Here is a 57,671-nt window from a genome sequence, read left to right on the forward strand (position 1 = left end):
CCCTCGGCGTAATGTGTGCGCAGCTTGGAGATGGCGCCCTCGGCATGGCGGCGGGCGGATTCCACCGCCTCGATCTCCTGGCTGAGGCCTTCGAGGCTGGCGCGGAGCGTCGTGACTTCGGCCTGCGAGGCATAGACTTCGGTCTCGACCGCCTCACGTCGCAGGGTCGGCACCCCGCGCCGATAGGCGAGGATCTGCGCCAACCGGTCGCGATAGGTATCGAGTCGGTCAATCGCTTCGGGAAGGCGGCTTTCGACGACGCCGCGCTCGGACCGGAGCGTGGCCTGACGCTCGGCCAGCGCCGCGTCCTGCATCGACAGTTCCGCGAGTCGGCCAAGCACGTCGAGCGATTCCGCGCGCAACAGGACATCGCCGGCCGCGACCGTCTGCCCCGGCGCCACGGCAACCTCGGTCACGCGGACCAGCGCGGTCGCGGCGATCACGCTGCGGTTCTTCAGGACGATGCCGTCAGCGCGCAGGAACAGCCGCTCGCCCAGAAGGTAGTTGCCGAGCGCCGCGAAGAAGACCGCAAGCAGGATGAGGTAGATCGTGCGATCGATGTTGCGCCGCTTCGGCGGCGGGCCATTGACCATCGCATCGGCGCGCGGCCGGGTTTTCAGGCGACGCAGCATCCTAGCCCCGGACCCGGTGCACCTTTTCGGGCACATAATTGTCCGCGTAGGAGCTGCGGAAGATCCATTCCTGTAGATATGCGGCCAGCCGTACCATGCGCATGTAGATCGAAAAGAGACTGTACCCCGGCACGTCCGGCAGGAGGGACAGCCCGTCGAGCTTCGGTGTGCGCGACGCGGCCAAGATGAAGACCAGTAGGTCGAGCACCATCAGACCCAGTTGCGCCGCGCCCATCACGATCCAGGCGGACGCGCCGTACATCGCGAAGAGCCACAGGACATAGACCGGCAGCGCCGCCGCCGCCACGACGTTGAAGAGAAGGAATTCCAGTTCGTGGACCAGTTCCGACACGCGGAAACCGGACGCGAAGGGGTTCAGCATGCGCGCGTGCTTGCGATATCGTAACCGCACCGCGTCGCGCTCCCATCGAAGCCGCTGGCCGACGAGGGCGGCGCGGGTCGCGGGCACGTCGGTATAGCACATCGCATCGGCGGCGAAGCGGATGCCCCATCCGGCCTGGCGCAGCGAGAGCGTGAGGTCCAGATCCTCGCCGCCTCCGGCGTCGAGCCCGCCTACCGCGTCGTAGGCATCGCGCCGGAAGGCCCCGAACGCGCCGGACACGCAGGTGATCTGGTCGAGCCGGTCGCCGGCCTGTTTGCCCAGCGAGATCGAGATCGCGTATTCGATCGCCTGAAAGCGGGCGATCAGACTGCGATCGGTATTGCGCGGCAGGATGTTGCCGCAGACGGCCGCGACGGCCGGGTCGGCGAAGGGGCGCAGCACGTTGCGGATGGCGTAGCGGTCGAACGAGCAGTCGCAATCGACATTGATGACGATTTGCCCGGTGCTTAGCCGGGCCGCCATGTTCGTGCCCGCCGACTTGCCGGACCGCAGGTCGGTCGCGTGGACCGCGTCGATCAACCCCGCGGCGCGGAGCTCGGCGATCCGCCGCCGCATCGCGTCCGACGACCCGTCGCTGACGACGACGATCTCGTCGGGGCGGCGGGATTGCTCGACAAGGCCGTGGACGCAGGCCGCGATCGCCTGCTCCTCGCTATGGCCCGCGATGATGACGCTGACCCGGCCCTCGAATTCGGCCGACGGGCGTGTGCGTCCCGGCGTCAGCGCCGTCAGCAGGAACGGGATGCCGTAGCGCGGCAGCTCGAAGATCGCGACGAACCAGAAGAGTGCAAGAAGGCTGTCGAAGCTCTGGGCCTCGAGATAAGCGATGGCGGAGGCAAGCTCGGTCAACTGGCTAGATCCTCGGGTCCGAAGAGTTCGAACTGGCAGCCGAGATCGCGGCGGACGACGCCGTCGGCCTGCACGCGCGCCCGCTCGACCAGGTCATCGACGGCGGATCGGTCGGCTCCGAAGAGCAGGAAGAAGTCGTTGGCCCGCCCCTTCGCGACGAAGGCGCCCTCGCCCAGCGCGCGCTGAAACGTCTCGAGCCAGAGACGTCGCGTGTCACGTGCGGCGCGCGCACTCTCGATATCCGGCAGCCGGTCATAGCGGATATACCCCAGCGCGAAGGGCGTCTTCGCCTCGTTGTAGTCGCGGGCCGCACGGTTGAGCGCAATCGTCAGCTCCAGCGGGAAATCCCCGAAGCGAAGGGCCGTCCGCCCCGGCCCCAGATAGGACGAACCCGCGCGCAGATATGCGCGGCCGGCCTCGGTCGTCTTGGCCGCCACGATATCGCGGACCGGCATGCGGTCGGCGTCGGTCCGGCTGGTGCATTCCGTGCAGATGAACGCGACCACCGCGTCCGAGGTGACCTCCCCGCAGGCGTGGCATCGGATCATCGTCCCGGGTCGATCGTAGTCGCGCCCGAAATGCGACAGCTCGCGGCGGCATTTCGGGCAGATGAGATCGTCGCCCTGCCGGAAGTCCCCCTCGGGGGCCTGAAAGGCGCAGCGGAAATGGTGCAGATAGCTGTCATCTTCGAGATGGGAGGAGGCGCAGGTCGGGCATTCCTCGCGGACGACGACATGTCCCGAGCGGCAGTTGGGGCAGGCATGGAGCCGCTCGTAGAAGGTCGTCGTGACCAGATCGTCGGAGCGAAGCCGCGTCAGGAGCGCGTCGATGTCGCGTGGATCGGCGATCGTATTCCAAGCGGCCAGCCCGTCATGCGCGTTCGACAGGCGCGGCGTCAGCGTGCCCCCGGCCAGATGCAGGCGGCAAAGCATGCGATCGGCCGCGTCGCGGCTGCGCAGGATGTCGGGATGGATCTCGCGGCGGCGGTCGTGAAAGACGTCGACCAGCGCGGTGATGCGCCCGGCATCGGGCCCCGCAATGGTCGAGACGTCGAGATCGGCGCTCTCCTCCAGTTGGCCGGTGGCATCGAGCACGGGCATCAGGTTCACGCCCGGGATGGACCACAGACGCGGCAGATCGACCGCCTCGCGCACGAGTATCGCGTCGTAACCGTCGAGGCCGGGGGGCCAGGCCGGACCCGCCGCATGGGGCCATTCCGCGAGGGCCAGGCCCAAGGTGTCGATCGCGGTGCGTGTCGGGGCGGGCACCGGCGCCGTCGCCGGGCCGGGGGCACCCCGCGGCTGCTCCACCAGCTCGCGGATCAGATCGATGTCGAGCGGCTTGGCCACCACACGGTCGAACATCTCGCAATTGGCGCGATCCGCGAGCAGGCCCCGGACATCGCCGGTGATGGCGACGAAGCTCGGCTGCGGGCGCGTGCCCGCGCTCTCCTTGAAGCGGCGCACGACGTCGAGGCCGGTGATGTCGGGCAGATGGAAGTCGCACAGGACGACGTCGAACTCGGTCGTGGCCAGCGCGTCGAGCGCGACCGCCCCGCTGCCCGCGATGGTGACGTGATGCCCGGCGGCCCCGAGCATCAGCTCGATCAGGTCCTGAATCGCCGAGCTGTCCTCCACCAGAAGGACGTCGACCGGGCGCACCGATCGGCCGTCCTTGAAGTCGTCTGTCGCCGAAAGATCCATCGTCCGGCACGCTAGGACGCCGAGGGTTACGACTTCGCTAACCGCCGGCGGATTGCGATGCGGGCGGTTATTCTCCCTGCATTTGCAGGCTGTTAATCACCTGTCGCTAGACCGTCGACATGGACGACCGAATCTCCGCCCTGCTCGATCGGCACCACGCTCGGACCAGCGCCGAGGTCGACGCGATTCTCGTCGAGGTCAAGCATCTCGCCCGGTCCGGCTGCGGCGCGAGCGCGGATCTGATCCGCCGCGTCCACACCCTGAAAGGCAGCAGCGGCACGATGGGCTATGGCGCGATCTGTGCCGCGACGGAGCGATTGGAAACCGCGCTGACGGCTGGCGGCCCCGCGCCAGATCGGGGCGAACGGGCCATGATCGTCGCCCGCGCGATCGATCTCTTGCGGGCCCGTGACGCGACCGGCGTCCGGGATTCCAGCCTTCTCGGAACGTTCGGCTAGACCATGATCCTGGTCACCGGCGGATGCGGGTATATCGGCTCTCACTTCGTGCTGGCCTGCCGCGATGCGGGGCGCCCGGTCATCGTGCTCGACGACCTGTCGTCGGGTCATAGGGACGCGATCGACCCTTCGGTCCCGTTCTACGAGGGCGATGTCGCCGATCCCGCGCTGCTGGCGCGGATCGCGGGCGCGCATCGCGTGACAGCCGTGGTCCATTTCGCGGCCCGGATCTCCGTCTCCGAATCGATGACGGATCCCGATCTCTACATTCTCGAGAACGAGGTGAAGACGGCACGCCTGGCGGCGCTCTGCCGGGGCCACGGGATCCGCGACGTCATCCTGTCCTCGACCGCCGCGGTCTATGGCGCCGATACACAGCGCGCTGCCGAAACCGATGCGACCGTCCCCCTGAGCCCGTATGGCGCAACCAAGCTCGCCGCCGAACGGGCGGTGCGGAACACGCAGGGCCTTCGGCATGTCATCCTGCGCTACTTCAATGTCGCGGGGGCGGATCCGACGGGCCGGGTCGGCCAACGGAACCCGGATGCGGCGCACCTGATCGCGCGGCTCTGCGCGGTCGCGATGGGACGGCGACCCGAACTCTCCGTGTTCGGCACGGATTTCGACACGCGCGATGGCAGCGCGATCCGCGACTTCATCCATGTCAGCGATATCGCGCGCGCGCATCTCAGCGCGCTCGACCATCTGCAGCGGGGCGGGGCCTCGGTCACCCTCAATTGCGGCAGCGAGCGCGGCGTATCCGTGCTCGAAGCCGTAGCGGCGATGGAGGCGGTCCTGGGCCGCCGCATTCCGACCGTCCATCGTCCCCGCCGGGCCGGCGACATCGCCGAGATCGTCGCCGATGCGCAGCGGATCCGAGAGGTGCTGGGTTTTGCGCCGCGTTACGGTCTGCGCGAGATCTGTGCCGACACGCTGGCCTATGCCCGAGTGCTCGCCCTGCTCAAAACGGATAACGAAACGCCGATGCTACGCGACGTCGTTTGTGACCGTGGTGCGATGACGCGGGATCGAAGACCGGCCTAAACGGCGCGTGGGATGTGAAGCATCTCGTACGCTACTTCTGTTTGTCTGATTGGATGCGCATTCACCCCAAGGGCGTTCGGATGCTGATCGGAGGTGCAGCTCGTATCGTCACCCCACCCTGCGCGGTGCCACCAGAGCCCAGAGCGACCCCTCATCTCCTTCGTTTATCCACAAACGTCGTCCTGCAAATGTTTAGTCGATCTCGGCTCGATCGCGCAGGGCGGTTCGACGCAAGCTGCCAAAGCGCACGGCTCGACCCTTGGCACTATGGGCCTTCAGATCGAAAGCTGCAGCTTGCTGCCTAGCCGGTAACCGCCGCTACTCCGGCATCAGCCCACCGGGCGGGCGAGCGCGGCGAGAGCCGGGGCTGCGGCGGGGTGGCCGGTGTCCTTTTCGGCCAGACCCGCCTTTGGGGGTGTCGTGGAGGCCTCGGAGCCGTCTTTCTGGACGGCATCCGCGAGCGGGAAGCGCAGGACGAAGGTCGTGCCGTCAGGGGAACTCTCGAAATCGATCTCGCCGCCCATGCCCACGGTCAGCGCGCGGGCGATGTTGAGACCCAGGCCTGTCCCGCTCATCCGCCGGGTGTCGGGGGCCTCGGCCTGTTCGAACCGCTCGAAAATCCGCGGCGCAAACTCCTTCGGGATGCCGGCCCCCTGGTCAGTCACAGAAATGCGGACGTCTGTTCCGTCGCCATCAATGCCGAGCGTGACGAGCCCACCGTCGGGCGAGAACTTGAGCGCGTTGGACACGAGATTGCTGAGGATCTGTTCGAAACGCTGCCGGTCGACCACGATATCCGCGCCCTCGCCCTCGTCGCGGAGGGCGAAGGTCAGCCCCCGTTGGGGCGCGTAATTCTGGAGCGAGGCCATCACCGTCTCGACCATGCTGCGTACGCTTTCGCGCCTGAGGAGGAAGCGCATCTGCCCTTCCTGGAGCTGTTCGATATCGAGGATGTCGTTAACCAACCGCGCAAGACGGGCGCCGTTCTGGCGCGCCATCTTCACCATCCGCGCGGCCTTGGGCGGCAGTTCACCGCCGGCCCCCGCCTCGACCATGCCGAGCGCGCCCTGGATGGCCGTCAGCGGTGTCCGCAACTCGTGGCTGACGACCGAGATGAAATTGTCCTTCATCTCGGCGGTGCGGCGCTCTTCGGTGACATCGGCGATCATACCCTCCCAGACGTGATCCGGGCCGCGTTCTTCACGGTAGTCCGCCGACACGCGCAGCCAGATCCGGAGGTCGTCGTCGATCTGGCACGGCAGTTCCATCGAAACGGCATGGCCGCGCACGCGCGCCTCTTCGAGGCGTTCCACCAGGGTCGCGCGATCGGCGTCGGCGATCGCCCCGGCCAGAAGGGTCGTCTGGCCCAGAAGCCCGGCATCGTGCTGGCGCAGGATCTGTCGCGTGGCGCCGGTGACGAAGGTGAACCGGGCATCGGCGCCGGGCGACCGCGTGATCTCGAAGAGGATGACCGATGCCGAGGCAGCCATCTTTCGCGTCTTGGCCTCGGCCTCGCTTCGGCCCCGGATGATCGCTCGCCGATCCGCGTTCTTGAGAACGAAATCGCCGATGAACCAGACCGAGAGCAGGTTGGTGGGCCAAGTCAGTGCGATGCTGAGCCAGTAGATCTCGGGCGGGGAAGAGGTGAAGAGAAGGATCACGCAGACCGGCACCACACCCGCGACCGCAGCCTGGATCAGCACGTAGACCCGATTGACGGGCTGGCGATGAACCCTGTGCCACCAGAACCAGACGGCCATCGCCGCCAGCGCGGTCGCCACGATGTAGATGACGCCGACGGACGCGCCCATGCCGCCCGTCACGTATCGCGTCAGCGCAAGGGAGATCGTCGTGATCGTCGCGGGCAGCGGGCCGCAGAATGCCGCGGCCAACACGATCACGGCGGCCCGCGGATCGACACGGACGCCGGCCATCGGCTCCACCGGGTTGTGCATGACGAGGACGCCGACGATCGAGAACGTCAAGCCGAGCAACAGCTTGCGCCCCAGGGGCGACATCGTCTGCAGGTCACGAACCACCACCAGCGAGACGCCGCAGAGCAGAAGCAGCGACGCACATTCCAGCATTCGCAGAACGTTTTCCAAACCCATCCCATCCATGCATCGGGTATCCCGATCGTGGATAGGGCCCATGCCTTTACGGGGTCTTAAGGCATGGCCGCTGCTTGGGTCCGACGGGCGCCCATCTCGCGCGTATTTCTTTCAAATGCCGCGACACCGCCTGGCCCGGCCCTCAGAACGCCACGTCGATGGCCACACCCGCGGCCACAGCGCGCTCGACCACCGCGCTTGCGACGGCAAGATCCTGAAGGCCGACGCCGGTGCCGTCGAAGAGGGTGATCTCCGCGTCGGATCTGCGCCCCGGATGGGTACCGTTGATGACCGCTCCGATCTCGTTCACGTCCGCTTCGGCGATCAGGCCCTGCCCCACGGCGTGCTGCGCTTCGCCGATGGTGATCGACTGCGCAACCTCGTCGGTGAAGACGGTCGCACGCCCGAGGATCGCGGCCTCGACCTCCTGCTTGCCCTTGGTGTCTGTGCCCATGCAGGCGATATGCGTGCCCGGCGTGACATGGGCGTCCATCAGCGACGGGGCCTGCGATGACGTGATGGAGATGATGACGTCCGACTGGGCGCCGAGCTCCTCCAGCGATGCGTCCTCGAAGGGCAGACCGAGCTCCGCTGCGCAGTCGGCGAGGCGGGAGAGCATCTCGGGGTGGTAGTTCCAACCGACGATCTTCTCGAAGGACCGCTGACGCACGGCCGCGCGCATCTGGAACACCGATTGATGCCCCGCGCCGATCATGCCGAGGACCTCGGCGTCCGGCCGCGCGAGATGCGCGATCGAGACGGCGGAGGCTGCCGCCGTCCGGAGGGCCGTCAACAGGTTACCGCCCACAACCGCGCGACACTGGCCGGTATCCGCGTCGAAGAGGAACACCGTCGATTGGTGGTTCGTCAGGCCCTTGGCCTCGTTGCCCGGCCAGTAGCCGCCCGATTTCAACCCGAGGTTCAGGCCTGCGCGGTCGAAGCCTGACTTGAACCCGTAGAGCGCGTCCGCGTGGCCAATCGCCTCGCGGATGACGGGGAAGTTGTAGGCGTCGCCGCGCGACATCGCGGCGAAGACCGCTTCGACGGCCGTGAAGGACTCGTCGGCGGTCATGAGGTCCGCGATGGCGGATTCGGGAACGATGAGCATGGGGGATCTCCGGACATGGAACGGGCGGCGTGAGGCTCCGCCGCCCGTCGGAACGTGGTTCAGTAGGCCTTGCCGCGAGCCGAGACGGGCCAGAGCGTCTCGACCTTTCCGCCGCGGACGCCCACATACCAGTCATGGACGTTGCAGGTCGGGTCGCAGTGGCCGGGCACGAGCTTGAGCTTGTCGTTCACCTTGAGGACACCGTCGGGATCCATGACGACGCCATGCTCGTCGGAGCATTTGACGTATTCGACATCGTTGCGTCCGAAGATGGTGGGCAGGCCGCTATCGACCGACTGGGCCTTGAGGCCGGCATCCACGATCGCCTTGTCGGCCTTGGCGTGGCTCATCACGGAGGTCAGGATGAAGAGCGCGTTCTCCCACTCGCCCTCATCGATCCGGTTTCCGTTTTCGTCGAGGATGCGGCCGTAATCGGCGTCCATGAAGGCGTAGGAGCCGCATTGCAGCTCGTTGAAGACGCCCGAGCCGCTCTCGAAGTAATACGAGCCGGTCCCGCCGCCGCCCACGATGTCGCAGTCCAGTCCCTCAGCCTTGAGCGCGTCTACCGCCTCGCGGACCATGTCGATGGCGATCTGGGTCTTGGCGCGCCGTTCGTCATAGCTGTCGAGATGCTGCATCGCGCCCTGGTAGGCTTGCAGCCCCGCGAAACGCAGACCCTCGGCCGCGTCGATGGCCTTGGCGATCTCGACGACCTGCGGCGTGGTAGTCACGCCACAGCGCCCGGCGCCGCAATCGATCTCGACGAGGCATTCGATCTGAGTGCCCGCCTCGACCGCGCCCGCCGAGAGGTCGGCGACGTTGCCCGGATCGTCGACGCAGCAGATCGTCCGCGCCCCCAGCTTCGGCAGGTTGGCGAGTCGCTTGATCTTGGCGGGCTGGGTCACCTGGTTCGAGACCAGGATGTCGGTGATGCCGCCCCGCGCGAAGACCTCGGCCTCGGACACCTTCTGGCAGCAGACGCCACAGGCTCCGCCGAGATCCTGCTGCATGTGCTGGACATCGACCGACTTGTGCATCTTGCCGTGGCTGCGATGGCGCATGCCCTTCGACTTGGCGAAATCGCCCATCTTCTTGATGTTCCGCTCCAGCGCGTCGAGGTCCAGCACCAGCGCAGGGGTCTGGACGTCGGCCTCGTCCATGCCGGGGATCGCGGGCACGTCGTAGCCGACCTCGAGCTCGTCGAAATTCAGGTCCTTCATGATGTCCTCCTCAGCCCTGCATCCAGGGCAATTTGTCCAGATCGACGTTTCCGCCGGTGATGACGACGCCGACGCGCTTGCCCGCGAAGACGTCCCGGTTCTTCAGAATGACCGCCAGCGGCACGGCGCAGCTGGGCTCGATCACGATCTTCATCCGCGCCCAGGTCAGACGCATCGCGTCGACGATCTCCTGCTCGGACGCGGTCAGGATGTCGGTGACGTGGTTCGACACGAAGTGCCACGTCCGCTCCTTCAGGGGCACCTTCAGGCCGTCGGCGACCGTGACGGGTGCGTCGTCGGCGATGATATGACCGGCCCTGAAGCTGCGCGCGGCGTCATCCGCCTTTTCGGGCTCGGCCGCGATGATCTCGACGCCGGGTGCGAGGTGGCTGAGCGTCAGGCAGGTGCCCGAGATCATGCCGCCCCCGCCAATCGGCGCGACCATCATGTCGACGGGATCGCCATGGTCCTCCATCTGCTCCATGAATTCGCGACTGCAGGTTCCCTGTCCGGCGATCACGCGCGGATCGTTGTAGGGATGCACGAAATCCGCGCCCGTCTCCGCCTGCACCTTGGCGAACACCTCTTCGCGCGAGGTGGTCGAGGGTTCGCATTCGGTGATGATCCCGCCATAGCCGCGCACGGCGTCCTTCTTGGCCTGCGGTGCGGTGCGCGGCATCACGACGTGGCACGGAATGCCCCGCCGCCCCGCCGCATAGCTCAGAGAAAGCGCGTGGTTGCCCGACGAATGGGTCGCCACGCCCCTGGCCGCCATCTCGTCGCTCAGGCCGAACACCGCGTTCGATGCGCCGCGAACCTTGAAGGCCCCGGCCTTCTGGAAGTTCTCGCATTTGAAGAACATCTTGCAGCCGGCCATGTCGTCGAGAAACGACGAGGTCAGCACCGGGGTCCGGTGGATGTGGGGCGCGATCCGCGCATGGGCTTCGACGACATCGTCGAAGGTCGGAATATCCAGTCCGTTGACGTCCTTCATTCCGCTGCCGCCTTCTGCTGGGCATTGCCATGCCGATAGTAGTCCTGCGCCGCCGCGACCCCCGACCCGAGCGTCACGTCGAGCCCGAGATCGACCATCACCATCTCGGCCACGCCGAGGCCGGACAGCATCATCGCGTCCGTCAGCGCCCCGAGATGGCCGATGCGGAAGACCTTTCCCGCGACCTCGCCCAGCCCAACGCCGAACGCCATGTCATAGTCCCGCGCGGCCACGGTCACGATATCCGTGGCATCGAAGCCCGCAGGCGTCCGAATGGCCGAGACGCTGTCGGAATAGACCTCGGGCGTCTCCGCACAGAGCTCCAGACCCCAGGCGTCGACGGCGCGGCGCACACCTTCGGCCATGCGGTGATGACGCGCGAAGACGTTCTCCAGCCCCTCGTCCAGCAAAAGGCCGCAGGACATCTTCAGCCCGTTCATCAGGCCCACCGGTGGCGTGTAGGGGAACGCGTTCGCGGCATAGCCCTTCGACATGTCGGCCGTGTCGAAATAGGTGCGCGGCAGCGTCGCGGTCGCACCCGCCCGGACGGCCTTCTCGCTGATCCCGAGGATGGCGAGCCCGGCGGGCAGCATGAACCCCTTCTGCGAGCCGGTGACGGCGACATCCACGCCCCACTCGTCGAAGCGGAAATCCATCGACCCGATCGAGCTGACGCCGTCCACCAGCAGGAGCGCCGGGTGACCCGCCGCATCCAGCGCGCGCCGCACCCCCGCGATATCCGACTTCACGCCGGTCGCCGTCTCGTTATGCGTGGCGAGGACGGCCTTGATGCTGTGGCCGGTATCGGCGCGCAGCGCCTCCTCGTAGGCGGCAACGTCGATCCCACGGCCCCAGGGCACCTCGACCACCTGCACGTCCAGCCCGTGCCGCTGGCACATGTCGATCCAGCGATGGCTGAAGACGCCGTTGCGCGCCGCGAGCACCGTGTCGCCGGGCGACAGCGTGTTCGACAGCGCCGCCTCCCAGCCGCCGGTGCCGGTGGATGGGAAGATGAAGATTTCGGCGCTCTCGGATTTCAGCACATGCCGGACGCCGTCCAGGCAGGGATGCAGGATGTCCGCGAAGGCCGGGGACCGGTGGTCCATCGTCGGCATGTGACAGGCCAGCCGGACCGCCTCGGGCATGTTCGTCGGACCGGGAATGAAGACGGGATTCTGGGGGTTCATGATGATCTCCGATGAGCGACGTCCGGCCTCTCTACGCCAAGCCCCGCGCGACTCAAAGTTTTTTAAAAAACATTTTCATTTTCACGATGAGAGATATACCGATTGTTTATCAGTGCGTTGCATTTTTCAGATCGCGCCATGCGCAAGGAATGAGCAGAATCATGACCTCTCCCGACAGCGAAGATCGCAGCCCCCGGCCACGAGGACGGCCCCGGGCCTTCAACGATCGCACCGACCAGAACACGATCAAGGCCGTCGATCGTGCGATGCGTCTGCTGCGCACGCTGTCCAAGATGCAGGACGCCACGCTCTCGAATATCGCGCAGGCGACGGGCGACCCCACGGCCAGCGCCTACCGCGTGCTGGTGACCTTGCAGGCCCACGAGATCGTCGAGCTCGATGCGTCGGACCAGACCTGGCATGTCGGGCCGGGCGCGTTCCAGATCGGCTCGACCTTCCTGCGGCGCACCTCGCTCATCGAGCGCGCGCAGGCCCCGCTTCGCGAGTTGATGGAGGCCACGGGCGAGACGGCCAATCTCGGCATTCGCTCGAATGACAGCGTCCTCTTCGTCAGCCAGATCGAGACCCATGCTCCGATCCGGGCGTTCTTTCCGCCGGGCACCCGCGCGAATCTGCATGCGTCCGGCATCGGAAAGGTCCTGCTGGCCGCAATGCCGGAGGCGCGGCGCGATGCCATCCTGCCCGATCCTTTACCCCGCTATACCGCGCAGACCATCTCGGACGCAGAGGCGCTCGGGGCAGAGCTGGCGCGGATCGCCGGGCAGGGCCATGCCGTCGATGACGAAGAGCGGAACGAGGGGATGCGCTGCATCGCGGCCCCGGTGCGCAACCTGCATGGTGACGTGATCGCGGGGATCTCCGTCTCCGGGCCGACCAGCCGGGTTGCGACGGACCGGATCGCCGAGTTCGCCGCCCACGTCACCGCCGCCGCCGAGACTTTGTCACAACGGCTCGGCGCGCGAGGGCCGTCGCAGCCGGACGACTGACGCGCCGCTCAGTTCCGCGCGATGACCAGCGGCAGGCGCAGGACCGCGTCGTCGCGCGCCGTGCCCTGAGGCTGGCCAAGGAACCGCAGATCGAAGTTCAGGGGCAGCATCCGGGTGCTCGTCCCGTCCCGCGCGGTCGATGCGCGGTTGTCGGCGCCGGTCGTCTGCACGAGCTCGGAGAGCACGTTGCCGCGATAGGAGCGCGCGGTGTCGACGGCGACATCCTCGAGCCTGCGGTTGACCACGAGCGTCTCGCTCTCGAGGCGCCGTCCCTCCTCCAGCGTGAACGTCACGCGGCCCGGCACGCGGATCCCGCCCACATCCTCGAGCGCCAGAAGCTGTGCATCGGCAGCGGGGACGATCCCGTCGAAGCGCGTCTTGGCGAAAAGGTCGAACCCGTTTTGGCGGAACCACGCCTCGGTGCCGATGACGACATCCTCGGCCGCGATGGACGGACCCGTCGTCGTGATCGTTCCGGTGCCGAAGCGACCGAAGGACACCGTGGCCGCGCCCTGCCGCGCGCCCGGACCGGTCGCGATGACGTCGAGATCGACGCGGGTGGCGGCCACGCCTCCGACGCCCGACAGGCGCAGATCGACGCCGTCCTCGGGCGTCTCGTCCACTATCCGCGCGCGGATCGCGTCGGCCTGCAGATCGGCCTCGCCCTTGATATGCGCGCGGCCCAGCGTCAGCGTCGCACCCGGCCCGCGCGCCATCAGGTGCAGCCGTTCGGGCGCCGGGATCTCGATGGTGCCATAGGGGTTCGGCCCCCGGTAGACGAGGGCGAGCGCATCCTCGTCGATCAGGTCCAGCGTTCCCGTCCCGAGGATATCGATGGTCATGTCGCCCGCGGTCGAAAGGGTCAGCGTCCCGCCCGCGCCCGGCAGGCCGACCGACAGCGGTGCGTTGGCGTCAGCGGTCGTCAGTTCCAGATCGCCGGTCTGGGCCACCGCGTAGCGCGCGTCGAGCGGTCCGGCCGCTTCGACATAACGGACGTGATCGCGGGCATAGAGTGTCAGGTCGCCACCCGTCGTGACATCGCCCCGGAACGCGCCGTCAGCCCCGTCGGTGAACGAGCCCCCGAAGGCAAAGAGCGCGGTGCGCGGCGCGTCCATCACGGCGGTGTCGCCGACCAGGTCGCCGCCCGCCGCAAGCGTGATGCCGTCGGCGGCGGTAATCGCCTCGACCGTGACGGTCCCATCCGCGAAGAGATCGACCTGGCCGCCCGGTGTCCGCAGGTTACGCAGGGTGATGGCGTCGGCCTCGTAGAGATGCAGATCGCCCGCCGTGACCTCCGCGTCGAGCGTGTCGAGTGCGACGGCCAGCCCCGACGCACCGGTCGCGGCACTGGCGCCGAGCCGCAGCGTCGTCACCGCACCCGCTGCGTTGGCGACGAGCGCCGGGGCCGTCGCGCCCGTCCCGGCGGGCCGCAGCGTGCCGCCGACCGTGAGGCGTAGTGCGTCGGTCGACGCGTTGCCCGTGGCGATCCGCCCGACCGTCAGGTCGCCGGTCACCCGGGCCGAGACCGGGCCGGTGGCAGCGGAGATCGACGCGCCCTCTGCCATCGTGACGTCCTGGTCGGCGACGAGGGCGATGGCGCCATCCGCCGCGATCCCGCCCGCCGCGACATGGGCGTCGCCGGCTGTGACGGCCAAGTCTAGCGCCGAACCCGTGCCCCCCAGCGCGATCCGTTCGACGGTGACGTCCCGGTCGGCCAGTGTGACGTCGACGTCCCCATCCGTCGTCTGAAGGTCGATCCGCGCGACACTGGCGCGATCCAGGATCATCGCCCCGCCGCTCGACAGCGCGACGCGCCCGCCGCTCTCGATCCGCGTGGCCGAGAGGGTGCCGGTGGTCGAGAGGACCGCCTCGGACGCCGCCACATCGGTGGAGGCGAAGCTGCCGATGGCGAGGTGGCCCGTGTTCGAGAGGTAGAGCCCCAGCGCGCGATCCGCGGGTGCGGTCACGGTCGGGCCGTAGGACAGGCGAGCGACCTCGGTCGTCAGCGGCAGGGCCGCGCCGCCGACCGTGCCGCCGCTCTGCAGCGTCAGCCCGCCGCCTGCGACCGCGACGCCGGTGGCCGCCGTGACGTCGAGGTCGCCATCGACGTCCAGCACGAGGTCATCGGTCGCCGCGAACCGGATCACATCCGCCCCGCGCAGCGCCACATCGGCCCCGCGCCGCAGCGCCAGCCCGCCGCCCGCGGCACTGTCGAAGCGCCCGAGCACGAGGTCGGCGGTCGAGAACACGTCGATCCCGCCCGTCCGCGACAGCAGGTCGACCTGTCCGGTCGACCCGTCGGCGAGGCGCAGGCCCAGCGGCGACGCCGCCGTGCCGATGGAGGCCGCGGCAATCACGATATCCGAGGCGATGATCCGGTCGTCCGCACCCGTGCCGCTGGACGTGACCGCGCCGTCGGCCCGAAGGTCCAGCACACCGCCCGCGAAAGCCGAGGCGATCGGGATGTCCCCCGAAAGCCCGGCCGTGGCGGGCGCGCGCATGAAAATGTCGGTGCCTGCCCGGACCGTCAGCCCGCCCCCCGCGAGGACACCGACGCTCAGGGGGTCGCTGGCGCTGCCGATCCCGGCGTCAAGCCCGGATTCGAGGACGACGTTCCGCCCGATCACCGAGATCGGAACCGCGCCGGTCTGCGTCATGGTCCCGCTGATCCGCAACTCGACCGCGGCCTCGCCCCGGATCGACGCGATGCGGGCTGCCGTCTCGGCGGCGAGGTAGATTTCGTTGGCCACGCTCTCGGCCGTCAGCGTGCCGGTGATCGCGCCGGTCGGGTCCGCGACGAAGGCGAAGTTCACGTCCTCTTCCTGGCGGATGGTCGTGTTCCCGGCGGCATCCTCGCCCAGGTCTTCCTTGTCGGCCACGGCCAGCGCGGCGATATCGGCCTCGGTCAGCGACGCGCCCGCGACGGGTTTCACGATCACGTAAGGATCGCGGATCTCGCCCACGCCGTCCCGTGCGGTCAGCACGATGTCGCCGGGTGCGGTGACGTTGGGCGTCTCGATCCGAACCTTGGTGTCGCCCGTCTCGAGCACGAGGCCGCGGCGGATGCTGCTGGTCAGGTCGGCGATCGTCCAAGCGTTGCCCCCGGTGACGCCCGCGATCTCGGTCGCGCTGGCCGCGTATCGGTACGACGCATCGAACGCCGCGTCCGCATTCCATTGGTCGTAGAGGTCCTGCTGGCCCGCGATATAGGCGTCGACGGCGGCATCGCCCTGGGTGCCAGCGCGCATCTGCGCCTCGACCGAGGCATCGAGCGCGAAGGTCAGGTCGCCGGCGCCGCCGGCGGCGGTGCGACGGGCCCAATAGGCGCGGTAGGCCGCGGTGTTTGCCTGTTCCAGCGCGTCGATCTGGGCCGTCCGGCGGGCATCGAACGCCGCCGTCCCGGCGGTCAGGCCCAATTCCTGCGACCAGAGATCGTTGAGCTGCGCCAGCGTGCGGGTGTCGCGCTGCTCGACATTGTTGCGGTCGAGGAGGCGACCCCCTGCCGCGTCCAGCGTGACCGCCCCGGTGATCGATGCGACCTCGCCGAGGCCCAGATCGCCCGCCGCGTCGCGGATCGACACGTCGCCCTGCGCGGTGGCGTCGAGGCGTCCCTCCTCGGTGTCGATGCGCAAGGCCTCCGGGCCCGTCGCACCCGCACGGGCGATGCTGCCGGAGCGCGCGGTCAGACTTATGTCCGAGCCCGAGATGCGCGCCGTGGTGGTGTCGGCTTGCAGGATGCTGCCCTGCGCCTCGAGCGTGATGGCCCCGACCTGCGCCCCGAAGGGCGCGGCCCCGCGCGCCGTCGTCGAAATGGTGCCGACCCGCAGGTCGCCCGTCGTCTGGAAGAGGTCGATGCCGTTCGCCGCCGACGCGTTGAGCGTCGCGCCTTCGGTCAGGTCGAGCCGCATCGCCCCGCGCACGCCGCCGATCCGACCGGACCCCGCGCTGAGCGACAGGTTCCCGACCTTCAAATCAACGCCCGGCTGTGCCGTCAGGATGGACCCGGCCCGCGACGTGATCGCGGTATCGGAGAACCGGTTGCTGACGTCTTCGGACAGGATGACGTTGCCGCGCGTCGTGATCGACGTATCGGCGACCTGCGACCCGGAGAACCGCACCGCGATTTCGTAATCCGCCTTGAAGCGATGCTCGTGGCGCTCGGTCTCGAAGAACAGCGCCGAGCGGCGGTCGATGATCTTGTGGCGGCCGTTGAGCTCGTCCTCCACGGCGCGGAGGGTCGGGTCGATATCGTAGAGCAGCGCATAGTAGCTCTGGTCGCCGGGATAGATGTTGAGGTCGCGCGTGAAGCCGGCCGACGGCCCCGACTTGTTGACCGGCGTGACAGGGAGGTCGCGGCTGGCGTCGATCTCGGCGTAGAGGCTCGGGTCGATCTGGATGGTCTCGCGCCGGCCATTCGCAAGCGTCACCTGGTAGGATCGCGCGCCCGGCGCCAACCGTGTGTTCTGGCGCGTGTAGTCGTAGCGGTAGGCGTAGTTTCCGACCGATGGGGCGATCTGCGGCGCGTCGAACTGCGCCGACGCGAGATCCCGCGAGGTGCCCGCGACGATCCCCGCATCGGACTCCGGCACGAGCGCCTTGCGATACCACGCGCTCAGCGCCAGTTGGCGCGACGGGGTCCAGCTGCCGGTCACGATGGCGACGTCGTACTGGTCCATGCGGACGAGATAGGTCTCCTCGGTGATCGCGACGTAGTCCTGCCCGCGCGTCGGATCGTAGAACAGCGTGCCGCCCGCGCCGATCTTCGAGGCCGTGATCTCCCGCGCCGGGCGCAGCAACTTGTTCTGCGTCGCGGGGTCGGTGTATTCCTCCAGACCCCCGCTGCCGTCGGCCGCGAGGATGTTGTCGTAGACGCTGATCGCGCCGCCGACGCTGCGGTAATCGGTCGTCAGGAACTGGCGGCGACCATCGACCGTCAGGTTCGACAGCTTCGAGAGGTCGGTGATCCGCACGAGCCCGGCCAGCGCGGTGCCGTTGGCCGATCCGCCGAGATCAACGGAATGCAGCACGACATCCGTCATCGCATCCGATGTCAGCGTGAGCGAGCCGTAGCCGTCCACCGCCTCGAGCACGCCTGAGCCGGTCGAGACGACGCTCGACGTGATGTAGATGGCGCCGCCCCGGACGCGCATGTCCTCGATCTCGATCTGGTCGGTTTCGTAGTTGTAGAAGATCCGCGCGTTGGTGTTCGACGAGATCTGGTCCGTCCGAACGACACCGGGCCGGAACTCGGAGGTAGCGCTGTCGAGGCGGACGCGCCCGGTGCCGCCCTGTGCGCGCAGGTTCGCCACGACCGTGTCGATCCCGGCGCCGATATCGACGACATAGGCGCCCGTCCCCGCCCGGATCAGGGTGTTGATATTGGTGTACTCGGCCAGAAGCGTCAGGTCCCGCCCCGCCGAGATGAAGCCGAGGGGCGGAAGCGTGTAGAAGCTCGCGACCGGGATCGTCGCCGTGCGATCGTAACGCGACACGTTGCGTCCGAAGCCCACGACGAAGGTGTCGTAGAGGAAGTCGGAATAGCTCTCGGCGCCGTTCACGAGGTTGCGGTAGGTGACCGTCGGCGCGCCGCCCTTGTTGTCCACGCCGGGGATCGGGTCGACGTTGATCGAGCCGAAAGGCGCGGTCAGGGTCACGTCCTCGGCGGTGATCGGGGCGCCCTGGTTGATCGACCCCAGCTCGGTGTTGATGATGACGTCGCCCGCGTAATTGGCGAGCTGTCCCAGTACGTCCACATTGCCCACCGCCGCCGGCCCCGGCGACCCCGTCGACGGCTCGTAGGTCAGGACCGCGATGGTGTTGGCCCCATCCACGAGGCGGCCATAGCCGACGTCGAAATCGTAGAGCGGCGAGCCTGCTGCGATGTTGGCCTGGTTGAAGGTGATCTCGCCGCCTTCGACATCCGTGATCTCGAGCCCGCTGACGTTGAGCTGCGCGCCCGAGGTGGACTGGATGCGGATATCCGCCTCGCCCGCCGCGTAGAGCGATCCGGTCGCACCTCCGGTCAGGAAGTCGCCGGTGATCCGGACACTGCCTTCGGAGGCGCGCAGGTAATCGACGGTGATGACGCTGGACGTCTGGCCCGCCAGCTCGGCGCGGCGGGTGAGCAGCACGGCCTGGCTCGCGGTATAGCGCGCGGCGTCGGCGGCGGAGGTCGCGGGGTCGTCGATGAGATCCTGAAGCTCCGCGATCCGTCTTGTATAGAGGGCACCCAGATCGACATCCCGCTCGACCCGGTAGAGGCTCGGGTCCGGCGCGTCGGCGTCGCGTTCGAAGATGCCGCTGTCGAGGCTCGTCTCGACCTGGCTGTTGTCGAGCACGTCCGCCTCGTTCAGCGCGAGGATGCGGCGGGCAAAGGCCCCGGCGCGGACCTCGCCATCGACCGTCGCGGTACCGCGGCCGGTATCGGTGCTTGTCCCGCGCTTGATATCGAGGACGAGCGAGACGCCCGCCAGCGACGCCGCATCCGAGATGAGCTCGCGGTAGAAATCCTTGCCGAGGCCGTAGCCGACGACGTTCCGCTCGCCCGCCGTCGCGTCGATCGTGATGTCCTGATAGGCGATGACGCGGGCCGCGGCCCCGATATTCACCTCGGAGGCGAGGTTGGCCGTAGCGTCCGCGATCGGGTCGATATTGATCGGGATGGCGGTCCGGTTGAAGGACCGCGCCTCGGCGTTGACGTCGATCTCCTGCGCGCCGCTGCGCCCGTAGCCCGCGCGGAGCACGATGTCGCTGTAGGACAGGAGATCCGCACCGGGCCGGATATTCACTTGGTTGATCGCATTGAGCGTCGCGTAGGTCGAAGCAGATGCCGTGCCCGCCAGTCCGTAGGAGGTCGAATGCGCCTCGGCGCGAATGTCCGAGGAGCCGCCGGCATAGATTTCGAGGTCGCCCGACGCGATCAGCCGGGCCGCCCCGATCTCGACGCGCCCGACCTGTGTGACGTCGACATCGCTGCGCCCGATCGGCGAGGCCAGCGCACCGCCCGCGTCGAGGATCAGCTTGTCCTTGATCGACAGCGTCGTCTCGGACCCGATGAAGAAGGACCGCGCGCGGTTCGGGTCGCCGATCTGCACCATCAGCGCGGCGTCCTCGACGGTCACGTCGGTCGCGAAGCCCGCGTCGATATCCGACGAGATGGCCGCCAGCGCGATCCCGCCGCCCGAGGCCGACTTGATGTTGTAGGGGCCCGTGGGCCGGGTCAGCTTGGAGGTCGCGGCGATGGTGAAGGCATTCGCATAGGCTTCGGTGCGCCCGCCGATCAGCACGTCGACATCGCTCGCGATGCGGCTGGTCGCGACCGCGCCCGACACGCCCAGCAGCGCCGCACTGGTGTTGTCGAGCTGGCTCTGGAGCGAGACGTCCTCGGAGGCACGGACGCTCAGGCCGCCGTTGAGCCGCGTGGATTCGGGGTCGAGCGGGTTGCCCGCCGTCAGGACCACGCGGCCTGCGGCACCCGCGCGGGTCGCGCCGACGGTGGTGCGCGTCTCGGTATCGACATGGGTACGTGCCTCGGCCCCCGCCCCCGCGGCCAGACCGCCCGACCCGGAGGTCACGTCGACCGTCACGGCCTGGCGATTGTCGCTTGCGACGTAAAGCGTGCCGAACGTGCTGATGGCGCCGCTGTCGATCTCGGTCAGGACGCGGCCTCGGCGCCCGTCGCCCTTCTGGCCCGCTTCGGCGATGACGACACCGATGGCCAGCGCGCCGGCCGTGATGCCCGACGCGGTGGCCTGGCTGCCATAGCCCGCGGCGCGCGTCTCGATCAGCACGCGGTCCACCCCGAGGATCGCGGTCCGGCGATCCGGATCGTCCCCGTCCTCGACCCGCGTGCGCGCGGTGTAGTTCGACAGCGCCCGCGCCACCGCGCCGCCGCCCGCGACGATCCCGCCCGCGCCCGCCGTCGCATCCGCCACGACGTTGGTGCCGCGCGCATTCGACAGTTCCGTCAGGATCTCGACATCGACGGCGGCGATCCGGACGCCGCTCAGTGTCGTCGTCAGAACCGCGTCGCCGCGGGCCTCGGCAGTCGTCACCCCGACGGCCAGCGCCCCGAGCGACAGGCCCCGCGCCGTGGCAATGCTGCGCGCCGCACTGGTGTTGCGCAGATCGAGCGTCCGGGCGTCGATGGTGGCCCGCGTCAGGGCGATCCGCGTGGCCCCCCGCGCCTCGGCGGTCGAGATCGCGCCGCTCATACCCGCGAGCGTCCCGCCCTGCGCGCTTTGCGTCGTGGCCGACACCCGGCTGTCATCGTCCGCGGCAAGGGTGACTGCGCCGCTGTTGATCACCGCTTCGGGACCTGAGCCGCGCCCGATCTCGATGCCGGAGGTGCCCCGGTTATTCGCGGTGGCGATGGCCGCGCCGATCGACGCGGTCGCCGAGAGGCCGATGCTCGTGACCTCGGCCGCGACGGTGTCGGCCCGGCGACTGGTGATCGCGACCGAGGATTGAAGGGCCGCGGCGGGATCGCTCGTCGTGATCGCCGCGCCATAATCGGTGGGGGCCGTGTTCCCGATCCGGACCCCGTCGGCGATATCGACGCCGGTCCGGGTCGCGACATCGACCACAACGAGGCCCGCGCCCACATTGCCGAACGCCGATGCGGCGGCGGCGAAGACCGTCGCATCGACCGTGTTCACGCCGGGCCGCGAACCACTGGTGCTGGCAATCGCGATCGCCCCATCCGAAAGGATTTCCGAGCCTGTGCCGACCGCGACCGTCGCCGTCGACGACAGCTGCGTGACGCCGACCGCCGCCGAAAGGCTGGCCGCCGACGCCGACACGACGCCCACGCGCTGGGACAGGCCGTTGGCGATGTTCGCGGCGATATCGATCCGGTCCGTGGCCGTGAGTATCGCGTTCGCGCCGATGGTCACGCCGACATTGTCGGTCCGCCCGCTCGTCCCAATGGCGAGCGTGGCCTGATCGGCCTCGACACCGGAGGCCGCACCGTCAGCGCCTGCGCGCGTGGACATCCCGCCCAGCGATCCGGCGCCGCCACCCGATGTCGGATCATCCGCCAACGCACCGGTTGCCGCGCCGACCAGTGCCGCGCCCTCGCCGCTCGCCTCGGTCGCGAGGCCGCCGACATTCAGGATCGAGATCGCCGCCGTCAGGGTGCCGCCGCCGACGCTGGCCATGCCGACCTGCCCTGTCACCTGGCGGTCGGCGGTGGCGTCGATGTCAAGGCTGCCGCGGGCGGTCAGCCGGGCCTCGTCCCCGATCAGGACCGACGCATTCCCGGCGAAATCCACGTATTCCAGCGATCCGCCCGCGCCCGCACCGCCCGCAGCGAGGACACCCACATCATTCGTCAGACGCGTCTGTTCGGTCGCGGCGATGGACACGTCGGAGCCGGTCACGGTCTGCGCGTCGCCCAGATCGACCAGCGCGCGGCTCTCCACCAGGTCGATGGCGCTGCTGAACGCGACGAAGCCACCGCCCGCGGCACCCGAGATCGCGGTGTTGGTGACGACGTTCTCGACCGTCGCGGCGATCTCGACATCCCCTTCGGCGGCGATCACGCCGGGGATGTAGGTCGGTCGGATGTCGCCGAGGATGCCGTCCGGCCCGACGACGTCGCGCAGGTTGTAGCGCAGCTCCGTGGTGCCCCGGCTGCGGACCTCGGCGGAGGCGGCGAGCACGTTGACCAGCACGCTCCCCGCGCCAGCCCCACCGCCGCCGGCGACATTGCCCGCCAGCCCCGTGATGTCCGAGGCGGTCGTCGCCGTCACCGCCGCTGTGCCGCGCGACGTGATCCGCGCGCCCGCCAGGTCGATCAGCGCGGCGCTGCGGATGGCGCTGTAGGCCACGCTTGCCGCGCCCGCGGCCTTGCCCCCGGCGGCCCCGAAGGACATCACCGAAAGCCGCGACGACACGTCGGCATTCACGTCCACGGCCGACGATGCGCCGATGCGTGCGGTGTTCACGCGCACGGTCGCTGTGCTGTCGATCAGCGTGCCCGTACCCGATGCCCCGACCGATGCCCCCCCGGACACGGCGGCCGCGACGGCGAAGGTGTCGGCGGCGTTGGACACGCGTGCGGCCACCCGCGTCGCCTGCGCCGCGTCGGTGGCCAGTGTGCCGCCTGCCGCAACGCCCAGTGCGCCGAGAATGTCGAGCGTGCCGCCGAGCTCCGAGGCCCCGGCGGCATCGAGCGTGGCGAGCAGGTTCAGCTGGACGTCCCGCCCGTCGCCCAACGTGACCAGCGCGTCGTCCGACAGGGTGTTGTAGACGAAGATCCCCGTCAGCGCCGCGTTGCCTGCCGCTGCCGCACTGACCGCCAGCGCCTCGACCTCAGTGTCGGCGAAGGCGTCGAAGGTGGCACCCCGGCGCACGCCCAGCCGCGCCCCGAGGTCGTGCGCCGCCAGGCCGAATGCCTGTACCACCGCGGCATCCGTGATTTCGGTCGTGACGCTGTTGTGGGTCCTGTTGATGGTGATGGACGCGCCGATTCCGGCGGTGCCGCCACCGCTGAGAGTGCCGTTCGCATTCGGGATTGAATCGCCGCCGCCCAGAAGCGTGATCCCCGTCTCGGCCTCGGAGAGAAGCGCGAGGCTGCCCCGCGCCATCAGGAGAGGCGCGCCGATGCCGGTGCTGTCGCGCACCCGCGTGGCGACCGTGTTGGCGACGTCGTTATAGGTCGCCGTGCCGTTGATGCCCGCCGTGCCCCCGATCGCCGCCGAAAGCGCGAGGCCCGAGGCCGTGACTCGGGCCGCCGAGCGTGCGGCGAGGTTGCCGCTCGTAACGATGCGGCTGCCGTCGAGATCGGTCAGCACGTCCATGCCCGTCCGGTTCACCGCGATGGCGAGGCCCGCCGCGCCCGTGCCCGACTTGCTGACGCCCAGCGCGCGCGCGGTCAGCGCGGCCGCGCCCAGCGACCCGATCTCCACGCCGCCGCCCGTGACCTGCGACCGGCGCAGGATCGTCTGTGCGCCCCCGTTCTGGATATTCGTCGTGATCGCCATGCCGAGGGCCTTGGTCGATCCGACCGAGAGCGCGCCGCCATAGGCCCAGAGCGCATTGCCGGCCTCGGACGCGATGGCGATGGCGGGGCCGTCCGCGTCCGTTTCAGTCAGGCGCGTCTCTGCGCGGCCATTCACGGTGTTGACCACCGCAGCGCCCGCCAGCGACAGCTTGCCCAGGCCCGCCGCCGCCGCGACGCCGTAGACCTCCAGCTCGGTCAGCGACCGGAGCGAGAGCGCACCGCCCGTCAGCCGCGCCCGCGTCGCGTCCAGCAGCGCATCGCGGTTCGATACGTTCACCGCCACGCCGAGACCGGCGCTGGTCATGCCGCCCGCGCCGTAGGACACCGCGCCGGCGACGCCGAATTGCTGGCCCGTGTTCGCCGCGAGCACCGAGGTCGTCGTCTGCGTCGTCACGACCGCATCGGTCAGGCCCACGCGCGTCTCGCCGCCCTCGAAATTCGTCGTGACCGATCCGGCCAGCGTCACGAGCGCGTTCTTTCCACCCGCGCCACCCACCGCGACGTTGACGCTGCGGGCCGCGTCCCGGGCCTCGGCATCGACGCGACGGCCGTCGATCGTCACGCCGCGCAGCTCTACGCGCGTGTCGCGTTCATCGGTCTTGACGGCGACGGCCCCCGCAAGCGCGCTGGCCCCGAGATCCAGCCCCAACCCATAGGCCACGCTGCCCGCAAGGCCGATATCGAGCGCCGTATTGTCCGCCAGAAGCGCCAGATCCTCGGTCAGTTCGATGCGCGAGGCCGTGGTGATACTCGTCAGCGCGTCGTTCGTGCCGAAAAGGTTGAGCACCACCGCGCCCGACACCGCCCAGCCCGCCGATCCCGTGGCGCCGCCCGCATCGGGCGCGGTCTGGTTGTCGGCCTGCGCCTCGATCGCCGCGGCGTCGTCGGCATCTAGGAAGGCGGTCGGCACCGCCAGTTCCTGGTCGTTGTCCTCGGCCCCCTCGGCCGCCGATCCGGCCGCCGACCCTGCGACCTTCGATCCGGCCAGCGCGCTGCCGAAGACGAGGCCCGTATTGCCCGCCCGAAGGCTGAGCGAGCGGGCCGAGATCACGCTGTCGACGGTGGCTGCCTGCAACGCGGCGCTGTCGCTGCGACCGATCTCGGCCCGCGTGTCGCGCCGCACGAGGTTGGCCACGCCGGACGCCCCGAACGCGATGCTGCCGCTGCCGCTCTTGGTGCCCGCGAGCGACAGCAGCATGCTGCGGTCGATGGCCTCGATGCGGATATCCTCGCGCGCCGTCACGCGGGCCGTCTCACCCAGGCGCGCGACGGTCGTCGTCTCGAAGAGGTTCGCCGCCACCGAGCCGTTGATCGAGGCCTTCGCCGCCGATCCGCCCGCGCGCGCCACGCCGATCTGGATCACGTCCGTCTCGGCGAGGATGTTGAGGTCGCGCGCCGTGATGACCGTGCCCGAGCCGACCTCGGCCAGCACGGAGCTGAGCATTCGCGGCACCGAGACGGTCGCCCCGATCAGGTTCGACGCGGTGCCCGAGGGCGCCAGCTTCGAGCCCCCTTCGGACGCGGCGGACATGTGCGTGAACACCGCCTCCTGCCGCGCGCGGACGGTGACGTCACTGGCGGTCGTGACGCGAGCGCCGTCGGCGATCCGGGCCACGGTGGAATTGTCCGTTTCGAAGACGTTGATATTCGCGCCCATGGCGTAGCTCTGGTCGTTGCGCGCCGACGCCGCCTGCACCGATTTCGAGCCGGTGGAGGTCGTCGCGAACACGAGACCGTCCGTCGCGTCGTCGAGATCGGGCAGGTCGCCGGTCCCACCGGTCACGAAGCCCGGATCGATGGTCGAAAGCTCGTCCATGAAGACGGCCCAGCGCTGCCGGAAATTGGTCAGCTGCTCGGTCGTCTGGTATTGCGTCACCGCGTCGACCGTCACGTCGGCGGCCGTGACCGTCGCATCGGTGCCGATCTCGGCCCGGACTTGGCCGGCCATCTGGGACATCGAGAAGGCGCTGACGAGCACCGTGTCCGTCCCCTGCTCCGGCCCGCGCCCGAGGCCCGGCAGGCGGGAGATGAAGCTGCTGACGTCCTGCGTCTGCGCCCGGACGGTCCGGTTGAGCGCTGCGCCGCCCTCGTCGAAACGTCCGAACCGCTCGGTCGCGGCGAGCGTCAGCGCACCGCTCAGGTCGACGGTCGGCGCGGCCAGCGTCACGTCCGCGCCGCTGCCCGACGGGTCGCGATAGCTGCCGCCCAGCGTGGCGAAGGTCTGGGCGGTGTCGATCTGGATGTCGAAGGCGAGGCTGGTGGCGAGCTTGTTCTTCGTCGCATCCTCGTCGCTGCCCTCGCCCTGCAGGCGCGACCGCACGGCGATGGCCGCGACCTGCCCGGCGGCCGCCGCCGGCGACGTGGTCGCCAGCGATCCCGCCGTGTCGGGCCCGCCCAGCGTGCTGACGGTTTCGCTGGCGGTCTCAAAGCGGATCGTCTCGGCCATCAGGGACATATCGCGGGCGGCGATCTGGCCACCGATGGCGGCCTCGGTGAAGCTCGACCCCAGCGAGACGGTGACCGCGACCGCGCCCTGGCCGCCATTGCCCGCGCCGACGCGATTGGTGATCTCGCGCGATTTCCCCGTCAAGGCCGCGGCGCGCAGATTGCCGTCGCGCGCCGTGATCGAGCCGCCGCGCACCAGAAGCTGGTTGTGGCTGTTCTGCGTGTTCACGACCGTCGAGGCCGCGAACCCGCCCAGGCCGGCGGTCACCAATTCGATATCGACCGCCTCGCTCACGCTGCTGGTCAGCGCGATGTCGCCCGAGATTGCGGTGAGCGCGCTGTCGTCGATCCGGACAGTGGCCGTGACATCGGTGACCGACGTTGCCGCACTCAGGACGAGGGCCAGCGGGTCGATTGCGACGTTCACCTCGGCATTGGCGTGCACGTAGAGCGACTGGGTCCGCGGATCGAACCCGTTGGGCAGCCGCGTCAACGCCGACAGCGGATCGCCGGCAAGCGCGGTGTAGCCACGCGTCTGCATACCATCGGCGCGCAGGACGCCATTGTCGGCGATATCGCCCTCGACCGCATCGGGCGCCATCGCCGCGAGCCCGGCCCCGGACCAGTTGCCGCGCGCGGTGAGGGTCGAGTTGGTTATCGCGATGGTCGCGTTCGCGTCGAGATCGCGGATCTGGAGCGGCGCCAGTTGACCGAACGCATCCGCGCCCGTGCGGGCGAGGGCGTCGAACCCGTCCGAAAGCAGGGCGAATGCCGCGGTGATGGCGCCGTCATCCTCCTCGGACTGGTCGATCTGCCCCTGCACCGCGGCGGCGGTGGCGTCGTCGATGCTGTTGCTGCTTGCCGCCAGCGCGGAGACCACGATCGCCCCACCGGTCAGCGTAGCGCCGGTCACCGCGATGGTGGCGGTCGCGCCGGTCTCCGCGACGGGCAGGCCGATCTCGGCCCTGGTCTGGTCGGCCAGAATCGCGATCAGGCCGCCGGCATCCGTGCCCGCCACATCCGCGTCGAGGGCCGCGCCGGCCGCCACGTCGATGGAGGGCGCGATCAGCGAGAGATCACCGCCTGCCATGGCGGAGGTCGTGTCGATCCGGGCGTTGGCCTCCACGGCGATCGCGCCGCGCGCCAACGCGGCCAGGTCGCCGCCGCCGGTCGTCGTCGTTCCCGCGAATGCGATGTCGCGCCCGTCGAGCAGCGCGCCCCCCGCGGGGCCGAGATCCATCGTCGCGCCGAAGCGGACCGATGCCCCGCTGACATAGAGAAACCCGCCCGAGCCGCCCGCCGAGGCCGCGTCGACCGTGCTGCCCGCCTCGAATGTCAGCACGCTGTCGGGCGCGCCCACGAAATCGCCGTCCTCGGCGCCGCCGAAGAGGATCGTGCCGCCGTCGAGTGCCATACCCGACACGTCGAGCACCGCGCCCGACCGGATCGCCAGCGACGAGGTGACCGCGCCGTTGATCTGTCCGCCGCGCCCGCCGCGCGCCGCCCGGATGGTGCCGCCGACCGACGCGCTGCCCGCGCCGAAGCGGATGACCCCGCCCTCGACCCGCGCGCCGGTGGCCTGCGGGATGCCGCTGGTATTCACTGCGACGGGGACCGAGCTGCCCTCCTGGTCCGGGGCGTCGACCGTGACCGACCCGTTCAGGACCAGCGCCGCGCCGACATTCAGCTCCAGCGCCGTGACGTTGACGATGGAGCCCGGCGCGAAGGTGATGTCGGCATCGGCCAGCGGCTCCTCCCCGGCCATCAGCGTGTCCATCGCATCGCTGCTGCCCGAGAGCACATCCGCCCCGAACGCCGCCGTCGCCGTCGACATGATCAGCGTGTTGGCATTGATCCGGCCCGTGCCGCCGACGACGAAGCCATTGTGGTCGAGCATGAAGACCCGGCTGGAGTTCACGCCCGCCGCGTCGCCCGCCTTCGAGGTATTGAGCGTGCCGTCGATCCGGCTGGCCGCCCCCGAGGCGTCGTTGACAACGTTGACCAGCGCGACGGTCCCGTCCGGCTGCACGAGGTTGACCGTCTCGCCCGCCCCGATATCGAAGCGCCGGAAGGCGTTCAGGGCGACGTTGTTCGAGATGGAGCCCGTCGTGATCGTGCTGATGGTGGGATCGGTGGCATCGACCGATATGGTGGTGTCGGTCAGGCTCGTGCCGGCACCGCCCGCGCCTTCGGTCAGTTCGACCTGCGCCCAGGCAGGCAGGATGGAGGACACGACAATCGCCGAGCTGGACAGGAGACCTGTCAGCCCGCGCGCCAGCGACGCGATCCGGATACGATATGTCGGGCGGGCCGTCATCTACTCCGGGACGCGCAAGGCATCGAGGCCGGTCTTGAAGTCGGTCATGTCGACCCGCGTGACGATGGGGTTCGAATTCACGTCCGCGCGGTACCCGAAGAGGATCGCACCCGACGCGTCCAGCGCCTCCAGCGCCGCTGCATCCAGCGCCTGGGCCGCTTCACAGACATCGCCGAGGCAGCGCTGCCAGACCATTTCGATCTGATCCGCCTCGGCATCGTCCTCGGGGCGGAAGACCGCGCCGCCGGGCAGGTAGACGCCGATCGGCACCTGCGCGAGGAGGACGGCGCCCCCATCCTCGGTCGGGAAGGCGATCAACCGGGCGACCAGCGCGTCGCCCTGCCGCAGCTTTTGTTCCTGCACGAGGCGGCAGACATTGCGTGCCACGGTCACTGCCTCGCAGGTCACGAGCCAGTCGCCGAACAGCGTGTTGTTGGCCACCTCGGCCGGGCCGTCGGGGGCCGCGCCCTCAGCCGTCGCATCCTGCGCGGCGAGGGGCGTGGCGAGGAGGGTCGTGGCAAGTGCGAGCGCCGCGATCCGGCTTGTCCGCTGTGTCATGGGAACTCCGTCCATTGCATGTTCAGAAGGCATAATCCGCGCCCAGATAGAGGCGCGGGTTCATATCGGTGAGGCCGGTCGCCTGGACCAGCGGGACGCCCACATACCCCAGGAGGCCGACCTTGCCCGACCCGAGCCGTGCGCCGACCCCGGCGGAGGCGAGGAAGTCGTTGCGATCCGCCGTGCCCCCCGGCGCCGCGAAGGGCCGGATCAGGGCCATGTCGACGAAGGCGAAGGGCGAGAGGCTGGCCGTGTCGAGGATCGACGGCGCCTCGTCCGTTTCCGCGAAGCACGGGGCGGGACAGGCCAGTTGCAGGCGCGCGACCGCGCCGCTGTCGCCGCTGCGGATGTCCTTCGGGTAGCCGCGCAGCGAGGCCGAACCGCCCGCCGCGATGCGCCGCTTGACCGAGAGGTTCTGTCCCTCGGCGATCTGCCAGTCGACATCCGCGTCGAACACGTAGCGGGACGACACCCGGCGGGCATAGCTCAGGTCGCCGTAGAGAAGCGCGAAGGGTCCGTCGGTCAGGCTGGCGCTGCCGGTATCGACCTCGCCCAGCTTCACGCCGACCGACAGCGACCAAGCCGAGGCCGCGCCTTGTCGCCGGTACCCGATGCCGAGATCCAGCTCGACCAGTTCGCCCGCCTGCAGGGGCGTGCCCGCCAGAGCGGATTCCGACGTCTCGACGTTCACCGCCGCCTGCCACGTCCAGTAGCGGTCGCGCCCGATGCGGAACGGCTGGGCATAGCCGATCGACAGGCTCGCCTCGTCGGTCTGAACGTCGAGGATGCTGAACTCGCCCCGGACGACCTCCGTATGCGAGACCGATGCGGCGAGATTGACGCTCCCGCCGCGCAGGCCGACGGGCCGCTTGTAGAACACCGACAGCGCCTCGCTTCCGGCCGTCGCGGCCAGCCGCGCGGTCAGGGTATCGCGCATCCCGGTCAGGCTGCGGACGGTGCCGGTCAGCGACAGCTGGTTCCGCCCCAGATCCTCGACCGCGAAGTTGTCGTAGGACGCGATCCAGCTCCAGCGCGCCGGCTCCTCGATGGTGACGACCGCCGATGCCGTGCCCGTGGTCAGTCCCGGTGCAAAGGTCAGCCGCGGCCGGATGTCGTAGGCGATGTCGAACAGGCGCAGGTCGCGCGCGAGCGTGTCGAAATCGGGTTTGGCGCCCACTTCGGTGGATAGCCGGTCGAGGACGAATTCCGGGCGGGTCTGCTCCGCGCCCTCGACCCTGACCGTGTCGATGGACGCTTCGACCAGCGTCAGGCGCAGACGGCCGTCGACGACGTCCTGCGGCTCGATGATGGCACGGGCGGTGACGATGCCGCGCTTGAGATAGAGCGCCTGCACCGCGTCGAGCATCCTCTCGACATCGGCGAACACGATATCGCGGTCGAGATAGGGCGCGACGGCGGCCTGCAACTCGTCCTCGGCGAGGTAGTCCGACGGCGGGAAGATCACGCCCGAGAGCTGGAAGGTCTGCGCGACGGCCATCGCGGGATTGAGGAACAGCAACAGCCCGACGCCCCACGCAAACGTGATCGCCAAGCGGGCCGAACGAGCCCGAACACGCAGCCGATTGAGCCGTCGCACGTCGCTTCTTCTCCGTACCACCGTCAGACGCTTGCGGCGTGACCTCCCCAAGTCACTCGCAACAAACGGGTTTCCTTCAGGGCCGCTATGTATCGTGGAAAGGGGGGCAAAGTTGTGATGCAATTGCACCAAGGCGCCCCTATCGGCGCCCGTTCCCATCGGAGTATGCCCTAACGGCAACATGCCGGTCCGGAGCCGTTCGCCCCCATGCCCCACGCGCCACAAGATCTGAGCGGTGCCCTCGCCTCCTACGACGAGAGCCTGTCGCGTCTGGAGCGGACGATCCGGGACTTCGAGGATGTCGACATGACGCCCGGCGGCAGCCCTGATCTCGCGGACCGCGCGCAGGAGATGCTCTGGGCCTTCCTGTCGCCGGGCGAGCTGCACCGCCGCGCGGGTGGCGCGTCCGACATGCTCGACAGTTCGCGGATCGGGGCCGCGATCATCACCGCCTCGGGCCTGATCTGCGAGGCCAATGCCGCGGCCGAGAGGCATGACGGGCTGACGGTCGGCCGGACCCTCGCCGATTGCGGGATCGAGCCGGTCGGCACCCGCGTGTTCAAGGCGCTGTCGCTGAGCCCCGAGGCCGATGCTTCGCGCAGCCACCAGATCGCGCAGATCCACACGCGCAGCGCGACCGGCGGCGATAGCGGCGTGCGAACCGTTTTCCTGTCGCCGCAGCCGGTGGCGGCGGGCACCGATCCGCGCTGGCTCATGATCCTGTCGCCGCCACCGGTCCCCGACGAAGCCTTCGCCCTGATCACCGAAGCCTTCGGCCTGAGCGAGACCGAAACCGCCATCGCCATCGCCTTCGTGAGGGGCCAGAGCCTGCGCCAGATCGCCGATCAGCGGGACCGCTCCTACGCCACGATCCGCAACCAGTTCCAGGCCGTGCTGGAAAAGACCGATTGCGCGACTCAGGTGGACCTCGTGCAGCTCGCCACCAGCCTGTCGCTGATGCAGGGCGCGGTCCGGTCCTTCGAGGGTCGTGCCGCCGCCCCGGCGCGTATCGATGCGGCGGACATCCCCCTGCGGCTGCCCCGCCCCGGCGGGCGGCAGCTGGAGGTGCGGATCGACGGCGATCCGGGCGGGCGACCCGTCCTCAACCTCTTCAGCCTGTTCGGGCCGGGGGTGACGCCCGCGATCGCCCGCAGGCTCCGCACGCGTGGCATCTGCCTCGTCAGCCCGTGGCGGCCGGGTTTCGGCGGCACCGACCGGCCGCGCGCCGCCGAGGATTGGAACGCCTGTTTCGCAAGCGACGTCCGTGCCCTCCTCGACGGCCTCGAAATCGAGCGCTGCGCCGTACTGGCCCGTGCATCGGCCTCCCAGAGCTTCTACGAACTTGCCCTCCGACTGCCGGATCGGATCGCGCGCGGCACGGTGGTCAACGGGCTCGTGCCGCGCCGGTACATCGCGGGCAAGCGCGCCGCATCGCGCTGGACGACCACGCTGATGAGCGCGTCCTTCGTGTCCTACCCCGTCGCGCGCATGATCCTCGCGGCGGGCGAGAAGCTGCTGCGCCGCTCGGACACGGTCAGCTTCCTTCAGAAGATGTACGACCATTCGCCCAGCGATCGGGCCGCGCTGGGCGACCCCGACGTGGCCGCCTCGATCCTGAACGGCGTGGCCGACGTGGTGCGGCAGGGCCTCGATGCGGGCGTGAACGACATCGTATCGGGCTTCGCCGCGTGGACGACCGATCTCGGCGCGCTCGAAATGCCGATCACGCTCTATCACGGAAGGGACGACCCCAACGTGCCCTTCGACAGCGTCGCGGAATTCGCGCGCGACAACGGCCAGTGCATGACACTCGTGCCCGAGGACGGGGGCGGACAGCTCTGCTTTTCGCATATCGACAGGGTGCTGGACCTCGCCGTGGGGGATGCCCCCCACGCCTGAGGACGCGCATGGCCTAGCCGCGTCCGGAGGCCAGGATCAGGCCCAACCCCGCAACTCGGGCGCGGTCGAGTTCGGCGCGCAGATCGACCTCGGCCCGCGCGGAAGTCTCCGACCCGAAGCGCAAGCCCGCCACGCGGATCGCGAGATCGACGAGACCCAGCGGCTCCTGCGCCGCGAAGGCCCGGAGTGCCGCGACGTGACGCCGCGCGGTCTCGGCGTCGTCGTCCTGCGCGGCCGCCTCGAGCGCGAAACAGTGAAACTCGATCGCGACCGGCCCCATGGCCCCGGCCCGTACCCGCGCGCCGGCCGCATCCAGAAGGTCGTGCCGGGTCGCCGCATCCGGCGCGGCCAGCGCCCCGAGCGCCAGGATCGTCGGCCCGTTATAGGGGCTCTGACGGGCGGCGGAGAACAACGGCTCGAGTGTCCGGAACGCGCGGTCCGAAGACCCCTCGCGGAGCGCCAGCCAGCCATTCATCATCGCCACGTCCGCCACGAAGCGCGACTCGGGGTCCCCTTCGGTCAGGGCTGCGACCCGCGCGATATCCTCGCGCGCCGCGTCGAGGTCCAGTGCCATCAGCCGGATCTCGGCCCGCACGTCGCGCGCCATCATCTCGGTCCGCGCCGCACCGGATTCGACCGCGCTCTCGACGGCGAGATCGGCCAGCAGATGCGCGTTCGGGCCTGGCTCCGCGAAATGCAGGGTGTAGCCGCGCATGAACGCGTATTCCTGATGCGTCAGCCCCATGCCGCCCGCACGGGCGAGGTCGACCGCGCGCTCGAAATGCCCGAAGGCGGTGCGCAGGCGGCCCGAAAGGACATGCGCGTCGCCCAGGCCCCCATGCGCGCGTGCGATGCCGCGCGGATTGCCCGACATCTCGGCGGCGGCCAGCCCGCGCGCATGTTCGGCCAAGCAAACAGCGGCGTCCCCCGCCACGAAGGCGCGGTTGCCGCGTTGCTCGTGGATTTCGGCCCGGCCGATCCCCGACAGGCCGATCCTGTCCGCGATCGCCTCGGCGTCGTCCAGCGCGCGGTCCGCCTCCTCCCCCTGCCCCAACCGGTGCAGGATCAGCGCGCGCCGGACCAGCATGGCGACCCGCGTCGTGTCGGAGGTGGCGACTGCATGGGCGTCGCGGTAGTCGGCGAGGGCGCCGTGGAGGTCTCCGCGCATCCGGCGAATACCCGCGCGGCAGGAATGCAGCTCCGCCAGCGCCTCCGGATCGCCGCCGCGCGCCAGTCCGGTCTCGATATAGCTGCCCGCGACACCCATGCGCATCTGGCCGATCATCTCGTTGGCGGCGGCGGTCGCGGCACGGCAGGCATCGGCATCGTCCCCGGCCAGCGACGCATGATGCGCCCAGCGAACGGCATCGCGCCCGCGATGATGGGCGGCGGCGCGCCCGTGCCAGTCGCGCCGCGTCTCGTCGGGGATGGAGTGATAGATCGCCTGCCGGACGAGATCGTGCCCGAAGGCCAGCCCGGCATCCGCCGCATGCAGAAGGTCGCCCACGGGCCGCGGCGCGGGCATGTCAGGGAACACGCCCCGCGCCTCGTCCGGGTCGAAGGCCGGCCCGAGGATCGACGCGCAGCGCAGCGCGGCCCGGTCGGCGGGGGGCAGGCCCTCGATCTGCTCCATCACGAGACCGGTGACGCTGTGCGGCAACGCGCCGGACCGCCAACCCGCCTCCAAGAGCCGCAGGAGGAACAGCGGGTGTCCGCCCGCGCGGTCCAGCACCGCCGGGTCCCGCGACTGCGACGGGGCCGCGAGTTCGGCGAGGCGTGCGGCCTCGTGCGGGGCCAGTGGCCCGAGCGCCAGGCGGACCACCCCGATCCGCGCCCGTGCCGCCAGCCGTCGTCCGAGATCGGCGCCATGCGGCCGCTCGGTCAGCACGAGCGCGACATTCGCTGCACCCAGCCGATCGGTCAGATCGAGCAGGAAATCACCGATGCCCGGCGGCGCCCAATGCGCATCTTCGATCGCCACCAGAAGGGGGGACATCGCCGCCGCGTGGATCAGCGCGCGTGACACGAGACCGACCATCCGCCCATGCCGCGCGGCCCCGCCGAGCGCGGTCAGCCGCAGGTCCGCGTCCGGGCGAAGGGTCTCGCCGCGCAGCCACGATAGAAGCGCCCGCGTGGTGTCGTCGGTAATCTCGTCATCCGACAGGGGCGGCAGGCGGGAGGCGAGGTCCTGCGCGATATGCCGCCCCGACCGGGCGAGCGGCTCGAACCCGACCTCGATCACCCGCGCGCCGCGATCGGCCTCGCGCCGCGCGATCTCCTGGAGGAGGCGGCTCTTGCCGATCCCGGCCTCGCCGCAGACGTGGATCGCGAGGCCTCTGGCCCCCTGCCGCGCGGCGCCGAGCGCGGAGTCCACCTGCGCAACTTCAAGCGACCGGCCCACGAGCGGCAGACCGGGTCGCGCCTGCGTTCCCCCGGAACGGAGGGGCACCGGCGTACCGTCAGTGGCCAGAAGACCCAGCCGCGGTGCGAGATTGGGATCGATATGCACCTCGCCCGGCTCGGCGCGCGCGGCGACGCGGCGGGCGCGCGCGAGGTCGCGGGCCGTCCCGCCCGTCGCCTCGATCAGCCCCAGGGACAGCGTACCACGCGCGCCGCTCGCCATCTCGCGGGCGGCGGCGGCCACGGCGCGCAGCGGTGCATCGCTCCAGATCGCCGCGCCCTCGCCCGCGCCGCAGTCCAGCAGTCGCCCGCCCGCCTCGGTTACGGCAGCGGCGAAACGGGTCCAGTCGGCACCCTCGCCCGCCTCGATCGCCGAGAGGAGGAGCGAGGGCTCGACCGGGGCCGGGGCCTCGGACGGTGGTGCCGATGCGCCTTCCGCCGTCGTCTCCCGGGCGCCGTGAAGCCGAGCCATGAGCGCCGAGGTCTCCGCCTCCGGCTCGGCCCCGAGATCGCGGCGGAGCGCGTCGCGCAGCGTGTTGAACCGGGCGCGGGCCGCACCCCGCCCACCCCGCGCAGCCTCGGCGATCATGAGACGGCGATGCGCGGCCTCGTCAAGCGGATCGAGCGCCAGAAGGCGGTGCGCCGCCTGCACCCCTCCCGGCCCGTCGCCCGCCCGCGCGATCTCGCGGCGGAGCGCGCCCTCCGCCAGGCCCGAAAGGCGCGCGCGCTCGGCCTCGACCGCCGCGGCCAGTTCCGCGCCGTCCGGCAGCGTGCCGTCGAGGAACGGTCCCGCGTAGAGCCGCCCCGCCTCGGCGTCGTCGCCCCGTGCCAACGCCTCCGAGAAGACCCCGAGATCCGAGCTGCAATCCGGCCCCAGCCGCAGCGCATCGCCGTCCGCGACGACGATCCCTTCGCCCGCGGCGCGGCGCAGGTGCGCCACCGCCTGCCGCAGGCTCGCCCGCGCCCCGGCGTCATCGGCATGCTCCCAAAGGAGCGCCGCAAGCCGCGCGCGTGGCAGCCGGTGCCGCCGGGCCGCCGCCAGGAGCCCGAGCAGGATCTGGGCCTTGCGCGCGCTCACCGGAGCCGGCGCGCCGCCCGAAGACAGCGCGAACCCCCCGAGGCATTCGATCCAGACGGACATCGCTTTCACGCCCCTTTCACGCGAGCCCGCCGCCCGCGTTCACACTCGCCCCCGTAGGACGTCGGACAGGAACATTCCCGAATGAAGGACCACCGACATGCCTCTCCAGATCGCCCGGTTGCTGCTTCTGGCCCCGACCGGATCAGCGTCCATCGGCCCCCGGATCCGGACCGGTCGTCCCGTCCGTTCGCAGGCATGGTGACCGAGATGACCAAGACCCGCAACGACCTGCCCCAGACCCGCGGCGAGACCCTGCTCACCGACTCCGGCCTCGAGACGACGCTGATCTTCAACGATGGCTTCGACCTGCCGCAATTCGCGGCATACACGCTCCTCGAGACGACCGAGGGGCGCCGCGCACTCAAGTCCTACTTCCGCCGCCACCTGGCGATCGCGGCCGACCACGGGGTGGGGTTCCTCCTCGAAGCGCCGACATGGCGGGCCAGTCGCGACTGGGGCGAACGCCTCGGCCACGACCCGGACCGGATGGCGCGGTTCAACCGGGACGCCATCGCGCTGCTGGCGGATCTACGCGCCGAGACGCCGGCCGTTCGGCCCGTCGTGATCTCGGGCAATATCGGCCCGCGCGGCGACGGGTACGTGCCCGACACCGCGATGACCGAGGACGAGGCGCAGGCCTATCATGCCGAGCAGATCGGCTGGCTGGCCGCGACCGATGCCGACATGGTGACCGCCGTGACGCTGGGGACCGTGGCCGAAGGTGTCGGCGTTATCCGCGCGGCGCGGGCCGCCAATATCCCCGTCGTCGTCTCCTATACGACCGAGACCGACGGTCGGCTGCCCGACGGCACGCCGCTGGGTCAAGCCCTCGAGGAGACAGACGCGCGCACCGACGGCGCGGCCGCCTATTTCATGGTGAACTGCGCGCATCCCGACCATTTCCGCCCGGCGCTCGAGGCGGGGCATGGCTGGCTTGCGCGGATCGGCGGCGTGCGCGCCAACGCCTCGCGGATGAGCCATGCGGAACTCGACGAGGCCGAGGCGCTCGACGACGGCAACCCCGCCGAACTCGGGCGCGACTATGCCCGGCTGCGGCGACTCCTGACCAATCTCACCGTGCTCGGCGGCTGCTGCGGCACAGACCACCGCCATGTCGAGGCGATGGCCGATTGCTGTCTGCACGGCACGTCCGCCTGACCCCGCCACCGAGGAGAACACGCGATGCCATCCCGACCCATGCGCGCCGCGACCGCGCTCGCCCTCGTCCTGATGGCGGGGGCGGGACTCGCGTCCGACCTGCCACGCCCGCTTTCGGATACCGACTTCCTCCATGACGGGGCGCCCGGCGCCGTCATGGTCGATCTGGGGCGGCATCTCTTCTTCGACCCGATCCTCTCGGGCAACCGCAACATCGCGTGCGGCACCTGCCACGACCCGGCGCGCGGCACCGGCGACGGCATGGCACTTGGCTTCGGCGAGGGCGGCGTTGGAACGGGCCCCGACCGCACCTCCGGCACCGGTGTGACCGGGCGCGTGCCGCGCAACGCCCAACCGCTCTACAATATCGGGGCGCGCGAATACCGGACGATGTTCCATGACGGGCGGCTGGAGCCCGATCCGGAGGGCACCTTCCCCTCCGGCTTCTGGAGCCCCGCGCGCGAGACCCTGCCGGACGGCCTCGACAGCCTGCTCGCCGCGCAGGCCATGTTCCCCGTCCTCTCGCCGGTCGAGATGGCGGGCGTCACGGGCACCAATCCCGTGGCGACCGCCGTGGCCGAGGACCGGGCGGCGGACGCCTGGTCGCATCTCGCCGATCGTCTGCGCGGGATCCCGGCCTATGCTGCCGCGTTCGTGGCCGCCTTCGACGATATCGACGCACCGGGCGACATCCGCTTCGTCCACGCGGCCAACGCGCTCGCCGCGTTCCAGACGGTCGCCTTCCGCTCGGATCGCAGCCCCTTCGACGGCGCGCTGCGGGCGGGCGATCTCGCGTGGCTCGGGCCCGAGGCGGCGCGGGGCGGCCGGCTGTTCTACGGAAAGGCCGGCTGCGCCGACTGCCACGCGGGCCCGCTCCTGACCGACCACGAGTTTCACGCGATTGCCGTCCCGCAGATCGGGCCGGGCAAGGGGCATGGCGCGGACACAACCTATTTCGCCGCGTCGGGCTTTTCCGAGCGTCTCGAAGACGAGGGCCGGTTCCGAGTTACCTTCGACCCCGAGGACCTGTTCCGGTTCCGCACGCCCTCGCTGCGCAACGTGGCACTCACCGGGCCATGGGGTCATTCGGGCGCCTTCGACGAACTGGGCGCGATGGTGCGTCACCATCTCGACGCCGTGGTCTCGCTTGACGGCTACGAGGCGCCACCGCTGCCGCCGGTCGCGCGCGTCATCACCCGGCGCGGCGACGGCTCGACATTGCTCTTCCGCCCGCTCGCGCCGGCCCGGCAGGCGGCGTTCGCGGCGCGCGACGGCCACGTCCAGGCGTCGCCGCATCTGCGCGGCCGCATCGCCGAGGCCGCCGAGATCGCGCCCGTCGACCTGACCGAGACCGAGCTCGGCGACCTCCTCGCGTTTCTCGACACGCTGACCGATCCGACCGCGCGCGACCGGTCCGCGCTGATCCCGCGCCGCCTGCCTTCCGGGCTGGCCCCGCAACCCGCTCCGCCGCGTCTCCGGGCGCGGTGACCCGATGGCGGGCCGATCCGGCCCGCAGTCCCATCCCAAAAAAGGAAAACGACCATGACACGACTGAACTTCACCGTCGCCGCGTTGGCGCTTCTGGCCCCCTGCGCTGCCCCGGCCGATCCCGTTGCCACGCTGCACCTCGCGTCCGGCCTCGCGCCCTATGACGAGTCCGATCACCTGAACTTCGACTCCGGCCACGATGTCGGGCCGATCGAGCGGCTGCATCCCACCGCCGCCGAGACCGATCCGAAGGAGGATATGGCGCTGACCTTCATCTTCCATATCGACGAGGATCTGACCGAGCAGGACGTCTTCTTCGAGCGGGTGCCCGGGTCGGGCGAGGTGTTCCGGCCGACCGGCGCGACGCGCGAGATGGACGCGCCGCTCTACGCACCCGCGACGGCGGTGCCGCACACCCCGCTCCAGACCGAGAACACGGGGCCCTGGCCGCGCGGCAAAGCGCTGGGGATCACGCTGGGCGAGTGGTTCGCCGCCTCGGGCCAGGGGCGATACTCCTGCGTCGACGGCACGGGCCATGTCGAGATCCGGTTCGAGAACCTCGTGCCGGACGGGCTCTATACGCTCTGGCACGACTTCGCGATCTGGCCGCCGACCGATCCGTTCATCGGTTTCTACGACACGCCCTTTGGCGCGCGCGACGGGTCCGAGAACGCGTTCACCGCGGATGCCTCGGGCGCGGCCCACGTGGTCCGGACGATCACGCCCTGCCTCCAGCTTTCAGGCGAACAGCTCATCTCGGAGCTGGCCATCGCGTGGCATTCGGACGGCCGCACCCACGGGCCGACGCCGGGCGAGTTCTCGACCGACACCCATGTCCAGCTCTACGTCCCGTTGCCCCAGCGCGCCGGGCTCTGACCCACACCGGACGGCGCGTCTTGCGCCGCCCGGCCATACCTCTCGATCACAGGAGACCGACCAGATGGGCTCGCCCTTCATCCAACACATCATTGAGGTCCGCCCCGCCGCTAGCACGGACGCGCCGGTCCTGGCACGGCTCGCCGATCTGGCGGGCGAGGGCCTGCCACGCCATCTCTGGGCGCGCGACGCTGCGCCCGGCCAGGACCCGTTGGAGGTCGGCACGGCGCGTGCGCGGCGCGACGACGGCGCGTTCTCGTGGCCGAACGCCCGGATCGCCACATGGCACGGGGCGGCCGTCGGCGGCATCGTCGACTACGATCTCGACGACGTCGAAACGGGCCCCGACGTCCCCGCGCTTCTGGCCCCGCTGCTCGAGCTCGAGGCGCTGTCGGGCGGCACGCGGTACATCAATATCCTCGCCGTCCTTCCGCAGGCCCGCCGCCGGGGCATCGCGGCCGCGCTCATCGCCGATCTGGCCGCCCGGACGCGCAGGGACCTGTCTCTGATCGTGGCCTCGCAGAACCGCACCGCGCGGGGCTTCTACGTGGGCTCCGGCTTCGACGAGGTCACGTCGCTTGCCATGGGACCGGGCGGACCGAGGGGGCTTTCGGGCAACTGGATCCTGATGCGGCGGCCCGGCCCGGAGGCGGCCGCCGAGACCCTGCCCGCACGCGGGACGGAGGCGGTATGCGCCTGATCCATCGCACCGCGATCGCCCGCCCGCTGCCATTGGTCTGGCAGGTGCTGTCCCGCGTCGAGGACTGGCCCGACTGGACCCCGACCACACGGCATGTGCGCGGTCTGGACGGCGCCGCACTGGCCATCGGACGGCGGTTCCGCGTCCGCCAACCGCTTCAGCGCGAGCGGGTCTGGCGCGTCACCCATCTCGAGACCGGGCGGGCCTTCACGTGGTCCACGGACGGCCCCTTCGGCTTCGAAGCCCTGCACCGGCTGGAGCCGTCGGCGACGGGATGCATCTCGCATGTCGAGCTGGAGGCCCCCGACCATCCCCTGCTTGGACCGATCCTGCGGCGGATGCTTCCCGCCGCCCTTGCCGCCGAGGCGCGTGGGCTGTGCCGGATCTGTGCAACCTGTCCGGCATCCGCCCCGCCGTCCCACGCCTGACGGACGGAGATTGCCATCGCCGACCTGCCGTCATATTCATGTTAGTGAATATCGGGAGAGATCAGATGATGTTGCGCCGCGCCTTTCTTGCGACCACGGCGGCGGCCCTCGCCCTGCCCCGCTTCGCCATCGCCGAGACGGTCTTGGCGGGCGGTGCCACGCTGACGACGGTCAGCGACGGGTCGCTGGTGCTCCCGGGATCCTTCGTGTTCGAGCCGATGCCCGAGGACGAGCTGGCCGCCGTGCTCGCCGAATTCGACGTGGGAACGGAGCAGCTGACGCCCGAATGCAACCTCGCCCTGCTTCGGGACGGCGACCGGACCGTGCTCTTCGACGCCGGCGCGGGACCCGATTTCCAGCCGAGTGCCGGGCAGCTTCTCGACGCGATCGACGCGGCCGGCGTGGCGCCCGAGGATGTCACGGACGTCGTCTTCACCCACGCGCATCCCGACCACATCTGGGGCGTTCTCGACGATTTTGACGAGCCGCTCTTCTACGAGGCGACGCACCATATCGGGGCCGCCGAGCGTGCCTATTGGACCGACCCCGCGACGGTCGACACGATCGGCGAGGCGCGGGCGACCTTCGCGGTCGGCGCGGCCCGCAGGCTCGACGCCATCGCGGGTCGGCTCGTGACTTTCGACGACGGCGACGCGGTGCTGCCGGGGATCGAGGCCATCGCCTCGCCCGGCCACACGCCCGGCCACATGGCGTTCCAGGTCGGCGACGTGCTGATCCTCGGCGACGCCATCGCCAACCACCACGTCGCCTTCGCCCGCCCGGACTGGCCGGCGGGCAACGATCAGGATCCCGAGGCCGCCGCCGCGACGCGGCTGGCGCTGTTCGACCGCATCACGGCGGACGACCTGGCCATCGCGGGCTTCCACCTTCCGGGCGGCGGCATGGGCCGGGTCGAGACGGCCGCGGACGGCTACCGCTTCGTGGGCGGCTGACCCTTCGGGCCCCGGCCAAGGCGGCGGGGACCGGCGTGGAAGGTCACGGCTTCAGATAGGTGAAGCCCTGCTGTTGCAGGTAGGAGAGCTGTGCGACGCCCGAGGGCACGATGTCCTCCTCCCAGACATCGTAGAGGTCGTCCTCGTAGCTGATCTCGCGCCCGCGCAGGGTGTTCGCGCAGACCTGGAACGTCACACCCTGGCCCTTGAGCGAGGCGACCATGCCTTGCAGACGCTCGTTCTCCTTGGCGGCGGCCAGAAGGCCCAGCCCGTTGCCGTGCATCACCACGACCAGTTCGACATTCTCCTCGCCGACCGCGTTGATGTGGTTCTGCGCGTTGCGCATCGCGCCCATATAGGCGCGGTCGCCCTCACCGCCGTTTCCGTTGACGTGGTAGGCGATCTTCTGGGGTGCGTAGCTCTGCTGCGCGGCCTCCTGCGCGTGGGTCACCACGGGGATCGCAAAGGTCGCGAAGGCGGCGAGCGCGCCGACAAGCATGGTTCTCATTCTCTCTCCTCCAGCATGGCCCGGACATCCGGGCGGTCGTTATTCGGTGGCTTCGGTCACGATCCCTTCCAGAAGCGCGTTGACGGGCGCCATGCTCTCCTCGGCATAGACGCGGCGGCCGACCAGCGTCTCGCCCCCGATCTCGGCGACGAAGATGCCGTAGGGACAATGCGAGACATTCATCGGGTCGGCCTCCATCACCTCGCGGCTGATGGTCGCCGAGCAGAAGACGAAGATCTGCGCGTCCTCGCCCACCGGCGATGGGCCGAGGTCAAGGTCGGCGCCGGTGCGGGTCATCATCTCTCCGACATGGCTGACGAAATCGATCACGAGGCCCTGTCCGACAATGGCGTTTTCGACGGCGAAGGCCGCGTCCCCGACATCGCCGTCGAAGACGACCGTCGCGGCCTCCTGCGCATGGGCGGCGACCGTCATCAGGGTGGCGGCCCCGGCGATTGCGAACTGGCGTATCATCCTCGTCCCTCCTCGTATGATGCGCGCCCCGGGGATCGGGGCGCGCGGCGCTGTCGATCAGGCGCCGAACATGTCGGCCACGATCCCGGAATACCAACCGAGGCTCTCCTCGTAGGTGGCCTTGCGCGTTGCGGAATCCTCGCCCGTCTGGCTGATGAAGCTGTCGATCGACGCGATCTTCTCGGGCGTGGCCTCGTAGGTGGCGCCGACCTTGACGCCGTCCTCGGCCGAGATGAGTGACCAGCAGGTGTTCGAATACCGCGCCGGGAACACCGCGCTGCCGGTCAGCGCGCCGCGCACCGCGTTGGCACAGACCTTGGCCTGGCTGTTGGCCGAGAACCCCGATTTGGGCATATCGCCCTGCTGCGCGGCGTCGCCCAGAACGTAGACATCCGCATCGGCCTTCGACGACATGTCGGCGGCGTTGACCGGCGCCCAGTTGCCATCGGTGACCCCCGCCATGTCGGCGATGCGGCCTGCCTTCATGGCCGGAATGACGTTGCAGACATCCACATCCTCGGTCGCGCCGTCGATATCGACCGTCATCGCGGCCGGATCGACCGACACGTTCTCGCCGCCGAAATCGGGTCCGAGGCGGTCGATCATGCCGGGGTAATGCGTGTTCCAGCCCTCCTCGAAGAGCGCCTGCTTGGAGAACTTCTCCTTCGGGTCGACGATCAGGATCTTGGCCGTCGGGTTCCGCTCCTTGAGCATATGCGCGACCATCGACACCCGCTCGTAGGGGCCCGGCGGGCAGCGATAGGGGTTCGGCGGGGCGACCATCGCGAAGGTGCCGCCTTCGCGCATGTTCTCGAGCTGCGACTTCAAAAGCTCGGTCTGGCTTCCGGCCTTGTAGGCATGCGGCATCAGGTTCTGGACCGAGACGTCCCAGCCGGGCACCGCGTCCTCGACGAAATCGATGCCGGGCGCGATGATCAGCTTGTCGTAGGGCAGCGACGCGCCGCCGGCGAGTGCCACGGTCTTGGCGTCGCGGTCCACGTCGACGGCCCAGTCGTGGATGACGTTGATCCCGTGCGTGCCCGCCAGCGTGCCGTAGGTGTGGCCGAGGTCGTCCATCTCCTGGAAGCCGCCGAGATAGAGGTTCGAAAAGTAGCAGGTGAAATAGGTCCGCGACGGCTCGACCAGGGTGACGTCGATGGCGCCGTCGCTGTCCTTGGCGATGTAGCGGGCCGCCGTGGCGCCGCCCGATCCGCCGCCGATCACGACGACGCGGGGCTTGCCGTGGCCATCTGCGCGGAGCGCGGGCGCGGCCAGCAGGCCGCCCGTGGCCGCAATGCCACCGAGAACGAATCTACGCTTCATGGATAATCCTCCCAAGGTTACGCGCGTCCGCCCGAGTCTGCGTTACTCCTGCGTCGCGAAATAGGCGGCGAGGGCCGCCATCTCCTCGTCGCCCAACCGGGCGACGATCATCTGCATCGGGCCGTGTTCCCGTTCACCCGTCTTATATGCCGTCAGCACGTCCACGAATACGTCCTCGTCCCACCCGGTGATCAGCGGCACGCCGCCCGTGGCCTCGGTCTCACCAACAAGGTGACAGGTCGTGCATTCGCCCGCGAGATATTCGCCGTAGGCCGGGTCCCCCTCGGCGCGCGCACCGACCGCGGGCGCGGTCAGGACGAGCGACAGGAGCGCCGCGCGGATCATTCGGGGAAGGTCCCGAGATAGGCGATCAGGGCCGCGATATCGGCCTCGTCGCGCACGCCGCGATAGGTCATCTTGGTGCCCGGCATGTAGTCGCGGGGCGCCACGAGGAAGGCCGTCAGCTCGGCCTCGCCCCAGACCAGCCCGTCCTCGGCCATCTCGGTCAGAGCCTTGGAATAGCGGAACCCCTCGATGGCACCCGCCGGGTGCCCGACGATGCCGTTGAGCACCGGGCCGGTGCGGTTCTTGGCATCCGCGCCCACCTGGTGGCAGGTCTGGCACTGGCGGAACGCGCGCTCGCCGGCGGCGACCAGTTCGGGATCTGGTTCGGTCGCCGTCGCGGCCAGCGGGGTGGCATCCGCCGCGCCTTGGTCGGCCTCGGACGCTGCCGCGACCTCGACCGCCGCATCGGCTTCGGTGACGCCGCTATCGGTGCCCGTCGCCGCCGCCTCGCGGGCCTTCCGCGCCGCCTCGTCCTCGGGGGTCACGTCGACCACCGCCGCGCGGCCCGTGATCTCGACCGCGTCGCGGCAGTTCTCCATGCAGGGCTCGCGCGTGAACTCTGCGTATTCCGTCTCGGCGCGATCATCCATGTAGAACGCGTCCTGATTGGGCATCTCGAACCCGGCCAGCGTCTCGCGGTCGAGCACGAAATCGTCGTCCACGAGGTCGTTGAGATAGAGGAGATACGCCGTCACCGCATAGACGTCGTCATCGGTCAGGGTCTGCGCCTGTCCGAAGGGCATCGCGCGGTGGACGTAGTCATAGACCGTCGAGAGATAGGGCCAGTAGCTGCCGATCGTCTTGACCGGGCGGTCGCGCGTCAGGCTGCCCTGTCCGCCGGCCAGCACGGGCCAGCGGTCGATCGCCTCGCCGAAATCGCCATGGCAGGACGCGCACAGACCGATATAGAGCTCCTCGCCCGTCCAGACGTCGCCCGATCCCTCGGGCAAACCCGCGCCGTCGGGGCGGATGTCGATGTCCCAGGCGGCGATCTCGTCCGGCGTCGCCGCGCGACCGAGGGTAGAATAATCCTGCGCCAGAACCGGCGCGGCGATCAGCGCCAGGGCGGCGGTCAGCTTAACCGATTTCGACATTCTCGGCCTCCCCGCGTGCGTCGACGGCCCAGGTCTGGATGCCGTTGTTGTGGTAGATCGAGTTCTTGCCCCGGACCGCGCGAAGCTCGTCCTTGGTGGGCTGGACGTAGCCGGTGCTGTCCTGCGCGCGGCTTTGCAGCAGAAGCGGCGAGCCGTCCCAGTCGAACTCGTAGTAGAAGCGGTGCATGGACTTGTCCAAGCTCGGCCCGTCCATCCGCGCCGCGTGCCAGTTGATGCCGCCATCCAGCGTCACGTCGACCCGCGGGATCGTGCCATGCCCCGACCACGCGACGCCGGTCAGGACGGTCGGTCCCGGACCGTGGGTGATCGGCGCCTGCGGGCTGGGATTGGTGATGACGGACTTGGCATCCATCGCCCACGTGAAGCGGCGCGCGTCGCCGTCGGCCAGGAGATCGGTGTATTTCGACGTCTCCTCGCGGTGGTGCCAGGGCTGGTCGCCGACCTCGATCCTGCGCAGCCACTTGACCCACATGTTCCCTTCCCAGCCCGGCACGACGAGGCGGACGGGATAGCCCTGTTCGGGCCGCAGCCGTTCGCCGTTCATGTGCGTGGCGATCATGCAGTCGTCGAGCGCCTTCTCCATCGGGATCGAGCGGGTCATCCCCGACGCGTCCGCCCCCTCGGGCAGGATCCACGTCCCGGCATCCTGCACGCCGGCGGCGTTCAGCACGTCGCGCAGCATCACGCCGGTATACATCACGTTGTGGATCATGCCGTGGGTGAACTGGCAGCCGTTGAGCTGCGCCCCGCGCCATTCCATCCCGGAATTGGCGGCGCATTCGAGGAAGTAGACCTTGTTGTGCCGCGGGAACCGCGCGAGGTCCGCCATCGTAAAGACCAGCTCGCGATCCACGAGGCCGTTGATCATCAGGCGGTGCTCCGCCGGATCGACCTCGGCCACGCCCGCGTGATGGCGCTCGAAGCAGAGGCCGTTGGGCGTGATGATCCCCTCCATCTCGTGGAGCGGGGTGAAGTTGACCGAACTCACGGGATCGGCGGTCAGCCATTCGACGTTGCGACGCTTCACATGGGCCTCGAACGGGGACGGCATCCCGTAGGGCCGCGCGTCCACGCCATCGCCGTTATACTGCATCCACGGCTGCAGTTCGGTGATCGCGGGGTCGCCCTCGGCGCGGGCGGCGAGGCCCGTCGCGGCAGCGGCGCCACCGGCGGCCATGGCCCCCAGCAGGGCGCGGCGGGTCGGTCCGGGTCGATCGGTCATGGGCGGCTCTCCTTTCGGTCCGTTCGGGTCATCCGGTGACGACCTGCACGCTGTCGTTGGGCGCGACGGATACGGTGCCTTCGCGCTTGATATAGCTTTCGACCACGTCCCATATGGGCGGGCCCTCGACCTCGGGGTTCACGCTGGCCCAGCCCGCGACCGCATAGCTGCGCGCGGGGTCGACCGCCTCGCCGGTCTTCAGCACCGTCATCTCGGTGATGCGGCTCCCCTGCGGCTGGCGGATGTCGATCCGGTAGCCCATGCCACCCACCCGAACCATGTCGCCGCCCTGCTGGTAGTAGGGGTCGGGATGGAAGAGGTTGTCGGCCACGTCCTCGAGGATGGTGTGGAGCATCTCGCCGGTCATCTCGGTGCGATACGCCTCCGGATAGGACATCGCCGTGACATTCATCAAATCCTCGCGGGTAATGTCCTGCTCGGGCAGAACACTGGCCCCCCAGCGGAAACCCGGACTAAGCGCGATATCCGCCTCCCGCTCCTCCAGAAGCGCCTTGCAGATCAGGTCGTCCCAGGTGCCGTTGAAATTGCCGCGCCGGTAGAGAAGCGAGTCCGTCTTGCCCAGGACCTCGGTCAACTCGGACTGGAAGGGCGCGCGCTGCGCCTCGACCAGCGCCGTCATCTCCGGGTCGGGTGCGATCACGTCCGAGAAGATCGGAATCAGCTTGTGGGCCACGCCCTTCACCTCGCCGTCCCGCACGTCGAGATCGAGGCGGCTGACGAATTTGCCGTGGCTTCCGCTCGCGATCAGGTGCGTGCGACCGACCAGCAGAGGCTCGGGCAGCGCATCGTGGGTGTGACCGGTCAGGATGATGTCGATGCCCGGCACGTTGGCGGCCATCCTGCGGTCCACGTCGAAGCCGTTGTGGCTGAGCACGACCACCGCTTCGGCGCCCGCGTCGCGCGCCTCCTGCACGACCTCGGCCATCCGCTCCTCGCGCACGCCGAAGCTGAGGCCGGGGAAGAGATAGCCGGGATTGGCGATGGGCATGTAGGGGAAGGCCTGACCGATGACGGCGATCTGGACGCCACCCCGCTCGAACATCTGATAGGGTTCGTAGGCCGGCTCGTCCCATTCGGCGTCGAAGATGTTGGCGCCGAGGAAGGGATGGTTGATCTCGTTCTCGACGATCTCGGTGACGCGGTCGATGCCCAGCGTGAACTCCCAATGCGAGGTCATCGCATCGGTGCCCAGCGCATTGAATACCTCGACCATGTCGCGGCCTTCGGTTCGCAGCGCGGTCAGGCTGCCCTGCCACGTATCGCCGCCGTCGAGCAGCAACGCATCGGGCCGATCGGCGCGGATGGCGTTGACCACCGTGGCGATGCGGTCGGCCCCGCCCATGCGGCCATAGCCGCGCGCCAGGGCCGTGAAATCGGGATAGGAGAGCGCGTACTGCGACGGGCTGTCGGCGGCGATGCCGTAGCGCGCGAGGAAGTCGGCGCCGGTCAGGTGCGGCGGCTGGCCCTCGGCCTCGCCGACGCCGAGGTTGATCTCGGGCTCGCGGAACCAGACCGGCACGAGCTGGGCATGGATGTCGGTGACATGGATCAGCGTGACGTTCCCGGACGTCTCGAAGGACAGAAGGTCGTCCTGGGTCATCGCCTGCTGCGCGGCGAGGCGGGACCAGTTGCCGAAGGCGCCCGCGCCGTAGATCGCGGAGGTCGCCATGGCCACCTGAAGGAAATCGCGGCGTGAGATCATCGCCTCTCTCCATTCACATTCGCAAACTTGCATGTTTGCGGAAAGAAAAGGGCCCGCCTGCCGATACCGGCGGGCGGGCCCGAGGGTTCAGTTTCGGACGCTGGGGCCTTCGACCGAGAGGCCGTTGCCGCGCGACGCGACATAGAGTTCCAGCGCGATCAGCTCGGGCGAGCCCACGTCGAACGTCGCCGCCCGCGTGTCCCGGATGCAGCCCCGGAAGCGGGAATGCGTGCCGTTCAGCTTGGTGTTCTTCAGGCGGTAGACCGGGAAGCCGTTGGTCTGACCCTGGCTCAGGTGATCGGCGCGGATCATGTTGCCGTAGTTGTCTTCGTGGCAATTCGCACAGGACAGTTCGAGCTGGCCGAAGCGGGTGTAGTAGATCTCCTTGCCCTGCTCCCAGGTCGACTGCGCGGGCCCGTCGATGGCGACGTTCACAGGCATGCCGCGGCTCTGCGAGGTCAGAAGCGCGGTCATATCCACCGCTGCCCCCTTGTCGTAGGGCAGCGCCTCGGCACCCATACGCTCGGTGCGGCATTCGTTGACCTGCATGGTCAACGTCTGCACCTCGCCCGCGGCCTCGTCCCACTTGGGATAGGTCGCGCTGACACCCGCCATCGTCTCGACGTCGCCGTGGCACGAGGCACAGCTTTCGCCCTCGGTCCCCGCGACCTCGTCCCAGGCGTCGATCGCGTTCTCGACGCCCAGCATGCCGGGGTTGTCGAAATCGTCCATCTGCACGGCCTGCGTCTCGTCCGAGCGGAAGCGCCAGCCCGAGTAGATCGTGGACATCGCGCCTTCCAGATGCGCGGGCGCCGCGGCCTCGGTGACCATCTCGATCTCGCCGTTGACCACCAGCTTGTCCTCGTCCGGCTCGGCCCATGCGGCACCCCCGGCCAGCGCGGCCATGGCCGCGGTCAGCATCAGTTTCTTCATGTCGTTCCTCCCTTCCCTCGCGGGATGATCGGCGCGGCCCCTCCCGAGGGCCGCGCGTCGTGCCCTGCGGTCAGGAGACCGTGATGGCCTTCTCTTCGGTGTAGACGCTGCCGTCATCGTCGTACCACGTGAAGACGAATGTCCCCGACGCGGGCACGGTGGCCTCGAACTCGAAATACGGATTGGTCGAGATCGCGGGCTCCAGCGTGACGTCGATGACGTTCTCGCCTTCGAAATCCACCGTGAAACGGTTGATGATCGAGCGCGGGATCGTGTTCCCGTCGTCATCCTTGCGCTGCCCGGATTCCATCGTGTGGGAAATCAGGGTCTTGATCTGGATCGCCTCGCCGGCCGACGCCTCCTTGGGGACGCGGACGCGGGGTTTGACGCCATCTGCCATGTGTCTTCTCCTTGTCCTTGGTTCAGCCGCCGCAGCCGCCGATGGTGACCTTCACCTCGGCGGAGGCCTGCACGAAGCTGCCGTCCTGCATCTTGGCGATCGCGATGACGTCTTGCGTCCCTGCGAGGCGGATGCGGGTCGAGGCCGCCTGGCTTGCCGCCAGCGGGCCGAAGTTGAACGTGCCGACATCGGGGTTCGGATTGCCCGCCGCCAGCAGCATGATCGATGCCGCACCGGGGGCCGAAACCTCGATCGGGACCGTGTTGCCGTTCTCGGCGATCTCGGGGGCGGTCAGGGTGATGCCGCCGCTGCCGACCTCGGCGCCGCCGGTGAAGGCGGCGATCGCCTCCTCGGTGCTGGCCGCGCGGGCGGGCATCGGCAGGGCCGTCAGCGCGACCGCACCTACGCCCAGCATCAACGCGTCGCGTCGTGTGAGTTGCATCTCAGCTCTCCTTCAATGTCATCAGATAGGCCACGACGTCCTCGACCTCCTGCGCGGTCAGCAGCGGGGCCAGTTCGCCCTCCGCGGCCTTGCCGGTATAGGCGTCGCCGGGCCGGATGTAGCCGGTGGTCTTGTAGAAGGACGGCATCATCGTGCCGTCGAACATCATCTTGGCGTTGGCCACGATGCCGCGCAGGTCGGCTTCGGTCCAGCGGTCCGCCACGCCGTCGAGCATCGGCCCGATCTCACCGTGGAACCCCAGCGCCTCCAGTTCGGTGACGGCATGGCACGCGATGCAGTTGCCCGCGCCCTTGTTCATCAGCAATTCGCCATTGGCGACATCGCCCGGCGCGCCCGTCAGCGACGCGGCGATCGCGCCGTACTCGTCGAACTCGACATCTCCCGGTGCCACGACATCCGCAGCGAACGCGGTCGTGGCGCATATCGCGGACGCGATGATGCCCAGTGCAGTGCGTTTCATGAAACCTCCCATTGGTCGTCCTCCGCCCCGAGGCTAAGTCACGGAGCCGTGATCTGGCAAGGACGAATGCATAAATGTGAATATCTTGCCCGTCAGCCCTCGGCCAGCTTGCGCGCGTGATAGGCCTGGAACGGCTCGTCGCCGTCATAGCCGTGCTCCAGCACCCAAGTCAGCATGTTGCGCGTCGTGCCCGGACCGAACGCGCCGGGAATCGTCGCGACGGCCGCGTCCTCGGCGGTGACGCCCTCGGGCACCTCCTCGGGGAAGAAGACGAGCGTGGGCGTGAAGTTCAGGCCCCATTTGCGCACAGCATCCTTCTCGGCCAGCGCCTCGCCGTCGAAATCGGTGACCTCGACATCGCCGAACATGTTGAGCTGAATGACGAAGTAATCGTCGGCCAGCATCGCGGCGATGTCCTCCTCGACGAAGACCTCCTCGTGCATCTTGGTGCAGTAGATGCAGCCGCGCTGCTCGACGATCACCATGAGGCGCTTGCCCGCGTCGTTCGCCTCGGCGAGGTCCTCGCGCAGATCCTTGAACGTGTCGACCATCCAGGGCGCCTTGTGCAGCCCGTCATCCCCCAGCTCGGCCGCGGGCGCGGCGAAGGCCAGGCAGGTGGCCAGAATTGCGATCAGGTGTCTCATGTCGTCCTCCTCTCAGCCGATGGCCGGCCAGAACTGCAGCATCCAGAATGCGATCACGTTCATCATGTTGGTCGCGATCAGAATGGCGAAGACCACGAGGAACGCACCCATGGCCTTCTCGATCTTGGGCAGGTGACGCCGGAACCCGCGCATCCAGCGCATGAACGGCCCGACGAAGGCGGCCGCCACGACGAAGGGCGCGGTCATGCCCACCGCGTAGGCCAGAAGCAGGATCATGCCCTGCGACACGCTCTCCTGCGCGCCCGCCATGAACAGGATCGCCGCCAAAACCGGCCCGACGCAGGGCGTCCAGCCGAAGGCGAAGGCCAGCCCGATCACGTAGCCCGCGACAACGCCGCCCTTCGATTCGCCCCCCGAGGCGCCTTGCCCGAACGAGCGATAGAGAAGCCCGATCTTCAGCACCCCGAGAAAGTGCAGCCCCATCAGCAGGATGATCCCCGCCGCGACCCAGCGCAGCACGTCGAACCAGTCGCGCACGATCTGCCCGAAGGCGGTGGCCGTGGCCCCCAGCCCGACGAAGATGGTCGCAACCCCCGCGGCGAAAGCGATGGCCGAGAGAACGGCCCGCCGCCGCGTGCCCGGCGGAAGCTCATCCGCCTCCAGCACCTGCACCGAGCCGCCCGCGAGATAGGACAGGTAGAACGGCACCATCGGCAGGATGCAGGGCGACAGGAAGGACAGGAGCCCCGCCAGGACCGCGCCCGCGATGGTCACGTCGAACATGATGCGCCTCCCCGCGCGGCACGAAGGGATCTTCTTGCCGCACGGACATATTCAAATTATGTGTTATGAAATGCAACAGATGTTCCGCGCCGCACTGATCGGCCTCTGGGCCGTGCTGCCGTCGCTTGCCGCGGCGCAGGTCGAGTTGATCATGGGCGAGGAGGCGGGCTGCATCTGGTGCGCCCGCTGGGACGCCGAAGTGTCGCCGGAATACCCGCTGACCGCCGAGGGGCGCGCTGCCCCGCTGCGCCGGGTCGACATCCACGACCCCTTGCCGGACGACCTGCAACTCGACAGCCGGATGCGGTTCACGCCGACATTCATCCTCGTGCATGACGGGGTCGAGATCGACCGCCGCGAGGGTTATCCGGGCGAGGATTTCTTCTGGCCGGTGCTGGGACAGATGCTCGACGCTGCCGCCCGCGACATCCCCGAACTGGACGGGTGGCGCGATGGACGGTAACAGCGCCCCTATGCGCCCCTCCGGCACGGGGGGCGCCCGATGCGAGCCAGACGAGTATCCGACCATGGCCCTTCCGGTCTTCGGCCCCGACACCTGCGAGGACGATCTCGATCGCATGCTCGAGAACGCGACCGCCGCGTCGAACTTCCTTAAGGCGATCAGCCACGAGGGACGCCTGATGATCCTGTGCCACCTCGCTTCGGGCGAGAAATCCGTCACTGAGCTCGAAACCCTGCTCTCCGCGCGACAGGCCGCCGTCTCGCAGCAGCTCGGGCGCTTGCGGCTCGAAGGGCTGGTGCAGCCCCGGCGCGAGGGCAAGACGATCTACTATTCCTTGACCGACGGTCGCGCGATCCGGATCATGGATGTCGTCTACGACCTATTCTGCCGGTCGGAAGACGGGCACGCGCGGAAACCCTGACCGGCGGCCCAACGGGGAGGATCGGGGCATGTTGATCGACTGGATCGACGAGAGCCATGCGATGGCGCTCGTCGGATGTGCGGGGGGACTGCTCCTGGGCCTTGCGGCGCGCCTCGGGCGGTTCTGCACGCTGGGCGCGATCGAGGACGTCATCTATGGCGGCTCGTGGATGCGGGCGCGGATGTGGGGCGTCGCCTTGGGCGGTGCGATCGTCCTGACCTTCGCCGCCGACGCGCTCGGGTTGGCCGATCCCCTGCGCTCGATCTACCTCGCCGGTCCGTGGTCGCCCGCCGCCGTCATCCTCGGCGGCCTCCTCTTCGGCTACGGCATGGCCATCGCGGGGAATTGCGGCTTCGGCGCGCTGGCGCGGCTGGGCGGCGGGGATCTGAGGTCCTTTGTGATCGTCCTCGTCATGGGACTGTCGGCCTTCGCGGTCATGTCGGGCCCCTTTGCCCATCTGCGCGTGGCGCTCTTCCCCGGCGCGACCGGTGGCGGCCCGCAAGGCATCGCACACGCGCTCGCGGCGGCGACCGGCCTCGCGCCCGCCTGGCCCGGCATCGCCATCGGCCTGGCCATCCTCGGCGCGGCCCTCTGGGACCGGACGTTCCTGCGACAGGGCACCGCGCTCGCCGCGGGGGCCGCCGTCGCCTTCGCCATCGCCACCGCCTGGATCGGCACGAGCTGGATCGCGGCCAACGGCTTCGCCGCGACGCCGGTCGTGTCGCACACCTTCGCCGCCCCCTTGGGCGGCACGATGCTCTGGCTGATGACCGCGAGCGGCACATCGTTGAACTTCGGCGTCGGCTCGGTCGCGGGCGTGCTGTTTGGCGCCTTCGCAGGCAGCCTTTTGCGCGGTCACTTCCGCTGGGAGGCCTGCGAGGACCCGCGCGAGCTTCGGCGCCAGATCGGCGGCGCGGTCCTGATGGGCGTCGGCGCCGTCCTCGCCATCGGATGCAGCGTGGGCCAGGGCCTCTCGGCCGCCTCGGTGCTCGCATTCTCTGCGCCGCTCGCGATCCTCTCGATCCTTGCCGGGGCGGCGATCGGCCTGCGCCAGCTCATCACCGGGTTCCAGACCGGCTGACCGCAGCACGATCCCCCGCTGACACGGCTTGACGTCGGCGTCGCGGGCGGGCGTGATGGCCCCGGCCCTTCGACGGCCGCGCCGCAGGACAAGGACGACCCGATGATCTTCAGACCCGCACTGGCCGCAGCCGCACTGGTCCTCTTCGCCGCCGGAGACGCGACGGCCCATTCCAAGACCGACGCCCACACCCCCGCCGACGGGGCCACCGTGGCCGAGGCCCCTCTGATCGCGATGGATTTCGACGCACCGATGCGTGTCATCGCCATCGAGTTGACCCGCGAGGGCGACGCGGTCGAACTCGAACGCGCCACGGGGATGGAGCCGGTCACGCGCTTCGAGGCCGCGCCAGCCGAGGGTCTGGGCCCCGGTGCCTACCGTGTCGACTGGCGCGGGATGAGTGCCGACGGGCACCCGATGCAGGGCGAGTTCGGCTTCACCATCGCCGAGTGATGGACGGCCTCGCCCCGGTCGACGGGCTCGCCCTCGTCGCGGTCGCCGCCAAGGCCGCGGGCTACGGCGCGGCGCTTCTGGCGATGGGCGGCGCGCTCTTCGTCCTCGTGTTCCGCCGCGATGCGGACGACGCCACGCTCCGCTGCGCGCGCCAAATGGCCGCGCTCGCCGCGGCGATCGGGCTGGCCGTGCTGGCCCTTCGCTTCGGGATCCGGGCGGCGCGCATCTCGGGCCTCGGCTTCACGGGGGCCACGGACCCGATGATGCTCAGCTTCGTCTGGTCGAGCCCGCTGGGCACCGCCGCGATCTGGCGCGCGCTGGGCGAAGCGGCGATCCTCGTGATCCTTCTGCCGGGGGCGCTCGGCCGCACCCTTCCCACGTTCGGCGCGGTCGCGGTCGCGATCTCCTACGCGCAGGTCGGGCATACCCTGGGCAATCCGCGCGCGCTGCTGGCACCGCTTCTGGTGCTGCACCTGCTCGCCGTCGCATTCTGGATCGGGGCGCTGGCGCCCCTTCACCGCGCGGCCCGGTCGTCCTCTGGCGCGGCCCTGCTCGAGCGCTTCGGCCGGATCGCGGGGGGCGTCGTAGCACTTCTGGCGGTGGGGGGCGTCGGGCTCGGCTGGCTTCTCTCCGGGGGCATCTCGGCTCTCTTCGGGACGGCTTACGGGCTGGGACTGCTCCTCAAGGTCGGGGCCGTCGCGGCCCTTCTGGGGCTCGCGGCGCTGAACCGCTGGCGGCTGGTGCCGGCCTTGCGCGCGGGCCAGGCGGGCGCGGCCCCGGCGCTGCGCCGGTCGATCGCCACCGAGGGCGCGATCGTCCTTCTGATCCTGATCGCGACGGCGGCGATCACAACGATCACGACCCCGCCCGCGAATCTCTGACCGGGCCGCCCTATTCCGCCGCGACGAAGGTCAGGATGGGCCAGGTGTCGTCCCGGATCGCGGTGCGTGCGAACCAGCCCGTCGCATCCCCGAACCGTGCCCCGCACCAGAGCCCGTCGGTCGTCGTCAGGCAGGTGTCCACCGTCACGGTCGATCCCGTGGGCACGACGCCGATCACCCCGGCATCGGCGCGGGGCTGGGACCTGACGTTGAGGTTCACGAGCGTTTCGATCCGCGCGGGCCCTTCGTCGCCGGGGGCCGGGCGGGCCATGGATTCGGGCGTGGCGCAGGTGCTGGTGAACCCGCGGAAGATACAGCGATAGGTGGTGATCGCCTCGCGGATACGGCGGCTGTTGGCGTCTCCCTCTGCCCGCTCCAGGATCAGCGGCCCGGCATTGCCCCCGAGTTCGCCCGTGATGCGGAACTGCGTCCCTCCGAGCAGGGCCACGGTCGCATCGGTCGCGTTGGTCAGACGGATCTGGCCGTCGGCAATGGTCCAGCCCGTGGCGGTCGAGACCGGCGGGCGGCAATCCTTCGTGGAGACGCCGCGGCGCCCGTCCGCCGCCGCCTCGGGCGCAAGTTCGACCGTGCAGCTTCCCCCGGTCGACGTGCCGGGATCGAAGCTGAACCAGATCCCCGAGAAGGCGTCGGCGAATCCGCCCTCCTCCTGCGCGACGGCGGGCGCGGCCAGCGCGGTCGCCAATGCGAAGCCGAGGATCGTGGCGCGACGGGGGAGCAATGCCATCGTCATAGCGACCCTCACGGCCCGATATTCAGGGTGAGGTCGGTCCGCGCGGCAACCGCCCCGTCTCGCGAGATGACGAGCGATGCCGCGAGCGCGGTGCCGCCGCCCACATTGACCGAGGTCTGGGAGAATTGGCCCCGGCCGTCCGCGCCGATGACCACCTCGGTGGTCTGCGAGGTGCGCACGTTGTTCGAGCCGCTTCGCCGCTGCAACGTGACCTCGCCGCGCACGGTCTCGCCCGGCGGGCCGGAGACGTAGCTCGTGACGACGACGACTTCGCCGTCGCGCTCGAGATCGATATGGGGGATCGCCGTCACATCGCCCATCGCGGCCGTGCAGAGCGCCGCCACGCCCAGGGCCAGCGCTCGACCCGCCCCGCGCAGGCCCCGGATCATGGCCCGCCGAGAACGGTCGTGGTGATGTTCACGGCACCAGCATTCGAGAAGACGGCGACGCTGCCGCCTTCGGTTGCTGCGAGGGGTCCAGGGCCGAGTCCGTTGCCGACGAGGGTGAAGGACACGTTCGTATCGGCCCCGCTCACCACAAGGCCCAGATCGTTGTCGTTGCCGCGCTGAACCAGCGTGCCGGACGCATTCGTGCCGCCGACCGTCAGGGCTCCGGTGTTGCCGACGCCGTCCTGAAGGATGGTGCCGGAGCTGTTGGTGCCGTCGAGATTGATGACCCCGGTATTGTCGGACCCAAGCTGTTCCAGCGACGCGAAAAGCGACTGGCCGTCGGCATTGATCGTGGCGGTGTTGTTGAACGCAGTGTCGGTGGCGCCGCCCTGCGAGAAGAGAACGGTGACATCCGTGCCCGCGACGTTGATGTCGGCCGCGTTCCCCGATCCGGTCTGGCGCGCGGGGGCGAGCCCGTCGACCGATCCGGCGATACGGGTGTTGGTGCCGCCCGACTGATCGATGCTCAGGGTGTTGCGCGCGCCCGTCCCGCCCGTGCTGTCCTGCACGAGAAAGAGCGTGTTGCCGTCCGCGGCGGCGAGGCCCGGAAGGGCAAGGCAGAAAACGGCCAGAACGCGGCCTTTACCGATAACCATGGAATCCCCCATTTCCCCGCAACTACCACGAGGATTGGCGCACGCTCAAATTATTTCCTGCTCCGGTCTGGCGGAACACAACCGTCTGGCCTTGTCCCGACTGGGCGATGATGGCGCGATTGGCGGTGCCGGTGATTGCCCCCGTCACCGACTGGCCCCGCCCCGACTGGACGATATCGAAGAGGTTCGACTGTCCCGCGACATCGAGCACGACGCTGTGCGAAAGCCCGGTCTGAACGATCAACCCTTCGGCCGGCCCAGCGGCGCCGATGTCGGGGCGCGCCGCGGATCGCGAGCGTCGGGTGACCACCGTGACGCGACTCGCCTCGGCCTCGACGATGCGAAGGGTGTTCGCTTCGGGCGCGGCATGTCGGATCAGTACGTTCTCGTTCGCCTCCCCGGCCGGGGCCGAGAGAGCCACGACGCAACAGGCGGCGAGCAGATGTCGGACGCGGACCATGGGCGATCTCCGATCCCGTGGTGGGAGAATCGCAGCGTAGGCATCAGGTGTTAATCCTTCGTTGCCGCGCGCGGATCGGTT

Annotated in this window: 44 protein-coding genes (1 of these 44 running past the window's edge); 15 read left to right on the forward strand and 29 right to left on the reverse strand. The window is 69.5% G+C overall.

Going from position 1 to position 57,671, the window contains the following annotated elements; genetic code table 11:
• The 3 genes in view from ACK8OR_RS07870 to ACK8OR_RS07880 are tightly spaced (at most 1 nt apart) and all read right to left on the reverse strand, a layout consistent with a single transcriptional unit that may run on beyond the window.
• Positions 1–632, reverse strand: the 5' portion of a protein-coding gene (locus ACK8OR_RS07870; protein ID WP_410188862.1) for an HlyD family secretion protein. It extends 517 nt beyond the left edge of the window; 632 of the gene's 1,149 nt are visible here — the first part of the coding sequence; its start codon is at positions 630–632; its stop codon lies off the left edge, out of view.
• A gap of 1 nt (position 633) precedes the next feature.
• A complete protein-coding gene (locus tag ACK8OR_RS07875; protein WP_410188863.1) occupies positions 634–1,884 on the reverse strand; it encodes a glycosyltransferase family 2 protein in 1,251 nt (416 codons plus the stop codon).
• Positions 1,881–3,545, reverse strand: coding sequence for a TackOD1 domain-containing metal-binding protein (locus tag ACK8OR_RS07880; RefSeq protein WP_410188864.1), 1,665 nt, complete (start codon positions 3,543–3,545; stop codon positions 1,881–1,883). The genes ACK8OR_RS07875 and ACK8OR_RS07880 overlap by 4 nt, the downstream gene beginning before the upstream one ends.
• Positions 3,546–3,706: 161 nt before the next feature.
• Here ACK8OR_RS07880 and ACK8OR_RS07885 point away from each other — a divergent pair, with 161 nt between their 5' ends.
• Positions 3,707–4,045 carry an Hpt domain-containing protein gene (locus ACK8OR_RS07885; protein WP_410188865.1) on the forward strand — a complete coding sequence of 113 codons (339 nt, stop codon included), beginning with the start codon at positions 3,707–3,709 and terminating at the stop codon, positions 4,043–4,045.
• A 3-nt stretch (positions 4,046–4,048) separates the two neighbouring features.
• Positions 4,049–5,089 carry a UDP-glucose 4-epimerase GalE gene (gene galE, locus ACK8OR_RS07890; RefSeq protein WP_410188866.1) on the forward strand — a complete coding sequence of 347 codons (1,041 nt, stop codon included), beginning with the start codon at positions 4,049–4,051 and terminating at the stop codon, positions 5,087–5,089.
• 329 nt (positions 5,090–5,418) lie between these two features.
• Here the strand turns inward: galE and ACK8OR_RS07895 are convergent, their stop codons facing one another.
• From ACK8OR_RS07895 to bhcA, 5 genes are all read right to left on the reverse strand, one after another.
• Positions 5,419–7,209: an ATP-binding protein gene (locus ACK8OR_RS07895; protein WP_410188867.1), complete on the reverse strand. Its 1,791-nt coding sequence runs from the start codon at positions 7,207–7,209 to the stop codon at positions 5,419–5,421.
• 133 nt (positions 7,210–7,342) lie between these two features.
• Complete coding sequence (gene bhcD / locus ACK8OR_RS07900; RefSeq protein WP_410188868.1) at positions 7,343–8,308, reverse strand: iminosuccinate reductase BhcD; 966 nt, start codon at positions 8,306–8,308, stop codon at positions 7,343–7,345.
• Positions 8,309–8,367: 59 nt separating this feature from the next.
• Entirely contained in the window at positions 8,368–9,528 is a 1,161-nt protein-coding gene (gene bhcC / locus ACK8OR_RS07905) for a 3-hydroxy-D-aspartate aldolase BhcC (protein WP_410188869.1), read from the reverse strand.
• A 10-nt stretch (positions 9,529–9,538) separates the two neighbouring features.
• The gene (gene bhcB / locus ACK8OR_RS07910; protein ID WP_410188870.1) at positions 9,539–10,522 is read right to left on the reverse strand and encodes a beta-hydroxyaspartate dehydratase BhcB; all 984 of its coding nucleotides are present in this window, start codon (positions 10,520–10,522) and stop codon (positions 9,539–9,541) included.
• Complete coding sequence (bhcA, locus tag ACK8OR_RS07915) at positions 10,519–11,709, reverse strand: L-aspartate--glyoxylate aminotransferase BhcA (RefSeq protein WP_410188871.1); 1,191 nt, start codon at positions 11,707–11,709, stop codon at positions 10,519–10,521. Before bhcA ends, bhcB begins: the two co-directional genes overlap by 4 nt.
• A gap of 161 nt (positions 11,710–11,870) precedes the next feature.
• On the opposite strand from bhcA, the gene bhcR reads away from it, so the two are divergent.
• Positions 11,871–12,716 carry an HTH-type transcriptional regulator BhcR gene (gene bhcR, locus ACK8OR_RS07920; RefSeq protein WP_410188872.1) on the forward strand — a complete coding sequence of 282 codons (846 nt, stop codon included), beginning with the start codon at positions 11,871–11,873 and terminating at the stop codon, positions 12,714–12,716.
• 8 nt (positions 12,717–12,724) lie between these two features.
• On the opposite strand, the gene ACK8OR_RS07925 is transcribed toward bhcR, so the two are convergent.
• The 3 genes from ACK8OR_RS07925 to ACK8OR_RS07935 are packed head-to-tail and all read right to left on the reverse strand — an operon-like array spanning position 12,725 to position 30,593.
• On the reverse strand, positions 12,725–28,483 hold the full coding sequence (locus tag ACK8OR_RS07925) for a beta strand repeat-containing protein (RefSeq protein ID WP_410188873.1): 15,759 nt from the start codon (positions 28,481–28,483) through the stop codon (positions 12,725–12,727).
• Positions 28,484–29,041: an invasion associated locus B family protein gene (locus ACK8OR_RS07930; RefSeq protein ID WP_410188874.1), complete on the reverse strand. Its 558-nt coding sequence runs from the start codon at positions 29,039–29,041 to the stop codon at positions 28,484–28,486.
• A 22-nt stretch (positions 29,042–29,063) separates the two neighbouring features.
• A complete protein-coding gene (locus tag ACK8OR_RS07935) occupies positions 29,064–30,593 on the reverse strand; it encodes a ShlB/FhaC/HecB family hemolysin secretion/activation protein (RefSeq protein WP_410188875.1) in 1,530 nt (509 codons plus the stop codon).
• A gap of 252 nt (positions 30,594–30,845) precedes the next feature.
• Between ACK8OR_RS07935 and ACK8OR_RS07940 the strand changes: the two genes are divergently transcribed.
• On the forward strand, positions 30,846–32,537 hold the full coding sequence (locus tag ACK8OR_RS07940) for a hypothetical protein (RefSeq protein WP_410188876.1): 1,692 nt from the start codon (positions 30,846–30,848) through the stop codon (positions 32,535–32,537).
• A gap of 13 nt (positions 32,538–32,550) precedes the next feature.
• Here ACK8OR_RS07940 and ACK8OR_RS07945 read toward each other — a convergent pair whose 3' ends face one another.
• On the reverse strand, positions 32,551–36,078 hold the full coding sequence (locus ACK8OR_RS07945; protein ID WP_410188877.1) for an AAA family ATPase: 3,528 nt from the start codon (positions 36,076–36,078) through the stop codon (positions 32,551–32,553).
• Between the two features lie 207 nt (positions 36,079–36,285).
• Between ACK8OR_RS07945 and ACK8OR_RS07950 the strand changes: the two genes are divergently transcribed.
• From ACK8OR_RS07950 to ACK8OR_RS07975, 6 genes are all read left to right on the forward strand, one after another.
• Positions 36,286–37,236, forward strand: a complete 951-nt coding sequence (locus ACK8OR_RS07950) for a homocysteine S-methyltransferase family protein (RefSeq protein WP_410188878.1) — start codon at positions 36,286–36,288, stop codon at positions 37,234–37,236.
• A gap of 24 nt (positions 37,237–37,260) precedes the next feature.
• Entirely contained in the window at positions 37,261–38,724 is a 1,464-nt protein-coding gene (locus tag ACK8OR_RS07955) for a cytochrome-c peroxidase (protein WP_410188879.1), read from the forward strand.
• A 54-nt stretch (positions 38,725–38,778) separates the two neighbouring features.
• Positions 38,779–39,600 carry a hypothetical protein gene (locus ACK8OR_RS07960; RefSeq protein WP_410188880.1) on the forward strand — a complete coding sequence of 274 codons (822 nt, stop codon included), beginning with the start codon at positions 38,779–38,781 and terminating at the stop codon, positions 39,598–39,600.
• Positions 39,601–39,664: 64 nt separating this feature from the next.
• On the forward strand, positions 39,665–40,300 hold the full coding sequence (locus ACK8OR_RS07965; protein ID WP_410188881.1) for a GNAT family N-acetyltransferase: 636 nt from the start codon (positions 39,665–39,667) through the stop codon (positions 40,298–40,300).
• Positions 40,291–40,728, forward strand: coding sequence for an SRPBCC family protein (locus ACK8OR_RS07970; RefSeq protein ID WP_410188882.1), 438 nt, complete (start codon positions 40,291–40,293; stop codon positions 40,726–40,728). Before ACK8OR_RS07965 ends, ACK8OR_RS07970 begins: the two co-directional genes overlap by 10 nt.
• Positions 40,729–40,793: 65 nt before the next feature.
• A complete protein-coding gene (locus tag ACK8OR_RS07975) occupies positions 40,794–41,681 on the forward strand; it encodes an MBL fold metallo-hydrolase (protein WP_410188883.1) in 888 nt (295 codons plus the stop codon).
• Between the two features lie 43 nt (positions 41,682–41,724).
• Here ACK8OR_RS07975 and ACK8OR_RS07980 read toward each other — a convergent pair whose 3' ends face one another.
• The 13 genes from ACK8OR_RS07980 to ACK8OR_RS08040 form a co-directional block, all read right to left on the reverse strand.
• The gene (locus ACK8OR_RS07980; protein WP_410188884.1) at positions 41,725–42,189 is read right to left on the reverse strand and encodes a DsrE family protein; all 465 of its coding nucleotides are present in this window, start codon (positions 42,187–42,189) and stop codon (positions 41,725–41,727) included.
• A 39-nt stretch (positions 42,190–42,228) separates the two neighbouring features.
• Complete coding sequence (locus ACK8OR_RS07985; protein ID WP_410188885.1) at positions 42,229–42,663, reverse strand: DUF302 domain-containing protein; 435 nt, start codon at positions 42,661–42,663, stop codon at positions 42,229–42,231.
• A gap of 57 nt (positions 42,664–42,720) precedes the next feature.
• Complete coding sequence (locus ACK8OR_RS07990; RefSeq protein ID WP_410188886.1) at positions 42,721–43,986, reverse strand: FCSD flavin-binding domain-containing protein; 1,266 nt, start codon at positions 43,984–43,986, stop codon at positions 42,721–42,723.
• A gap of 42 nt (positions 43,987–44,028) precedes the next feature.
• Positions 44,029–44,331, reverse strand: coding sequence for a c-type cytochrome (locus ACK8OR_RS07995; RefSeq protein ID WP_410188887.1), 303 nt, complete (start codon positions 44,329–44,331; stop codon positions 44,029–44,031).
• A complete protein-coding gene (locus ACK8OR_RS08000; protein ID WP_410188888.1) occupies positions 44,328–45,425 on the reverse strand; it encodes a c-type cytochrome in 1,098 nt (365 codons plus the stop codon). Before ACK8OR_RS08000 ends, ACK8OR_RS07995 begins: the two co-directional genes overlap by 4 nt.
• Complete coding sequence (gene soxC / locus ACK8OR_RS08005) at positions 45,409–46,668, reverse strand: sulfite dehydrogenase (protein WP_410188889.1); 1,260 nt, start codon at positions 46,666–46,668, stop codon at positions 45,409–45,411. Before soxC ends, ACK8OR_RS08000 begins: the two co-directional genes overlap by 17 nt.
• Positions 46,669–46,696: 28 nt before the next feature.
• Positions 46,697–48,391 (reverse strand): thiosulfohydrolase SoxB, encoded by a 1,695-nt coding sequence (soxB, locus tag ACK8OR_RS08010; RefSeq protein WP_410188890.1) that lies wholly within the window; start codon positions 48,389–48,391, stop codon positions 46,697–46,699.
• A gap of 87 nt (positions 48,392–48,478) precedes the next feature.
• Positions 48,479–49,324, reverse strand: a complete 846-nt coding sequence (soxA, locus tag ACK8OR_RS08015; protein ID WP_410188891.1) for a sulfur oxidation c-type cytochrome SoxA — start codon at positions 49,322–49,324, stop codon at positions 48,479–48,481.
• Positions 49,325–49,394: 70 nt separating this feature from the next.
• Positions 49,395–49,724 (reverse strand): thiosulfate oxidation carrier complex protein SoxZ, encoded by a 330-nt coding sequence (gene soxZ / locus ACK8OR_RS08020; RefSeq protein WP_298435304.1) that lies wholly within the window; start codon positions 49,722–49,724, stop codon positions 49,395–49,397.
• A gap of 22 nt (positions 49,725–49,746) precedes the next feature.
• Positions 49,747–50,166 carry a thiosulfate oxidation carrier protein SoxY gene (gene soxY, locus ACK8OR_RS08025; RefSeq protein WP_410188892.1) on the reverse strand — a complete coding sequence of 140 codons (420 nt, stop codon included), beginning with the start codon at positions 50,164–50,166 and terminating at the stop codon, positions 49,747–49,749.
• Position 50,167: 1 nt separating this feature from the next.
• A complete protein-coding gene (gene soxX / locus ACK8OR_RS08030) occupies positions 50,168–50,647 on the reverse strand; it encodes a sulfur oxidation c-type cytochrome SoxX (protein ID WP_410188893.1) in 480 nt (159 codons plus the stop codon).
• A 92-nt stretch (positions 50,648–50,739) separates the two neighbouring features.
• Positions 50,740–51,291, reverse strand: a complete 552-nt coding sequence (locus ACK8OR_RS08035) for a thioredoxin family protein (RefSeq protein ID WP_410188894.1) — start codon at positions 51,289–51,291, stop codon at positions 50,740–50,742.
• A gap of 12 nt (positions 51,292–51,303) precedes the next feature.
• A complete protein-coding gene (locus ACK8OR_RS08040) occupies positions 51,304–52,035 on the reverse strand; it encodes a cytochrome c biogenesis CcdA family protein (RefSeq protein WP_410188895.1) in 732 nt (243 codons plus the stop codon).
• 79 nt (positions 52,036–52,114) lie between these two features.
• Between ACK8OR_RS08040 and ACK8OR_RS08045 the strand changes: the two genes are divergently transcribed.
• The 5 genes from ACK8OR_RS08045 to ACK8OR_RS08065 all read left to right on the forward strand — a co-directional run bounded on the left by ACK8OR_RS08045 (position 52,115) and on the right by ACK8OR_RS08065 (position 55,334).
• Positions 52,115–52,498, forward strand: coding sequence for a hypothetical protein (locus ACK8OR_RS08045; protein ID WP_410188896.1), 384 nt, complete (start codon positions 52,115–52,117; stop codon positions 52,496–52,498).
• Positions 52,499–52,562: 64 nt separating this feature from the next.
• Positions 52,563–52,919, forward strand: a complete 357-nt coding sequence (locus ACK8OR_RS08050) for an ArsR/SmtB family transcription factor (RefSeq protein ID WP_410188897.1) — start codon at positions 52,563–52,565, stop codon at positions 52,917–52,919.
• A 31-nt stretch (positions 52,920–52,950) separates the two neighbouring features.
• Positions 52,951–54,000 (forward strand): YeeE/YedE family protein, encoded by a 1,050-nt coding sequence (locus ACK8OR_RS08055; RefSeq protein ID WP_410189879.1) that lies wholly within the window; start codon positions 52,951–52,953, stop codon positions 53,998–54,000.
• Positions 54,001–54,102: 102 nt separating this feature from the next.
• Complete coding sequence (locus tag ACK8OR_RS08060; RefSeq protein WP_410188898.1) at positions 54,103–54,453, forward strand: copper resistance CopC family protein; 351 nt, start codon at positions 54,103–54,105, stop codon at positions 54,451–54,453.
• Entirely contained in the window at positions 54,453–55,334 is an 882-nt protein-coding gene (locus ACK8OR_RS08065) for a copper resistance D family protein (protein WP_410188899.1), read from the forward strand. Before ACK8OR_RS08060 ends, ACK8OR_RS08065 begins: the two co-directional genes overlap by 1 nt.
• Before the next feature lie 10 nt (positions 55,335–55,344).
• Here ACK8OR_RS08065 and ACK8OR_RS08070 read toward each other — a convergent pair whose 3' ends face one another.
• From ACK8OR_RS08070 to ACK8OR_RS08085, 4 genes are read right to left on the reverse strand one after another with little or no spacing between them, the layout of a single operon-like run.
• Entirely contained in the window at positions 55,345–56,085 is a 741-nt protein-coding gene (locus ACK8OR_RS08070) for an SH3 domain-containing protein (protein ID WP_410188900.1), read from the reverse strand.
• A gap of 8 nt (positions 56,086–56,093) precedes the next feature.
• Complete coding sequence (locus tag ACK8OR_RS08075) at positions 56,094–56,474, reverse strand: hypothetical protein (protein ID WP_410188901.1); 381 nt, start codon at positions 56,472–56,474, stop codon at positions 56,094–56,096.
• A complete protein-coding gene (locus tag ACK8OR_RS08080) occupies positions 56,471–57,130 on the reverse strand; it encodes a hypothetical protein (protein ID WP_410188902.1) in 660 nt (219 codons plus the stop codon). The genes ACK8OR_RS08075 and ACK8OR_RS08080 overlap by 4 nt, the downstream gene beginning before the upstream one ends.
• Positions 57,131–57,152: 22 nt before the next feature.
• Positions 57,153–57,590: a curlin repeat-containing protein gene (locus ACK8OR_RS08085; protein WP_410188903.1), complete on the reverse strand. Its 438-nt coding sequence runs from the start codon at positions 57,588–57,590 to the stop codon at positions 57,153–57,155.
• Between the last annotated feature and the right edge of the window lie 81 nt (positions 57,591–57,671).

The sequence above is a fragment of the Jannaschia halovivens genome (assembly GCF_046452375.1).
Lineage (GTDB): Bacteria > Pseudomonadota > Alphaproteobacteria > Rhodobacterales > Rhodobacteraceae > Jannaschia > Jannaschia halovivens.

Excerpts from the sequence above, each read along its gene's own strand:
- soxX (WP_410188893.1), bottom strand. The coding sequence starts at position 50,647 with ATGAAACGCACTGCACTGGGCATCATCGCGTCCGCGATATGCGCCACG.
- ACK8OR_RS07965 (WP_410188881.1), top strand. The coding sequence starts at position 39,665 with ATGGGCTCGCCCTTCATCCAACACATCATTGAGGTCCGCCCCGCCGCT.
- ACK8OR_RS08000 (WP_410188888.1), bottom strand. The coding sequence starts at position 45,425 with ATGTCGAAATCGGTTAAGCTGACCGCCGCCCTGGCGCTGATCGCCGCG.
- ACK8OR_RS07950 (WP_410188878.1), top strand. The coding sequence starts at position 36,286 with ATGACCAAGACCCGCAACGACCTGCCCCAGACCCGCGGCGAGACCCTG.
- ACK8OR_RS08040 (WP_410188895.1), bottom strand. The coding sequence starts at position 52,035 with ATGTTCGACGTGACCATCGCGGGCGCGGTCCTGGCGGGGCTCCTGTCC.
- ACK8OR_RS07995 (WP_410188887.1), bottom strand. The coding sequence starts at position 44,331 with ATGATCCGCGCGGCGCTCCTGTCGCTCGTCCTGACCGCGCCCGCGGTC.
- ACK8OR_RS07970 (WP_410188882.1), top strand. The coding sequence starts at position 40,291 with ATGCGCCTGATCCATCGCACCGCGATCGCCCGCCCGCTGCCATTGGTC.
- ACK8OR_RS08065 (WP_410188899.1), top strand. The coding sequence starts at position 54,453 with ATGGACGGCCTCGCCCCGGTCGACGGGCTCGCCCTCGTCGCGGTCGCC.
- ACK8OR_RS07885 (WP_410188865.1), top strand. The coding sequence starts at position 3,707 with ATGGACGACCGAATCTCCGCCCTGCTCGATCGGCACCACGCTCGGACC.
- soxC (WP_410188889.1), bottom strand. The coding sequence starts at position 46,668 with ATGACCGATCGACCCGGACCGACCCGCCGCGCCCTGCTGGGGGCCATG.
- ACK8OR_RS07985 (WP_410188885.1), bottom strand. The coding sequence starts at position 42,663 with ATGATACGCCAGTTCGCAATCGCCGGGGCCGCCACCCTGATGACGGTC.
- ACK8OR_RS07945 (WP_410188877.1), bottom strand. The coding sequence starts at position 36,078 with ATGTCCGTCTGGATCGAATGCCTCGGGGGGTTCGCGCTGTCTTCGGGC.
- ACK8OR_RS07975 (WP_410188883.1), top strand. The coding sequence starts at position 40,794 with ATGATGTTGCGCCGCGCCTTTCTTGCGACCACGGCGGCGGCCCTCGCC.
- ACK8OR_RS08050 (WP_410188897.1), top strand. The coding sequence starts at position 52,563 with ATGGCCCTTCCGGTCTTCGGCCCCGACACCTGCGAGGACGATCTCGAT.
- ACK8OR_RS07960 (WP_410188880.1), top strand. The coding sequence starts at position 38,779 with ATGACACGACTGAACTTCACCGTCGCCGCGTTGGCGCTTCTGGCCCCC.
- ACK8OR_RS07955 (WP_410188879.1), top strand. The coding sequence starts at position 37,261 with ATGCCATCCCGACCCATGCGCGCCGCGACCGCGCTCGCCCTCGTCCTG.
- ACK8OR_RS07930 (WP_410188874.1), bottom strand. The coding sequence starts at position 29,041 with ATGACACAGCGGACAAGCCGGATCGCGGCGCTCGCACTTGCCACGACC.
- ACK8OR_RS07925 (WP_410188873.1), bottom strand. The coding sequence starts at position 28,483 with ATGACGGCCCGCCCGACATATCGTATCCGGATCGCGTCGCTGGCGCGC.
- ACK8OR_RS08075 (WP_410188901.1), bottom strand. The coding sequence starts at position 56,474 with ATGATCCGGGGCCTGCGCGGGGCGGGTCGAGCGCTGGCCCTGGGCGTG.
- bhcD (WP_410188868.1), bottom strand. The coding sequence starts at position 8,308 with ATGCTCATCGTTCCCGAATCCGCCATCGCGGACCTCATGACCGCCGAC.
- ACK8OR_RS08070 (WP_410188900.1), bottom strand. The coding sequence starts at position 56,085 with ATGACGATGGCATTGCTCCCCCGTCGCGCCACGATCCTCGGCTTCGCA.
- bhcR (WP_410188872.1), top strand. The coding sequence starts at position 11,871 with ATGACCTCTCCCGACAGCGAAGATCGCAGCCCCCGGCCACGAGGACGG.
- ACK8OR_RS08035 (WP_410188894.1), bottom strand. The coding sequence starts at position 51,291 with ATGAGACACCTGATCGCAATTCTGGCCACCTGCCTGGCCTTCGCCGCG.
- soxZ (WP_298435304.1), bottom strand. The coding sequence starts at position 49,724 with ATGGCAGATGGCGTCAAACCCCGCGTCCGCGTCCCCAAGGAGGCGTCG.
- ACK8OR_RS07990 (WP_410188886.1), bottom strand. The coding sequence starts at position 43,986 with ATGAAGCGTAGATTCGTTCTCGGTGGCATTGCGGCCACGGGCGGCCTG.
- ACK8OR_RS08060 (WP_410188898.1), top strand. The coding sequence starts at position 54,103 with ATGATCTTCAGACCCGCACTGGCCGCAGCCGCACTGGTCCTCTTCGCC.
- ACK8OR_RS07980 (WP_410188884.1), bottom strand. The coding sequence starts at position 42,189 with ATGAGAACCATGCTTGTCGGCGCGCTCGCCGCCTTCGCGACCTTTGCG.
- soxA (WP_410188891.1), bottom strand. The coding sequence starts at position 49,324 with ATGAAGAAACTGATGCTGACCGCGGCCATGGCCGCGCTGGCCGGGGGT.
- bhcA (WP_410188871.1), bottom strand. The coding sequence starts at position 11,709 with ATGAACCCCCAGAATCCCGTCTTCATTCCCGGTCCGACGAACATGCCC.
- soxB (WP_410188890.1), bottom strand. The coding sequence starts at position 48,391 with ATGATCTCACGCCGCGATTTCCTTCAGGTGGCCATGGCGACCTCCGCG.
- ACK8OR_RS08045 (WP_410188896.1), top strand. The coding sequence starts at position 52,115 with ATGTTCCGCGCCGCACTGATCGGCCTCTGGGCCGTGCTGCCGTCGCTT.
- bhcC (WP_410188869.1), bottom strand. The coding sequence starts at position 9,528 with ATGAAGGACCTGAATTTCGACGAGCTCGAGGTCGGCTACGACGTGCCC.
- galE (WP_410188866.1), top strand. The coding sequence starts at position 4,049 with ATGATCCTGGTCACCGGCGGATGCGGGTATATCGGCTCTCACTTCGTG.
- soxY (WP_410188892.1), bottom strand. The coding sequence starts at position 50,166 with ATGCAACTCACACGACGCGACGCGTTGATGCTGGGCGTAGGTGCGGTC.
- ACK8OR_RS07940 (WP_410188876.1), top strand. The coding sequence starts at position 30,846 with ATGCCCCACGCGCCACAAGATCTGAGCGGTGCCCTCGCCTCCTACGAC.
- ACK8OR_RS08085 (WP_410188903.1), bottom strand. The coding sequence starts at position 57,590 with ATGGTCCGCGTCCGACATCTGCTCGCCGCCTGTTGCGTCGTGGCTCTC.
- ACK8OR_RS07895 (WP_410188867.1), bottom strand. The coding sequence starts at position 7,209 with ATGGATGGGATGGGTTTGGAAAACGTTCTGCGAATGCTGGAATGTGCG.
- bhcB (WP_410188870.1), bottom strand. The coding sequence starts at position 10,522 with ATGAAGGACGTCAACGGACTGGATATTCCGACCTTCGACGATGTCGTC.
- ACK8OR_RS08080 (WP_410188902.1), bottom strand. The coding sequence starts at position 57,130 with ATGGTTATCGGTAAAGGCCGCGTTCTGGCCGTTTTCTGCCTTGCCCTT.